The organism is Collimonas antrihumi (assembly GCF_018304965.1).
Lineage (GTDB): Bacteria > Pseudomonadota > Gammaproteobacteria > Burkholderiales > Burkholderiaceae_D > Collimonas > Collimonas antrihumi.
This window is the reverse complement of sequence record NZ_JAGQED010000022.1, coordinates 1-56,918: the sequence shown is the minus strand read 5'-3', so window position 1 is coordinate 56,918 and position 56,918 is coordinate 1. Positions and strand designations below refer to the sequence as shown.

At 56.1% G+C, this 56,918-nt stretch carries 54 protein-coding genes and 2 pseudogenes (1 of these 56 running past the window's edge); 31 read left to right on the top strand and 25 right to left on the bottom strand.

From position 1 onward, the window contains the following. Both KHU29_RS16855 and KHU29_RS16850 read left to right on the top strand, forming a co-directional pair. Nucleotides 1–173, top strand: the end of a protein-coding gene (locus tag KHU29_RS16855) for an Lrp/AsnC family transcriptional regulator (protein WP_092354117.1). The gene continues 304 nt to the left of window position 1, outside the view; 173 of the gene's 477 nt are visible here — the last part of the coding sequence; its start codon lies off the left edge, out of view; the stop codon is at nt 171–173. A 48-nt stretch (nt 174–221) separates the two neighbouring features. Next, a complete protein-coding gene (locus KHU29_RS16850; RefSeq protein ID WP_211454007.1) occupies nt 222–449 on the top strand; it encodes a hypothetical protein in 228 nt (75 codons plus the stop codon). Between the two features lie 88 nt (nt 450–537). Here the strand turns inward: KHU29_RS16850 and KHU29_RS22555 are convergent, their stop codons facing one another. From KHU29_RS22555 to KHU29_RS16840, 3 genes are read right to left on the bottom strand one after another with little or no spacing between them, the layout of a single operon-like run. Further along, a complete protein-coding gene (locus KHU29_RS22555; RefSeq protein ID WP_425514482.1) occupies nt 538–834 on the bottom strand; it encodes a DUF6587 family protein in 297 nt (98 codons plus the stop codon). After that, the gene (gene feoB / locus KHU29_RS16845; RefSeq protein WP_211454006.1) at nt 831–2,681 is read right to left on the bottom strand and encodes a ferrous iron transporter B; all 1,851 of its coding nucleotides are present in this window, start codon (nt 2,679–2,681) and stop codon (nt 831–833) included. The genes KHU29_RS22555 and feoB overlap by 4 nt, the downstream gene beginning before the upstream one ends. Nucleotides 2,682–2,700: 19 nt before the next feature. Continuing rightward, nucleotides 2,701–2,940 (bottom strand): FeoA family protein, encoded by a 240-nt coding sequence (locus tag KHU29_RS16840; RefSeq protein ID WP_281416147.1) that lies wholly within the window; start codon nt 2,938–2,940, stop codon nt 2,701–2,703. A gap of 254 nt (nt 2,941–3,194) precedes the next feature. Between KHU29_RS16840 and KHU29_RS16835 the strand changes: the two genes are divergently transcribed. Then, nucleotides 3,195–4,331, top strand: coding sequence for an ABC transporter substrate-binding protein (locus KHU29_RS16835; protein WP_211454003.1), 1,137 nt, complete (start codon nt 3,195–3,197; stop codon nt 4,329–4,331). A gap of 28 nt (nt 4,332–4,359) precedes the next feature. Here KHU29_RS16835 and KHU29_RS16830 read toward each other — a convergent pair whose 3' ends face one another. The 9 genes from KHU29_RS16830 to KHU29_RS16790 form a co-directional block, all read right to left on the bottom strand. Next, entirely contained in the window at nt 4,360–5,829 is a 1,470-nt protein-coding gene (locus tag KHU29_RS16830) for an aldehyde dehydrogenase family protein (protein ID WP_211454001.1), read from the bottom strand. Further along, nucleotides 5,826–7,598 carry a 5-guanidino-2-oxopentanoate decarboxylase gene (locus KHU29_RS16825; protein ID WP_211454000.1) on the bottom strand — a complete coding sequence of 591 codons (1,773 nt, stop codon included), beginning with the start codon at nt 7,596–7,598 and terminating at the stop codon, nt 5,826–5,828. The genes KHU29_RS16830 and KHU29_RS16825 overlap by 4 nt, the downstream gene beginning before the upstream one ends. A gap of 8 nt (nt 7,599–7,606) precedes the next feature. After that, entirely contained in the window at nt 7,607–8,263 is a 657-nt protein-coding gene (locus tag KHU29_RS16820; protein ID WP_211453998.1) for an amino acid ABC transporter permease, read from the bottom strand. Continuing rightward, a complete protein-coding gene (locus KHU29_RS16815; protein ID WP_211453997.1) occupies nt 8,260–8,928 on the bottom strand; it encodes an amino acid ABC transporter permease in 669 nt (222 codons plus the stop codon). Before KHU29_RS16815 ends, KHU29_RS16820 begins: the two co-directional genes overlap by 4 nt. Nucleotides 8,929–8,955: 27 nt before the next feature. Then, complete coding sequence (locus tag KHU29_RS16810; RefSeq protein ID WP_211453995.1) at nt 8,956–9,771, bottom strand: transporter substrate-binding domain-containing protein; 816 nt, start codon at nt 9,769–9,771, stop codon at nt 8,956–8,958. Between the two features lie 72 nt (nt 9,772–9,843). After that, on the bottom strand, nt 9,844–10,950 hold the full coding sequence (locus KHU29_RS16805; protein WP_211453993.1) for an ABC transporter ATP-binding protein: 1,107 nt from the start codon (nt 10,948–10,950) through the stop codon (nt 9,844–9,846). Nucleotides 10,951–10,991: 41 nt separating this feature from the next. Beyond that, nucleotides 10,992–11,843, bottom strand: coding sequence for an ABC transporter permease (locus KHU29_RS16800; RefSeq protein ID WP_211453991.1), 852 nt, complete (start codon nt 11,841–11,843; stop codon nt 10,992–10,994). Beyond that, nucleotides 11,840–12,697, bottom strand: coding sequence for an ABC transporter permease (locus tag KHU29_RS16795; protein WP_211453989.1), 858 nt, complete (start codon nt 12,695–12,697; stop codon nt 11,840–11,842). The genes KHU29_RS16800 and KHU29_RS16795 overlap by 4 nt, the downstream gene beginning before the upstream one ends. 64 nt (nt 12,698–12,761) lie before the next feature. Continuing rightward, the gene (locus KHU29_RS16790; RefSeq protein WP_211453988.1) at nt 12,762–13,856 is read right to left on the bottom strand and encodes an ABC transporter substrate-binding protein; all 1,095 of its coding nucleotides are present in this window, start codon (nt 13,854–13,856) and stop codon (nt 12,762–12,764) included. A gap of 408 nt (nt 13,857–14,264) precedes the next feature. Between KHU29_RS16790 and KHU29_RS16785 the strand changes: the two genes are divergently transcribed. The 15 genes from KHU29_RS16785 (at nt 14,265) to KHU29_RS16715 (ending at nt 32,630) form a co-directional block, all read left to right on the top strand. Further along, the gene (locus KHU29_RS16785) at nt 14,265–15,155 is read left to right on the top strand and encodes a LysR substrate-binding domain-containing protein (protein WP_211453986.1); all 891 of its coding nucleotides are present in this window, start codon (nt 14,265–14,267) and stop codon (nt 15,153–15,155) included. A 388-nt stretch (nt 15,156–15,543) separates the two neighbouring features. Beyond that, nucleotides 15,544–17,178 (top strand): glycosyltransferase, encoded by a 1,635-nt coding sequence (locus KHU29_RS16780; RefSeq protein WP_211453984.1) that lies wholly within the window; start codon nt 15,544–15,546, stop codon nt 17,176–17,178. Beyond that, the gene (locus KHU29_RS16775; protein ID WP_211453982.1) at nt 17,175–18,536 is read left to right on the top strand and encodes a glycosyltransferase; all 1,362 of its coding nucleotides are present in this window, start codon (nt 17,175–17,177) and stop codon (nt 18,534–18,536) included. The genes KHU29_RS16780 and KHU29_RS16775 overlap by 4 nt, the downstream gene beginning before the upstream one ends. Nucleotides 18,537–18,593: 57 nt before the next feature. Continuing rightward, nucleotides 18,594–19,736 (top strand): acyltransferase family protein, encoded by a 1,143-nt coding sequence (locus tag KHU29_RS16770; RefSeq protein ID WP_211453980.1) that lies wholly within the window; start codon nt 18,594–18,596, stop codon nt 19,734–19,736. A 59-nt stretch (nt 19,737–19,795) separates the two neighbouring features. Beyond that, complete coding sequence (locus tag KHU29_RS16765; RefSeq protein WP_246542163.1) at nt 19,796–20,629, top strand: class I SAM-dependent methyltransferase; 834 nt, start codon at nt 19,796–19,798, stop codon at nt 20,627–20,629. Nucleotides 20,630–20,683: 54 nt separating this feature from the next. After that, nucleotides 20,684–21,616: a GDP-mannose 4,6-dehydratase gene (locus KHU29_RS16760; protein WP_211453976.1), complete on the top strand. Its 933-nt coding sequence runs from the start codon at nt 20,684–20,686 to the stop codon at nt 21,614–21,616. 73 nt (nt 21,617–21,689) lie between these two features. Beyond that, the gene (locus tag KHU29_RS16755) at nt 21,690–22,661 is read left to right on the top strand and encodes a GDP-mannose 4,6-dehydratase (protein WP_211453974.1); all 972 of its coding nucleotides are present in this window, start codon (nt 21,690–21,692) and stop codon (nt 22,659–22,661) included. A 13-nt stretch (nt 22,662–22,674) separates the two neighbouring features. Further along, nucleotides 22,675–24,156: a mannose-1-phosphate guanylyltransferase/mannose-6-phosphate isomerase gene (locus KHU29_RS16750; protein WP_211453973.1), complete on the top strand. Its 1,482-nt coding sequence runs from the start codon at nt 22,675–22,677 to the stop codon at nt 24,154–24,156. Beyond that, nucleotides 24,156–24,977 carry an ABC transporter permease gene (locus tag KHU29_RS16745; protein WP_211453971.1) on the top strand — a complete coding sequence of 274 codons (822 nt, stop codon included), beginning with the start codon at nt 24,156–24,158 and terminating at the stop codon, nt 24,975–24,977. Before KHU29_RS16750 ends, KHU29_RS16745 begins: the two co-directional genes overlap by 1 nt. Continuing rightward, entirely contained in the window at nt 24,977–26,233 is a 1,257-nt protein-coding gene (locus tag KHU29_RS16740; RefSeq protein ID WP_211454046.1) for an ABC transporter ATP-binding protein, read from the top strand. The genes KHU29_RS16745 and KHU29_RS16740 overlap by 1 nt, the downstream gene beginning before the upstream one ends. Continuing rightward, nucleotides 26,230–27,645 (top strand): glycosyltransferase family 4 protein, encoded by a 1,416-nt coding sequence (locus KHU29_RS16735; protein ID WP_211453969.1) that lies wholly within the window; start codon nt 26,230–26,232, stop codon nt 27,643–27,645. The genes KHU29_RS16740 and KHU29_RS16735 overlap by 4 nt, the downstream gene beginning before the upstream one ends. Beyond that, nucleotides 27,620–28,759 (top strand): glycosyltransferase family 4 protein, encoded by a 1,140-nt coding sequence (locus KHU29_RS16730; RefSeq protein WP_211453967.1) that lies wholly within the window; start codon nt 27,620–27,622, stop codon nt 28,757–28,759. Before KHU29_RS16735 ends, KHU29_RS16730 begins: the two co-directional genes overlap by 26 nt. A 135-nt stretch (nt 28,760–28,894) precedes the next feature. Continuing rightward, nucleotides 28,895–30,043: a glycosyltransferase family 4 protein gene (locus tag KHU29_RS16725; protein WP_211453965.1), complete on the top strand. Its 1,149-nt coding sequence runs from the start codon at nt 28,895–28,897 to the stop codon at nt 30,041–30,043. Between the two features lie 153 nt (nt 30,044–30,196). Next, on the top strand, nt 30,197–31,984 hold the full coding sequence (locus tag KHU29_RS16720) for a GGDEF domain-containing protein (RefSeq protein ID WP_211453963.1): 1,788 nt from the start codon (nt 30,197–30,199) through the stop codon (nt 31,982–31,984). 163 nt (nt 31,985–32,147) lie between these two features. Further along, nucleotides 32,148–32,630 (top strand): DUF885 domain-containing protein, encoded by a 483-nt coding sequence (locus tag KHU29_RS16715; protein ID WP_211453961.1) that lies wholly within the window; start codon nt 32,148–32,150, stop codon nt 32,628–32,630. Between the two features lie 41 nt (nt 32,631–32,671). Here KHU29_RS16715 and KHU29_RS16710 read toward each other — a convergent pair whose 3' ends face one another. Next, nucleotides 32,672–33,571 carry a LysR family transcriptional regulator gene (locus tag KHU29_RS16710; RefSeq protein WP_211453959.1) on the bottom strand — a complete coding sequence of 300 codons (900 nt, stop codon included), beginning with the start codon at nt 33,569–33,571 and terminating at the stop codon, nt 32,672–32,674. Between the two features lie 157 nt (nt 33,572–33,728). On the opposite strand from KHU29_RS16710, the gene KHU29_RS16705 reads away from it, so the two are divergent. Further along, nucleotides 33,729–34,736, top strand: coding sequence for an aldo/keto reductase (locus KHU29_RS16705; RefSeq protein ID WP_211453957.1), 1,008 nt, complete (start codon nt 33,729–33,731; stop codon nt 34,734–34,736). Between the two features lie 8 nt (nt 34,737–34,744). On the opposite strand, the pseudogene KHU29_RS16700 reads toward KHU29_RS16705, so the two are convergent. Together KHU29_RS16700 and cadR are read right to left on the bottom strand one after the other, a co-directional pair. Then, nucleotides 34,745–35,086: pseudogene (locus KHU29_RS16700) on the bottom strand (LysR family transcriptional regulator); the annotation flags it as partial. A gap of 17 nt (nt 35,087–35,103) precedes the next feature. Beyond that, entirely contained in the window at nt 35,104–35,553 is a 450-nt protein-coding gene (gene cadR / locus KHU29_RS16695) for a Cd(II)/Pb(II)-responsive transcriptional regulator (protein WP_211454044.1), read from the bottom strand. A 129-nt stretch (nt 35,554–35,682) separates the two neighbouring features. Here cadR and KHU29_RS16690 point away from each other — a divergent pair, with 129 nt between their 5' ends. Together KHU29_RS16690 and KHU29_RS16685 are read left to right on the top strand one after the other, a co-directional pair. Next, a complete protein-coding gene (locus KHU29_RS16690; RefSeq protein ID WP_211453955.1) occupies nt 35,683–37,986 on the top strand; it encodes a heavy metal translocating P-type ATPase in 2,304 nt (767 codons plus the stop codon). A 48-nt stretch (nt 37,987–38,034) separates the two neighbouring features. Then, the gene (locus KHU29_RS16685) at nt 38,035–38,904 is read left to right on the top strand and encodes an MBL fold metallo-hydrolase (protein WP_211453953.1); all 870 of its coding nucleotides are present in this window, start codon (nt 38,035–38,037) and stop codon (nt 38,902–38,904) included. 56 nt (nt 38,905–38,960) lie between these two features. Here KHU29_RS16685 and KHU29_RS16680 read toward each other — a convergent pair whose 3' ends face one another. The 5 genes from KHU29_RS16680 to KHU29_RS16660 form a co-directional block, all read right to left on the bottom strand. Then, nucleotides 38,961–39,191, bottom strand: a complete 231-nt coding sequence (locus KHU29_RS16680; RefSeq protein WP_092413611.1) for an RNA-binding S4 domain-containing protein — start codon at nt 39,189–39,191, stop codon at nt 38,961–38,963. A 26-nt stretch (nt 39,192–39,217) separates the two neighbouring features. After that, nucleotides 39,218–39,505: a hypothetical protein gene (locus KHU29_RS16675; protein WP_211453950.1), complete on the bottom strand. Its 288-nt coding sequence runs from the start codon at nt 39,503–39,505 to the stop codon at nt 39,218–39,220. Nucleotides 39,506–39,537: 32 nt separating this feature from the next. Further along, entirely contained in the window at nt 39,538–39,921 is a 384-nt protein-coding gene (locus KHU29_RS16670; RefSeq protein ID WP_211453948.1) for an MAPEG family protein, read from the bottom strand. Between the two features lie 38 nt (nt 39,922–39,959). Next, nucleotides 39,960–40,853: a KPN_02809 family neutral zinc metallopeptidase gene (gene ypfJ, locus KHU29_RS16665; RefSeq protein ID WP_211453946.1), complete on the bottom strand. Its 894-nt coding sequence runs from the start codon at nt 40,851–40,853 to the stop codon at nt 39,960–39,962. A 105-nt stretch (nt 40,854–40,958) separates the two neighbouring features. Next, complete coding sequence (locus tag KHU29_RS16660) at nt 40,959–42,077, bottom strand: SDR family oxidoreductase (RefSeq protein ID WP_211453944.1); 1,119 nt, start codon at nt 42,075–42,077, stop codon at nt 40,959–40,961. A gap of 566 nt (nt 42,078–42,643) precedes the next feature. On the opposite strand from KHU29_RS16660, the gene KHU29_RS16655 reads away from it, so the two are divergent. Together KHU29_RS16655 and speG are read left to right on the top strand one after the other, a co-directional pair. Next, nucleotides 42,644–45,139, top strand: coding sequence for an acyl-CoA dehydrogenase (locus KHU29_RS16655; RefSeq protein WP_211453942.1), 2,496 nt, complete (start codon nt 42,644–42,646; stop codon nt 45,137–45,139). 81 nt (nt 45,140–45,220) lie between these two features. Beyond that, the gene (gene speG / locus KHU29_RS16650) at nt 45,221–45,757 is read left to right on the top strand and encodes a spermidine N1-acetyltransferase (protein WP_211453940.1); all 537 of its coding nucleotides are present in this window, start codon (nt 45,221–45,223) and stop codon (nt 45,755–45,757) included. 37 nt (nt 45,758–45,794) lie between these two features. Here the strand turns inward: speG and sbcB are convergent, their stop codons facing one another. Next, nucleotides 45,795–47,237, bottom strand: coding sequence for an exodeoxyribonuclease I (gene sbcB, locus KHU29_RS16645; protein WP_211453938.1), 1,443 nt, complete (start codon nt 47,235–47,237; stop codon nt 45,795–45,797). A gap of 175 nt (nt 47,238–47,412) precedes the next feature. Between sbcB and KHU29_RS22390 the strand changes: the two genes are divergently transcribed. Further along, nucleotides 47,413–47,733, top strand: a complete 321-nt coding sequence (locus KHU29_RS22390) for a DUF3563 family protein (RefSeq protein WP_343216067.1) — start codon at nt 47,413–47,415, stop codon at nt 47,731–47,733. Between the two features lie 244 nt (nt 47,734–47,977). Here KHU29_RS22390 and KHU29_RS16635 read toward each other — a convergent pair whose 3' ends face one another. Continuing rightward, nucleotides 47,978–48,280 (bottom strand): antibiotic biosynthesis monooxygenase family protein, encoded by a 303-nt coding sequence (locus KHU29_RS16635; RefSeq protein WP_211453937.1) that lies wholly within the window; start codon nt 48,278–48,280, stop codon nt 47,978–47,980. 122 nt (nt 48,281–48,402) lie between these two features. Between KHU29_RS16635 and KHU29_RS16630 the strand changes: the two genes are divergently transcribed. Beyond that, complete coding sequence (locus tag KHU29_RS16630) at nt 48,403–48,921, top strand: DUF1269 domain-containing protein (protein ID WP_211453934.1); 519 nt, start codon at nt 48,403–48,405, stop codon at nt 48,919–48,921. Between the two features lie 247 nt (nt 48,922–49,168). After that, complete coding sequence (locus KHU29_RS16625) at nt 49,169–50,467, top strand: solute carrier family 23 protein (RefSeq protein WP_211453932.1); 1,299 nt, start codon at nt 49,169–49,171, stop codon at nt 50,465–50,467. 70 nt (nt 50,468–50,537) lie between these two features. On the opposite strand, the gene KHU29_RS16620 is transcribed toward KHU29_RS16625, so the two are convergent. Then, nucleotides 50,538–51,797, bottom strand: coding sequence for an MFS transporter (locus KHU29_RS16620; RefSeq protein ID WP_211453930.1), 1,260 nt, complete (start codon nt 51,795–51,797; stop codon nt 50,538–50,540). 150 nt (nt 51,798–51,947) lie between these two features. On the opposite strand from KHU29_RS16620, the gene KHU29_RS16615 reads away from it, so the two are divergent. From KHU29_RS16615 to KHU29_RS16600, 4 genes are all read left to right on the top strand, one after another. Beyond that, complete coding sequence (locus KHU29_RS16615; RefSeq protein ID WP_211453928.1) at nt 51,948–52,859, top strand: LysR family transcriptional regulator; 912 nt, start codon at nt 51,948–51,950, stop codon at nt 52,857–52,859. An 83-nt stretch (nt 52,860–52,942) separates the two neighbouring features. Next, nucleotides 52,943–53,227, top strand: coding sequence for a KTSC domain-containing protein (locus KHU29_RS16610; protein WP_211453926.1), 285 nt, complete (start codon nt 52,943–52,945; stop codon nt 53,225–53,227). Between the two features lie 52 nt (nt 53,228–53,279). Further along, nucleotides 53,280–53,681 carry a nuclear transport factor 2 family protein gene (locus KHU29_RS16605; protein WP_211453924.1) on the top strand — a complete coding sequence of 134 codons (402 nt, stop codon included), beginning with the start codon at nt 53,280–53,282 and terminating at the stop codon, nt 53,679–53,681. Between the two features lie 344 nt (nt 53,682–54,025). Further along, nucleotides 54,026–54,553, top strand: coding sequence for a DinB family protein (locus tag KHU29_RS16600; protein WP_211453922.1), 528 nt, complete (start codon nt 54,026–54,028; stop codon nt 54,551–54,553). A 240-nt stretch (nt 54,554–54,793) separates the two neighbouring features. Here KHU29_RS16600 and KHU29_RS16595 read toward each other — a convergent pair whose 3' ends face one another. Then, nucleotides 54,794–55,411: a carboxymuconolactone decarboxylase family protein gene (locus tag KHU29_RS16595; RefSeq protein ID WP_211453920.1), complete on the bottom strand. Its 618-nt coding sequence runs from the start codon at nt 55,409–55,411 to the stop codon at nt 54,794–54,796. Between the two features lie 9 nt (nt 55,412–55,420). Continuing rightward, a complete protein-coding gene (locus KHU29_RS16590; RefSeq protein ID WP_211453918.1) occupies nt 55,421–56,659 on the bottom strand; it encodes a YbfB/YjiJ family MFS transporter in 1,239 nt (412 codons plus the stop codon). Nucleotides 56,660–56,702: 43 nt separating this feature from the next. Here KHU29_RS16590 and KHU29_RS22385 point away from each other — a divergent pair. Further along, a pseudogene (locus tag KHU29_RS22385) lies at nt 56,703–56,798 on the top strand (LysR family transcriptional regulator); the annotation flags it as partial. Between the last annotated feature and the right edge of the window lie 120 nt (nt 56,799–56,918).

Here is a 56,918-nt window from a genome sequence, read left to right as displayed (position 1 = left end):
GCGATGCCAACTACCTGTTGCGGGTTAAGGCGCGCAACCTGAAGCACTATTCTGCTTTTGTGTTGGAAAAGTTATATAAAATACCGGGCGTGCAGGATATCCGCTCCAATATTGTGCTGCAGGCGATCAAGGAAACTTACGAGTTGCCGCGCGAATTGCTGCGGGATGCCTGATCGCGTCGCTGCGGATAGCGCACAATTTCCCTATATCAGATTGAAACCATGGCAAAAACGATTGAAGAAGTTCTGGCAAGACAAAAAGAAGGCGCGCAATTTGTGTTGTCGGCGCCGTTGCTTGGGCTGGAGCTGGAAGATTTCGACACAGTTGCCAAAATTTGGGTGGCGGAAGGTGGTCCCGGATTCAAGGTTGCCGGCGTGCCTCACAGGAAGTGTGTCGACGGTGATTTCTTCATCGACCGCGTGACAGCCGTCAAATTACCGGTACTCTAGTTAAATGGGGTCAGATTCTGACCCCATTTAACGAACCACGGAGTACATGCATTAGCATTCAAACGCTAAAAAATAACCCTCACGATTTTCATTCCCCCGAACGCTCAAGGAACTGCACCGGTTGCTCAGCAGCGGCAGACTCCGAACCACATCGAGTAGAACACGATCCGCACCCACTGCCACATCCTCCCGCCGCAGCCACCGGCTGCAACCGCTTCCCGATCGCCCGTACCACTGTCGGCCGAGAGTCCATACTCAACGAGTCTGCCAACGTCGCCTGCCAGCGTTGACTGGTAGCCGGCATCAATCGACGGCAGGCATAAATCAAACTGGCAATCACTGCCAAGCCAATCACAATGGCCTGGATTACGAGAAATGGCGTCATGTCAGGAGCTTCGTAATTTGATAAGTAAGAAACGCGGCAAGGTAAGCCAGGCCGAACAGGTAGGTGGCGGCAAAGGCGACGATTTTCCAGGAGTTGGTTTCGCGGCGCATTACCGCCAGCGTCGACATGCATTGCGGTGCAAACACATACCAGGCCAGCAGCGCCAGCGCGGTTGCCAGCGACCATTGATGGGCAATCACCGGGCCCAGTTGCGATGCAATCATGTCTTTGTTGCCGGACATGGCGTACACGGTTCCCAGCGCCGATACGGCGACTTCGCGTGCGGCCATGCCGGGCACCAGTGCAATGCAGATCTGCCAGTTAAAACCGACAGGGGCAAAGATGTATTCCAGCAGATGGCCGATCCTGCCGGCCAGGCTGTAATTGATGGCTGGCATGGTCGCGCCTGCCGGCGGGCCGGGGAAGGTCGACAGAAACCACAGCAGCACGGTGAGCGCCAGGATGATAGTGGTTACCCGGCGTAAAAAAATCATTGCCCGTTCCCACAGGCCGATGGCGATGTTGCGCGCGCCGGGCAAGCGGTAGGAGGGTAGTTCCATCAGCAATGCATGCTCGCTCTTGTCCTTGCGCACACGCTTGATGACCCAGGATACCGCCAGCGCGCTGACGATGCCCGCCACATACAACACAAACAAGACAATGCCTTGCATATTGAACAGGCCCCAGACGCTCGTGTTCGGAATGAAGGCGGCGATCAGCAAGGTATATACCGGCAGCCGCGCCGAGCAAGTCATCAGCGGCGCTACCAGGATGGTGGTCAGGCGGTCGCGCGGATCCTGGATACTGCGGGTGGCCATGATACCGGGAATCGCGCAGGCGAAACTCGACAACAGCGGAATGAATGAGCGGCCGGTGAGGCCGGCTTTGAACATCATCCGGTCAAGCAGGAATGCGGCGCGCGGCAGGTAGCCGGATTCTTCCAGCACCAGGATAAAGAAAAATAAAATAAGGATTTGCGGCAGGAATACCAGCACGGTGCCCAAGCCGCCGAAGATGCCGTCGCTGATCAGGCTGCGCAACAGGCTTTCCGGCATCGCGCCGGCGACCCAGCCGCCGACCGCGCCGACACCGGCCTGGATACCCGCCATCAGCGGTTGTGCCCAGGAAAAAACTGCCTGGAAAATAAAGAACATGACGGCGGCCAGCAGCGCCAGTCCGAATACCGGATGCAATACCCAGCGATCGATCATATCGTCGATCATCGACGTGTTGCGCGGCATGGTGACTGCTGCCGTCAGCATGCTGCGCACCTGTGCGTGCAAGTCGTCGTCGACGCTGTCGACCGTTGGCGCTGGCGCCAGCGCGGTTGCAGCGGCCTGGTCCAGATGCCGGATCAATTCGCCTGCGCCGCCACTGCGTACCGCCACGGTTTCGATCACCGGGATGCCGAGGCGGCGTTCGAGTTCTTCGCGGTCGATCGCGATGCCGCGTTTGCGGGCGGCATCCATCATGTTCAATGCCAGCACCATGGGTCGGCCCAGCCGTTTGACTTCCAATACAAAACGCAAGTGCAAACGCAGATTGGTCGCATCGGCAACGCAGACCACCAGATCCGGCAACGCTTCGCCGGGCATTTGGCCCAGGCAAACCTTGCGTGTAATCATCTCGTCCGGACTGGTCGCTTCCAGGCTATACGCGCCGGGCAAATCGAGTAATTGGAACAGTCGTCCGGAAGGTGCTGTGAAGCGGCCTTCCTTGCGTTCTACCGTGACGCCGGCGTAGTTAGCCACTTTCTGGCGGCTTCCGGTCAATTGGTTGAACAGGGCGGTCTTGCCGCAGTTTGGATTGCCGACCAGGGCGATGCGGAGGGAGGATGCGCTAGACATGAGGCTGTGGCTAAGAAATTCAGGATGCTGGATTGACGTGGACCCGGTGCGCTTCGGCGCGACGCAGGGCGAAACGAGTGAAGCCGATTTGTATCATCAGCGGATCGGCGCCAACCGGGCCGCGCGCCACCAGGCTTACTGCCTCTCCTTGAACAAAACCCAATTCGCGCAAGCGGTTGGCAATCGGATCCAGCTCCAACACGTCTTCCACGTATTCGATCACTGCAGGGGTGAACGGGGTCAAGTCACAAAGTCTCATAAACAAACCATAAAACATGCCATGATCAATAATGATTCTCATTATATCGGGATAGCGTCTTATTGTTTACCCGGATGTTGAAATTGCGTGGCTTGCTTGACAGTACTACCCCCTTTGCGTTTTACTTGCCACAGTTTTCCGCACTGCAACAAATTTCATCGTCTATCTTCGGTAGCGCTACCATCTGCCGAGCCGAATTTGCAATGGATTTGCAATATTGATCAACTTTATCTAAATGAATAATCGGACTTCGCATGCGCCTTCATAAAATATTTGTCCTGCCAGCGCTGTTGGTGTTGCTGACTACCACTTTTTGCCACGCCGAAACTGGCGTTACCGCCACCACCATCACCCTCGGCCAGTCGGCAGCGTTTACCGGTCCCGCCAAGGAGCTGGGCAAGGGAATGAATGAAGGCGCGCAGGCGTATTTCGATCAGGTCAACGCCAGCGGCGGTGTGTTCGGCAGAAAAATCATCCTCAAGACACTGGACGACGGCTATGAACCGGAGCGGGCGGCGGCGAATACCCGCCAGTTCATCGACCAGGACGACATACTGGCTCTGTTCGGCTATGTCGGCACGCCGACCTCGAATGCATCGATTCCGGCCTTGACCAAGGCCAGGCTGCCTTTTTTCGCGCCCTTTACCGGCGCCCAGTCGCTGCGTGAACCGTTTAACCGGAACATCTTCAACGTCCGCGCCAGCTACTTTGCCGAGACTGAAAAAATCGTGCAGCAAATTACCACATTGTCGTTGAAGCGGATTGCTGTCTTTTATCAGAACGATGCCTACGGCAAGGCTGGCCTGGAAGGGGTGACCCGGGCGCTGAAGAAACGTGGCATCGAAGTGGTCGGGCTAGGCACGGTGGAACGCAATAGCGTGGACGTCGGCGATGCCGTTGCCAATATCCGGCAGAGCAACCCGCAGACGGTCATCATGGTGTCTGCCTACAATTCCAGCGCTGCCTTCATCAAAGCGATGACAGCGGCCGGCAGTCCGCCACCATTCTGGAACATCTCGTTCGTTGGCAGCCAGCAGCTGGTGAATGCACTGGGCAAGGACGCCAGTGGCGTGCAGATTGCCCAAGTGATGCCCGCACCGTGGGATGAAGTCAATGCGATCGTCAAGGAATACCGCAAGTACTACCTGCAAAACGGCAAGAGAGAATGGGACTACGTCAGCATGGAAGGCTTTATTGCCGCCAAGATCCTGGTGGAGGGTCTCAAACGCGCAGGCAGTAATTTGTCGCGCGATAGTTTGATCAAGGCATTGGAAACCCTGAACCATTATGACGCCGGCGGTTATTTTGTGACCTTCAGCCCGAGCAATCACAATGGTTCAGAGTTCGTCGACTTGACGATGGTAGCCAAGAGCGGCAGATTCTTGCATTGATCTATCCGAATTTTCCGGATTTTCCGGATTATTCAAATGCCGCCATCACCACGTGTTTGATTTCCTGAAACGCGTGTAAGCCCCAAGGTCCCAGCTCGCGGCCTATGCTGCTTTTCTTCATGCCGCCCCACGAAGTTTGCGGGAAAATCACCTGCGGGCTGTTGACCCAGACCAGGCCTACATCCAACGCCGCCGACACGCGGCAGGCGCGTTCGTGGTCCGAGGTTAGTACGGTCGCCACCAGGCCGTACTCGCTTTGATTGGCGATCTCAATTGCTCCCTGTTCGCTGTCGAACGTATTTATACACAAGACAGGGCCGAAGATTTCTTCGCGCCACAATGGACTGTCGAAGGGTACGTCTGTGAAGATCGTCGGTGCTAAAAAATATCCCTTGGACATAGTTGGCAGACGACCACCGCCAGTGATCAGCTTAAGTCCTGCGTCCAGTCCTTGCTGAATATATTGCTGCACTTTCTGATATTGCTGGCGGCTGCTCAAGGGGCCCATTTGGGTTGCAGGATCCATCGGATCGCCGACCTTGATGGATTCGACACGCTGCTTGAGACGTGCAGTGAAATCCTCTGCAATGCTGCGTTCAATCAGCAGGCGCGAGGTGGCCGAGCACATTTGTCCGGCGTTGAAAAATATTCCGCCACAGACGATGTCGAGTGCCTGTTCGATATCTGCATCGGCAAACATCAGCGCCGCCGATTTTCCTCCCAGCTCCAGGCTGACGCGTTTGAGATCGTCGGCGGCGGCTTTCATCACAGTCTGGCCGACGGCGGTGCTGCCGGTGAACGAGACTTTACGTACTGCAGGATGAGAAACCAGCGCGGCCCCGACTTCAGCGCCGCTACCGGTAACCAGGTTGAAGACGCCGGCCGGTAATCCGGCTCGATCGATAATCGCCGCCAACGCAAGCTCCGGCAATGGCGTGATTTCAGATGGCTTGAGTACCACCGTACAACCCGCCGCCAGTGCTGGCGCGACTTTCCATGCAGTGGTCACCATAGGGAAATTCCAAGGTACGATCAAGGCTGCGACGCCGCACGGTTCACGCCGCAGCGTCGCCGTAAAGTCAACGCTGGGCAGGGTGACTGGTTGATCTTGATGCGTATCGAGTTGTTCGGCCAGTTCGGCGTAATAGTCGAACGTGGCGACGACATCGCCGATGTCGATCAGCGATTCACTCAAGGGTTTGCCGTTGTTGGCAGTTTGCAGGCGAGCCAACTGCTCCTGCTGTTCTTGCACCCCGCGTGCAATTGCACGCAAACAGGCGGCGCGTTCAAGCCCGGAACTTTTACCCCATGCCGCTTGCGCTGTTGCGGCTGCCGCGACAGCATCGTCGACATCCTGCGCAGCGCCGACGGCGATCTCCGCCAGTGCTGCTTCGGTGGCCGGATTGAATACCGTTTCCATCCGGCCGGAATGCGCATCGCGCCAACGGCCCGCTATATAGAGTTGATGCGGCTGATGCAGTTGATTGTGCGTCATCATTGATCCTGTCCGGTCCACTCGATTTCTGAAATTTCAATCACGGTTGGCGTGTTGCCTGACAACGCCAACTGCAAGGCGCGGGTCAGTTCCGTTGCTGTTGCCACGTGCCTGGCCTCGCACCCGAAGCCGCGCGCAATCGCCAGGAAATCCGGCGTGTAGATATCGACGCCAACCGGTTCGATAGCGCGGTTCTGCATGTACTTCTTGATTTCGCCATAGCCGCTGTTATTCCACAGCAGGATGATCACCGGCACACCGGCTTCCACCGCGCTGGCCAGTTCCGGCAAGGTAAATTGCAAACCGCCGTCGCCGATCAGGCATATCACTGGTGTGCCGGTAGTGGCGAGTTTGGCGCCGATTGCGGCTGGCAACGCGTAGCCGAGCGTGCCGTATCCGGTAGACGAGTTGAACCAGCTGCGCGGGGTGCGTGCGTCGAAGGTGATATTGCCGGTATATACCGGCTGGGTAGAATCGCCGACATAGATCGCATCCGGCAGTATGCTTGCCACCACCTCCAGCATGCGATGCTGCATGCGTGCGGCATGATCGAGACTGGAGTCGATTTCGCGTCGCAAAGCGGCGACCCGGTTGCTGCCCCACGAGACATCGGGAAGGACTGCATGCAACAGTGGCTCGGGATGCAGTGACAACTGGTGCAGCAGGCCTTGCAGCGCGCTGCCGGCATCGGACAGCAAGGCCAGCGTTGCGGGATAGTTACGCGCCAGTTGCTGTGCATCGATGTCGATGCGGATCAGTTTGCCGGGGATGCGGAAGCCGCCGTCGAACACGGTGTCATAGTCGGTTTCACCGAGCTCGGTGCCGATTGCCAGCACCACATCGGCTTCACACACCAGGTCGCGCGTTGCGGCGGTGGATTGAGTCGAACCGAGCAATAGCGGATGTTGCGGCGGCAGCAGGCCTTTGGCGTTGATGGTGAGTGCCGTCGGCGCCTGCAAACGTTCTGCCAGCTGCTGCAATTCGATACCTGCATTGACGGCGCCGCCGCCCGCCAGGATCAAGGGCCGCCTGGCTTGGCGCAGCATGGCTGCAGCTTCGGCAATACTGCGCGGATTGGCACAGGGTTTGGAGGTGCGGGCCGGCATGGCGGTAGACAGATGCGCGGCAGGGGCGACGATCACATCCAGCGGAATTTCAATATGCACCGGACGCGGGCGGGCGCTGTCGAACACAGCGAAAGCGCGCGCCAATACAGCCGGAAGTTCGTCGGCGCTCATCAGCGTATGCGAGAACGCGGTCATGCCGGAAAACACGCCACGTTGCGACGGCAACTCATGCAGCATGCCATTGCCATTGCCCAGATGCTGACGTGCGTTGACGCTGGAAATCACCAGCATCGGGATTGAATCGGCATAGGCTTGCGCCATGGCGGTAGCGATATTGGTCATGCCGGGGCCGGTGATGATGAAGCAGACACCTGGTTTGCCGCTGACCCGCGCATAGCCGTCGGCCATGAAGCCGGCGCCCTGTTCGTGGCGCGGCGTGATGTGGCGCATGCTCGAGCGCGCCAGCCCGCGATACAGCTCGACGGTATGGACGCCGGGAATGCCGAACACCAGTTCTGCGCCATAATTCTCAAGCAGCTTGATTAGCACCTCGCCACAACTAGTCGCTGCGGGTGCAATCGTCAGTGACGCAGATGCAGACGCAGACGCGGATGCAGACGTGGATGCAGACGTGGATGCGGATGCGGATGCGCTGGCGTCAGCGGTGACGGTCTTGTCAATCTCAGTACTTTCGAGTCGTTTCATATTCTTTTTCAGCGATTGGTGTTGCGTTGATGTTGGCGTTCCAGCTTGCGTGCATACCAGGTCAGTGGAAAGCACATGGCGAAATACAACAGGGCCACCATCCCGTATATCGGGAAAGGGCGGAAAGTCGAATTGGTAAGCATGTTGCCGACCTTGGTCAGTTCGATCAGGCCGATGATGGAAGTCAGCGCGGTGCTCTTGACCACTTGCACTAAAAATCCTACGGTCGGTGCGACGGCAATGCGCAATGCTTGCGGCAGCACGATCTCGCGCAACTGTTGTGTGTAAGTCATGCCGAGGCTGGCGCCGGCATGCCATTGGCCGCGCGGAATTGCTGCGACGCAGCCGCCCCAGATCTCCACCAGGTAGGCGCTGGTATACAGCGTCAGCGTGACACTGGCCGCCAGCCACGGTGAGACATCGATGCCAAACAGCGGCAGACCGAAGAACACCATGAACAATTGCATCAGCAGCGGCGTGCCTTGGATTATTTCTATGTACAGGTCGATCACGGCAGTGAGCTGGCGCTGGCCTGCCAGCCGGAATCCAAGTAACAGCAAGCCGCATGCACCGCCGCCGGCAAATGCAATCAGTGATAGCAATACCGTCCAGCGCGCGGCCAGCATCAGATTGCCGGCCATGCCCCATAAAGTGAACTCGATCATCGCTGCCGTCCTGCAAAAAGTCCGCGCGCCATGCGGGTCATCAGGCGTCGCAATACAATCGCCAGCACCAGATAGATGACGGTGATCACCAGGTAGATTTCAAAGGAGCGGAAATTGCGCGACTGGATATAGTTGGCGGCGTAGGTCAGGTCGGTGACCGAAATTTGCGACACCACCGCCGAGCCCAGCATCACGATCAACACCTGGCAGGCCAGCGCCGGGAATACGGTAGCCAACGCTTGCGGCAATATGACGGAGCGGAATGCTTGCCGCTGGGTCAGTCCGATCGCCAGCGCGGCCTGATATTGTCCGCGCGACACGGCCTCAATCCCGGCACGTACGATTTCGATAGCGTAGGCGCCAAGATTGATTGTCATCGCCAGCAATGCGGCCTCCATTTCGTTGATCTGCACGCCGAGACCGGGCAAGCCGAAGAAGATGAAGAACAGCTGCACGATAAACGGTGTGTTGCGGATCAGTTCGACATATGCGGCAATCACCGTGCGGACAGGTTTTCCACCTTTCCATTGCAAGGCCGCACCGCCGATGCCGATCACGGCGCCGAGAAAGGTGGCGACCGCGGTCAGGCCGAGCGTGATCGCAATACCATGCGCGATCATGCCAATGTATTGCTGCAGATCGCTGAAGTCGAACGCATAAGTCATGCTAATTGCCTTCCTGTATTCGACGGCTTACAAATCCGCCGGCAACGGCACTCGCAGCCATTTTTGCGAAATCTTGTTCAGGCTGCCATCCTTCTTGGCTTGCACGATGGCCTGGTTGATCTGTTGCGCCAAGCGTGGTTCGTTCTTGTTCAGGCCGACGTGATCGGGCGAGCTGAACAACTGGAATTTTTGCTGTATGCCGGCCGCCGGGTTCTTGGCCATGATGGTGGCGCCGACGTCATTGCCGACTACCATCAATTGCGTCTGCCCTGACAGGAAAGCCGAGATGGCGCCGTTGGGATCGTCGAAGCGCTTGACCGTGGCATCAGGTGGCGCCACCTTGGAGATGCTCAAATCCTCAAGTGTGCCGCGGGCTACGGAGATGGTCTTGCCGGCCAGGTCGGCATTGGTCTTGACCGCCATTTTCGGGCCGCCGAATACCGCCAGATAGTAGGGGGCGTAAGCATCGGTAAAATCGATGACCTTAGCGCGCTCCGGCGTTTGCCCGACCGATAGCAGCAAATCGACTTTGCCGCCGGCCAGGTACGCCATGCGGTTGTCGCCAGTAACTTGTACCAGTTCCACCTTGGTCTTCAATGCCTTGCCGATCAATTCGGCCATGTCGATGTCGTAGCCGAGCGGCTTCATATCCGGCCCGATCGAACCGAACGGCGGGTAATCCATGAAGACGCCGATCCTGACCTTGCCGTTCTTGCTGATGTTATCGATAGCGTCGGCCTGGCTTGGCGCGGCATGCAACATGCCCGCCGTGAGCAGGATGGCGGCGCTGATCTTGCATAGGCGGCGATTCAGGACGGCGCTGCAGAGAGACAATACGTTCATGGTGTTTCCTCTATGACTAAGTTATAAGTAAGTCGATAAGTAAGTCGATGACTCGGTAGATGAAATGTTTTATCAGGCAGCGAGCCGGCCCGGGCTGGCGTCGATCAGCTTGCAGGCGTGCGGCGGCAGGGTTGCCAGTACCGGCGTCCCGATCGCCAATCCCGGAACTTCGCGCGGGCTGGTCGCTACTGTCAGGGAAAAGCCGGAACAATCTATGGTGGCTTCCAGCGACGAACCGACATCGCGGATGAAGCTGACCTGGCCTGGCACACAATTATTGCGGATGCTGGATTGTAGATCCTTGTGCCCGACAGCTTCGCTGATTTTCAGGCAAACATCTTCAGGACGGATCAACAAACGGATTTCCTGGCCGTCGCTGATCTTGCGGGAGCCGCTGACGTCTATCTGTTGACCGCCGGCCAGCCGTACCCGCTGATCGCCGTTCGATACAGCTGGCAGGATGTTGCCGAGGCCGATGAAGTCAGCGACGAATTCATTGACCGGATCCCGATACACTTCCAGCGGCGAACCGATTTGCGCGATCCGGCCTTGCTCCATCACCACAATCACATCGGCCATGGTCATGGCTTCACGCTGGTCATGCGTCACCATGATGGTGGTGATGCCGAGGCGTTGCTGCAGCAGGCGGATTTCAACTTGCATCGCTTCGCGCAGCTTGGCGTCCAGCGCTGACAGCGGTTCGTCCAGCAACAACAGTTTAGGCGCGGATGCCAGCGCGCGTGCAATCGCCACCCGTTGCCGCTGGCCGCCTGACAATTGCGCCACCGGACGATTGGCCATGTGCGGCAATTGGATCAGTTGCAATAATTCGTCGACCCGTTTGGTTTGGCTTTGCTTGTCGGCTTTGCGCAAGCGCAGCGGGTAGGCAATGTTGCCAGCCACGCTCATGTGCGGGAACAACGCCAGCGACTGGAATACCATGCCGAAATCTCGTTCGCAGGCCGGTACATTGGTGAGGTCTTTACCGGCCATGGTGAGGCGGCCGCTGGTTGGTGTTTCGAGGCCAGCGATCATGCGCAGCAGTGTCGTCTTGCCGCAGCCGGACGGACCCAGGAAACACACCAGCTTGCCTTCCGGGACGCTCAGGTTGACATGCTTGACGACTTGCACCGCGCCGAATTGCTTGTTGATGTTTTCAAGGACTAGTTGATTGCTCATGTTGTGCTCGCTAAGTTGGAACGCATTTATTCAATATTTGATTAGAGCGCCACACCATCGTCGCCCACCAGCTTTTCCAGCAACCAGATCAAGCCGAAGTCGATCAATACGATAAACACGGCGAACGAGAATACGGTAGGGTCGAGTGACGAAACAGTGCGGCTGTAGAGCCATACCGGCAAGGTCATGGTATCGACGTCATACAGGAAGAAGGTCACCGTGAATTCGTTGAAGGAGACGATGAAGGCGAACAGCATCCCGGCCATGATGCCGGGCCGCATCAGCGGCAGCACGACGTCGAACATGGCGCGCATCGGCCGTGCTCCCATCAGGTAGGCCGCCTCTTCGAATTCCGGACCGATACCGGCAATCGATGCCGAACAATTCTTGACTGCGAACGGCAATGCCAGGATCACATGGGCGATGACCAGCCGGAAAATGCCCAGCTCAACAGGAATATAGTTGAACACCAGCAGCAACGAAATGCCCAGCATCACCAGCGGATACACCATGGGCAAGGCGATGAATTGCTCGATGATGCCTTTACCCGGGAAGTTGAAGCGGTTGAGCGCATAGGCTGCAGGAATTGCCACCGCTGCGGCGATCAGCATGGTTGCCACGGCCACCTTAAGGCTGGTGCCAAGCGCCTGTCCCATCGACAGGACGTCGCTGGCGTCAGGCGACATGAATGTGTGCCAGGCGGCCCGATACCATTGCAAGCCATAACCGGGTGGCGGAAAAGCCAAGGTGTCGGAGGCGCCGAACGACATGATGATCATGGTGATGATCGGCATCGCTGCCAATATCAGCACCACCGCCGCCAGCACACCGGTCAGGCGGGTGAGCTGGCCGGGCAGGGCGCGCCGCAAGAAGGGTAGAGCGAATGAAGTCATTGTGTGTTCCCCAGCATTTTCTGTGACCGGTGCACCAGTTTCTGCGACAGCGCCATCACCGCCAAAGTCGCCAGCATCAATACGACGCTGGTGGCTGATGCTGCGGGCCAGTTGAGTAAAGGCGTGATCTGGTCACGCACCAGCACTGCCAGCATGGAAACCCGGCGTCCACCAAGCAGCAGCGGCACTGCAAAGGCGCTGGCGTTGTAGGCGAACACCAGCAGCGCGCCTGACAGAATCCCTGGCATTGCCAGCGGTAGCAGTACATGGCGCAAGATTTGCCAGCGGCTGGCGCCCATGGTTGCTGCGGCCTCTTCGTAGCTACCTGAAATCGCTTTGAGTGTACTGGCCATTGGCAATGCCGCCAGCGGAAATGCGGTTTGTATCAGGCCTAGCAATACACCGTTTTCACGATACAGCCATTGCACCGGACGCTGTACGATGCCCAGCGCCAGCAGCGAATTGTTGAGTACGCCGCCAGGGCCGAGGATGATCAGCCAGCCATAGCTTTGCAGCAGCAGATTCACCAGCAACGGCAGCAGCACGCCAGTCAGCAGCAGGCGTCGCGCCAGCTTGGATTTGGCGCGCGCCATGGCAATCGCTACCGGGATCGCCAGCAACACCGCCAGCACCGTGCTTTGAAACGCCAGGCGCAAGGTGAGCCAGAGCGATTTCATGTAGTAAGGAGTCGCCAGGTCGGCATAACTGGTCAGTGAAACGCTGTGCCATTCGTCGCCGTTACTGCCTACGCTCATGCGGATTACCGCCAGCGCCGCCGCCGCCAGCACTGCCAGAAACAGCAGTACCGGCAGTAGCAGCAGCCACGGTCGGGCATTGGAATTTTGATCGAGCATTGCTTTTGCCTTTGCGTGTCGCCGGGTTTATTCGGGTTTATTCGGGCTTATTCGGGCTTATTTATTACGCCGAGAAAATCTCGGTATACCGGCGGACCCATTCGCTTTGCACCGCGGCCAGCGCCTTGTCGTCGTGAATCTGCGCTTTCTCGGCGATCTGTCTTGTGCTGGGAACGTAGCGGCTGCTTTCCGCCGGTATTGCGGCCTTGGTATTCACCGGTCCGTTGAGCACATCGGCAGCCATTTTTCCTTGTACAACAGGATCGAGCGTGTGGTTGATGAAAGCGTGGATCAGGTCGAGGTCGCCCGGATGCGATTTCGGAATCACGGTATACATCAACTGGGCGGCAAAACCTTCTTTCATGTCATAGGTGACGCCCATCTTGTATTCCGGCTTTTTAATCGCCACCGGGAAGAACGCCGGCGAGTAGATGCCGCCCAGATCAAGCGCGTTGGTGCGGAACAGCTCGGCCACCTGGTTCGGATTTTCGCCGAGCATCAGGATGCGGTCCTTGAGCTGCGCCAGCTTCTTGAAGCCGGGATCGATATTCTTTTGTGAACCGCCGGACAGTTTCGCTGCAATGATGGCAAGGTCGACCGCCTCGACCCAGCTTGGCGGCGGCAGGAAGATGCGACCGCTATATTTTTGATCCCACAAGGCTTCGTAACTGGATGGCGGCGCCTTGAAGGTTGATGTGTTGTAGATAAGGCCGTTGGTCCACAGCAGGTAGCCGACACCGAAACCGTTGGCGCCGCTGCGATGCTCCGGCGCGACATCTTTCAGGTTCGGCAGGCGGGCCAGGTCCGGTTGCATCAGCAAACCGGCATCTGCCAGGCCCGAAGCGCCGACACCCGCCAGTGTAATCACATCATATTGCGGCTTGCTGCCGGCAGCTTTCAGTTTGGCGACCATGCCCGAAGTGCCATCGGCACGGTCGGCAATCACTTTGGCGCCGGTCTTTTCAGAGAAACTGGCGGCAATATTGCGCAGCGCTGCCAGGCCGGTGTCGTCCGACCAGGTCAGGAAGCGTAGCGTCTTGCCTTTGAAGTTCTGTTCCTGTGCAAAGACGTTCACAAATGGTGCGGATAGCGTGGATGCTGCAATCGATGCACCAATTGCTTTGATGACATTACGACGTTTGGTATCTGTATTTTGCATGGCTTGCTCCTGGTGTGGAAGGGTGGAAACAACTGCTGAATGCCTATGGTTTGCTGTGTTGGCGCTACTTGCTGATGCAAGAGGTATGCCAGATATTGCCTCAAGGCATTAGTTTTAATGATTGCCTGGATGCATAAAACTGATGCCTGAAAAGACTTCGGGCAGCAGGCATAGATGCCGCTTGGTAACTAAGGCAGGGTCGTTTCCACTGAAGGTGGCGCGCTGGGGGATAGGGTCCATTTTGTCTCGCTCCGGTATTAGAAAATGTATTTTCTTTGTGAAATGTCCCTATGGGACTGTTCACTTTTTTATGCTTGCTATTCTTGTGCATTGCCCGGGCGTTCACAAACGAAATATAATCATAGGAGCCATGCGTTTTCCTGGTGGCTGGAATCTCCGGAGACGCTCATGCGCAAATTGCCACCTTTGAATGCCCTGCAAGTCTTCGAGACTGTCGCGCGCCATCAAAACATTACGCATGCCGCCAATTACCTATGCCTGACCCAAGGCGCGGTCAGCCGGCAGATACTGATCCTGGAGGAGTATTACGGCTTCCCGTTGTTTCAGCGCCATGCACGCGGTTTGACGCTGACCGAAGAGGGCGAACTGCTGCTGCCTGCAGTGCGCGAAAGCTTCGCGCGGATTGAAGAGATTTCTACCCGGTTGACGCGGCAGCGCACCGACCTGGCATTGAAAGTGCCGACCTGCATCATGCGTTGGATTTATCCCAAGATCATGCTGTTTCAGGCTGAGCATCCGGAGATCCAGCTGCAGGTCACAACAGCTTTGCAGCACAATGTCGACTTCCAGCGCGAGTCGTTTGACGCTGCCATCGTGTATGGCGCGCCGACCGGCAAAGATACCCATTCCCTCTTGCTGTTTACCGAGCAATTGACGCCGGTATGTTCGCCGGCGATGCTCAAGGAACAACCGCAACTGGCGCCGGAACAACTGGCGCAGCAGACTTTGCTGCATCCCACCAGGGACCATCGGGATTGGGAAATGTGGTTGCGCTTTGCCGGCGTCAAAGGCGTGGACGCCAGCAGCGGACAGAGTTTCGAAACCCTGGACTCGGCCGTGAACGCCGCGGCGCAAGGATTCGGCGTGGCGATAGGTGATTGCATTTTGGCCGGCGATGATCTCGAGATGCGGCGCCTGGTCAAGCCGTTCGACTGTGTGATGCCAGGGCAAAGCTATTATTTCGTTTATCCGGAAAGCGTCGCTAACCAGCAAAAAGTCGGCATCTTCCGCGAGTGGATCAGCCAGTACTGTATGGAGCATGCGCTGCCGCCTGCCTGAGCGATTGGTTGATTGGCAAATTACATCCAATCTTATTCGAGGTTGATGTTTTTATAATTATTGTCAATTCTGTATTACCCCTTCCCAAGCGCTTTTTGTCAGATCGGCTGACTGGTATTCTCAAAGTAACCCTGCGTTACATTTCGACACAATAGGGTTCCCGCTCTAAAGCTGGGGCGTATCGTACTACCGCCGACTGGTATCAGGTATTATCGACAGCAACAGGGAGTGTGTTTGCAAGGAAACTTTCTTGGTGATGCGCCGCACGGCTGCCCCCGCACCCCTGAATACATAATAAAGAATTGCCTCGTTTACGGGGTTGAGACTAGTCTGAAGTTGCAATAAGCAATGGTTGGACGATTAACATTCGACTAAAAGTACGATTTTGATGAATTTCATTCTGTATTCGGATATTGGCGAAAGTACGATCGATAAAAGCCTTGGTTTACCAGAGTACAGCTACTATTTCGTCTTGAAAGCCTTTCGTGCCGTGTTGGCGGAACTCGGAACGGTCACGCTGGTACGGTCCCCGGAAACTGAAGTTGATCCGTTGTTTGAAGAGTGCCGGCAGCGCGGCGAGGACTGCGTGTTCCTGTCCTTTTCCCCGCCGAACAAGACGCTGATCGATCTCAAGTGCCCGACGATTTCAGTTTTCGCCTGGGAGTACAGCAATATCCCCGATGAAATATGGGATGACGATGCGCGCAACGACTGGCGTGTAGTGTTTGCCCGTCATGGCAGAGCGATAACGCTGTCAACCTATACAGCCCGTATTGTCAGGGAGGCGATGGGAGCGGCATTTCCGGTGTTGGCGGTGCCGGCGCCTTTGTGGGAGCAGTTTGCCGGCGCTCGTGCGCGATTCGGCGCTAGGTTGCCGCCAAGTGAAAGTGTGCTGCACCTGCGCGGCACTGTGATCGATAGTCATTTGTTGGGTTTGTCCGCGGACGGTTTGATCGCGCACATCACCTTTCCCGAAGCGTCGGATGAAGTGGAGTTGCAATCGTTGCCGCCGTCTGAGCCGCTGCCACTGGCGCCTGAACCGCCACAATTGGCGCCGGAGCCGCCAGCCCGGCCTGAACCCGTAGCGCCCGCCAAAAACTTGCGTTATCGACTGGCCGTGACCAAACGCCATTTGCTGACCTGGTATCGTGAAGCGTTGCGCGATCTGCTGCCTTTATGGCTAGCCAGAGCAGTGGCGATCAGCGGACGTAGCGGGGATGCCCTCGTACGCGCCGCGATGCGTTATGAAAGCAGGGCAATTCCGCCGCAGCAGTTGCCGATAGCAGCGCCACAGCAGCCTGAACTACCGGAGCCGCCACCGCTACTGCCAGTTGCGCCTGCCGAGGTGCTGGAGCCGGAAGCAGTGGTTAATCTGGAGGGGGTGGTTTATACCTCTATCCTCAGTCCCAAGGACGGACGCAAGAACTGGTTCGACATGGTGACCGCATTTTGCTGGACTTTCCGTGACGTCGAAGACGCGACGCTGGTGCTGAAGATGAATGAGCGTGATCTATCGCGGTATCACAACACTTTGCTGACTTTGCTGTCGCAGCTGGCGCCGTTCAAATGCCGGGTTTTGACCCTGCATGCCTACCTGGATGATGCAACTTATGAGGAACTGATCGGCGCCACCAGCTATTACGTCAACACCTCGCTGTGCGAAGGTTTGTGTTTGCCGCTGATGGAGTTCATGTGCTGCGGTAAGCCAGTCATTGCGCCGCGGCACACGGCGATGGAAGACTATATTGACGACGGCGCAGCCTTTATCGTCAAGTCCGGCCTCGAGCACAATGTCTGGCCGCACGATCCGCGCGACCTGTTCCGCACCTTGCGTTACCGCCTCGACTGGGAGTCGATCTGCACAGCGTACGAAGACAGCTATCGGGTAGCGAAACAGCAGCCTGAAAAATATCTCGACATGAGCAAGCACGCCATGGCGCGCCTGGAGTCTTATAGTTCAGGAGCGGTCGTGAAGGAACAGCTGCGCAGTTTCTTTCAGCAAGCAGGGGCCGCCGCCAGATGATTATCATTATTTATTCAGAAACCAACTCCGGCTCGATCGCGTCCAATCTGGGCTTGCCAGAATACAGTTATTACTTCGTCTTGAAAGAATTCCGCCCGGTGCTGGAACAGATTGGCATCGTGGTTACCGTCAGCGATCCTGCGCGTGAGGTGGATGACATCTACAGGAGTGCCAAAGCACATGGCGAATCCTGCGTTTTCCTGTCATTTTCGCCACCGCATAAAACGGTGGTTGATCTGATTTGTCCGACCATCCCGGTGTTCGCCTGGGAGTTCAGTACGCTGCCCAATGAAGTCTGGTTTGGCGAGCCACGTCACGACTGGCGCTATGTGTTCGATAAAGCCGGCAGCGCGATCACGCATTCGGTATTCACCGCGGACTCGGTGCGGCGGGCGATGACGCCGGCGTTTCCGGTAGCATCCATCCCGGCGCCGGTCTGGGATCGTTTTGCCGCGTTACGCGAGAAATTATCGATTGCCAATCATCCTGGCGGCGTTGACCTGCATGTGGCCGGCACCGTCATCGATAGCCGTACGGTCGACCTTTCTCCCTATAGCGTGCCGCGCCGGCGCTTTCCCAAGCCGGATCTGGTACGACCACCGGCGCTTGCCAGGCGTGAGCCGGTCAAGGTCCATATCGATGGCGTGGTGTATACCTCGGTTTTCAATCCGTATGACGGACGCAAGAACTGGTACGACATGATCAGCGCCTTTTGCTGGGCTTTCCGCGATGTTGAAGACGCCACGCTGGTGTTGAAGCTGACGCACCACGATGTGCGCATCGGCATCGATAATTTGCTCGAGAATGTCTATAAGCTGACGCCGTTCAAGTGCCGGATTCTGCTGATCCACGGTTACCTGAGCGACGCCGATTACGAACGCCTGGTATCGGCAACGACGTATGTCCTGAACACGTCGCACGGCGAAGGCCAATGCCTGCCTTTGATGGAATTCATGTCCTGCGGCAAACCAGCCATCGCGCCGCGCAACACTGCGATGGCCGACTATATCGATGACGACAATGCGTTTGTGCTGGACTCCACCACGGAGCCCAGCCACTGGCCGCACGACCCGCGCCAGGCATACCGTACCCTGCGTTACCGCATTGACTGGGGCACTTTGCTTGCAGCCTACAAAGACAGTTATCGCGTCGCCAGGCAGGAACCGGACAAATATTGGCAAATGGCCGAACACGCAGTGCGACGGTTGCAACTGCACTGCTCGCGCGCCGTGATCAAAGAACGCTTGCTCGCTTTTTTTGCCGCCCATCCGCGGATGAATGGGGGCGAGGTTGCCAACGTCGCGGAGACGGTCGCGGAAAAGGTCGCGGAAAAGGTCACGGAAAAGGTCAACACATGATGAAACTCCTCGCCGCCCGCAAACCAGACCTTAGCTGAAATCCGGAGCCGATCGCACATGAACCATCGGATTAAAGACATCGAATTATTGCGCGGGATCGCCGTGCTTTTTGTGCTGTTCGAGCATACGCGATTCAATTTGATCGGACAGCCGGGCGAAATTTTCGCGTACGCCTATACCCATTTCGGATTTTGGACCGGGGTTGATTTGTTCTTTGCGATTTCCGGTTTTGTTATTGCCAGGGATCTGATTCCACGGCTTAACCGTACCGAAGATCGCCAGGGTTTCTTTTCCGTAGCAGTCAGGTTCTGGATCCGGCGCGCCTGGCGCTTGTGGCCTTCTGCCTGGCTTTGGCTGGCGCTGCTGTTGCTGGCAGCCGTGGCCTTCAGGAAGTCCGGCATATTTGGCTCACTGCAGGCGAATCTGGATGGCACCCTTGCAGGGCTTTTGAATTATGCAAATTTTCGCCTGATGTACAAGTTTGGATTTGAAGAACTCGGGCCGGCTTTTCCGTATTGGAGCCTCTCCCTGGAAGAACAGTTTTACTTGTTGCTGCCGATTATCGCCTTTGTCTGCCGCCGCTGGCTTTCCGGTGTATTGATTGTCTTGGTAGCATTGCAATTCTTTGCGCTTCGTAACCATTCACTCCTATTGATGCAGACGCGATCCGATGCGCTGTTGTTGGGCGTGCTGCTGGCAATCTGGAGCGCGCACGGCAGTTATCGCAGGCTGGAACCGATTTTTCTCCAAAAGCGAAACTGGGTGCGTTTTGCTCTCCTCGCGATCCTGGTCGCCGGGTTGGCAGTAATCGGCACGGAGCAGCCTGAGAATTTCCGTTATAGGGTCGGGGTCGTTGCATTGATTTCCGCAGCACTGGTTTGGATTGCCTCCTACGACGCGGATTATCTGATGCCGGACAATCCCCTGAAGCGTGTGCTGCTGTGGGTAGGAAGTCGTTCCTATGCGCTGTATCTGACGCATATACCTGCCTATCTCATGAGCCGTCAAATCTGGTACTGGATCACCCCCGCAGAGACCGTTTTTGATCAAACCTACAATCTCAGGTTGATACTTACAGCTGCGGTGCTGGTGATTGCATTCAGCGAACTTAATTATCGTTTTATTGAAGTCCCCTTACGCGCACGTGGTAAAAAAATTGTCGACAGGATGGGCGAGCGTCAGCTTCAGTTTCAGACATAGTTCACTTGCATCAGGTAACGTCCATCGATAACAGTGAAAGCAAAAACAGTATGCGAGACATGTTCAAAAGATTTTTCGGCAGCAGAAAAAGCGAGGCCGTTGTTCCCGAAGCGCCGGCCACGGTGGCAGTACCGCCAGCGGCGGCGATCGATTCGTTCCATGTAGGTTTGCGTGACGCCTTGGAAAGCGGTTGGTACCTGCACGAAAGCAGTGAACTGTATCGCGGCTTTGTCATCAGCGCTGAAGATGTGGTGCTCGATATCGGCTGCGGCGACGGTGGCAACTCGCTGTTTTGCGCGAACCACGGCGCGCATGTGATCGTGGCTGACATCGATGCGGCGAAGGTGGAGTCCACCATGCAGCGTCTGGTGGAAACCCCGGCGCGGCTGGTGCAGGGATTAGTGGGCGATGCCAATCCCTTGAAGCTGGAAGATGGCATAGCATCCAAAGTGGTTTGCATGGAAGTGCTGGAGCATGTCGACGACACAGCGCAGTTTCTGAGCGAACTGGCCAGGGTCGGCAAGTCTGGCGCGCATTACCTGCTATCGGTACCGGATCCGGTGCAAGAGACCTTGCAAAAAGGATTGGCTCCGCCTTGGTATTTCGAGAAGCCGAACCATATCCGGATTATTCAGCGCGACGAATTTGAAAAGATGGTGACAGATGCCGGCCTGGTGATCGAACGGCACGAGTACTTCGGTTTCTACTGGTCAGTCTGGTGGCTTTTTTTCTGGAATTGCAAGGTCGATCTGAGCAACGCAAGTCATCCTTTGCTGGATAACTGGGCAAAAACATGGGAAGCGTTGCTGGATACGCCGAATGGTGAGCAAGTCATGCGCGTATTGAACGATTTCATGCCGAAAAGCCAAATCATTATTGCACGCAAGCCGTAATGGAAAGCGCGGTATGTCTTTAACCGAACAACTGCAGGGAAGGATTGACTGCATATGAAACGATTATTCATAACCGGGCAATCGGGATTTGTCGGTCTTGCTTTTGAGCGCCTGCGCGCGCATGTGGTCGCTGAGCAGGGCTGGGAGCTGGTGCTGGCAGACGCCCCTTACGATTTGCTGGACCCGGATTCGCTTGAGCGGGTATTGCGGCAGGCGCGTCCGGATGCCGTGATCCATCTTGCCGGCCAAACCTTCATACCGGAAGCATTTCGTGATCCTGCGCACACCCTGGATGTCAATCTCAAGGGAACGCTTAACCTGCTGCAGGCATTGCAGCGGAGCGGCTTCAACGGGACTTTCCTATATGTCAGTTCCGGCGATGTCTACGGTCGGGTGAGTCCGGAGTTCTTGCCGATCAGCGAGCAGCAGCCGGCACGTCCGCAGAACCCCTATGCAATCAGCAAGGCCGCGGCGGAATTGTTGTGCTACCAGTGGAGCTGCAATGTGCCTTGGCGCATTCTGGTAGCACGCCCGTTTAACCACATCGGCCCGGGACAGCGAGAAGATTTTGTGATCTCCAGCGTCGCAAGGCAATTGGCGCGTATCAAGCTGGGACTGCAAGGCGCCAGCATACTGGTTGGCGACGTTGATGTCAGCCGTGATTTCCTTGATGTGGAAGATGTCATTTCAGCCTATCTGGCACTGTTGGAAAAAGGTCAGAATGGGGAAATCTACAATGTTTGCTCAGGCAAGGAGTATCTGATCCGCGACATGATTGCCAGCATGCTCTACCTGACCGAGATAGATGTCGCGATCGAGCAAGATCCAACGCGTTTGCGGCCGTCCGACCTGCGCCGGGTGAAGGGCTGCAATCAAAAAATCACGCTGGCGACAGCCTGGACACCGCGCATTCCGATGCAGCAGACCTTGCTGAGCGTTTTGGCGGATTGGGATGCAAGAGTGGCGGCGGAGAGCGCCACGCGGTGACTCGCGGGCCAGGCGCAATTGAAATGAGCAAAGCAAGAGTAAAGCAAGAATAGAAATAACGGAGATAGACGCGATGACAAAAACTGCATTGATTACCGGCATCACCGGACAAGACGGCGCCTACCTTGCCAAGTTGTTACTTGATAAGGACTACAAGGTTTACGGCTTGCTGGCGAGACGCAGCAGCGACACCTTGTGGCGCTTGCGGGAGCTGGGAATTGTGGAAAGACTGCAATTCATTGAAGGCGACCTGGCAGATGCAACCTCCGCAATCAGAGCGGTGTGCAAGTCGCGTCCTGATGAAATTTATAACCTGGGCGCGCAAAGTTTTGTCGGCACTTCCTGGAACCAGCCGGTGGTAACCGGCATGGTAGATGGCTTAGGCGTGACGCACATGCTGGAAGCGATTCGCCAGTTCAATCCTGAATCGCGTTTCTATCAAGCCTCCACCAGCGAGATGTTCGGCTTGATCCAGGCTGAACACCAGGATGAAAGCACGCCGTTCTATCCGCGCAGCCCTTATGGCGTCGCCAAGCTCTACGGCCATTGGATCACGGTCAATTACCGGGAAAGTTTTGGGTTGCATGCATCCAGCGGCATCCTGTTCAATCATGAATCGCCTCTGCGAGGTATAGAGTTCGTCACGCGCAAGGTAACTGACGCAGCGGCACGCATCAAACTCGGTAAGCAAAAGGAACTGCGGCTTGGCAACATCGACGCCAAGCGCGACTGGGGTTTTGCCGGCGACTATGTGGAAGCAATGTGGTTGATGCTGCAGCAAGAACAAGCCGATGACTATGTAATTGCCACCGGCGTCACCACTAGCGTGCGCGATATGTGCCGTATCGCTTTCTCTCATGTTGGCCTGAATTATGAAGACTACCTGGTAATTGATCCGCAGCTGTTCCGGCCGGCTGAAGTGGACGTCTTGCTTGGTAACCCGGCTAAAGCTCTGCGGAAACTGGATTGGAAGCCGAAAACCGGTCTCGAGCAATTGATACGGCAAATGGTTGACGCAGATTTGCGTCGCGTCGGCAAAGAATAAAGGGGAGATAAAAATGCGCACTCCAGAACCCGGTATCCCATTAACCGCAACCGCAGTGATTGTTCCCGTGGTGCTTTCAGGCGGCGCCGGCGCACGCCTGTGGCCGGTGTCGCGCGAAGGGCATCCCAAACCATTCATCAAACTCCCGGACGGCAAGAGTTTGCTGCAAAAAACCTATCAGCGAGTCGCCCAGCTCGGCATCCGCGGCGATATTCTGAGTGTCACCAATCGGGATTATTACTTCCAGAGCAAAGACGAATTCACGTCGGCCGACCTGGGTATCCATCACCGGCCGCATTTCATACTTGAACCGTCGGGTCGTAATACGGCACCCGCGATTGCTGTCGCCGCATTGTCGTTGCGCGCGCTGCATGGCGACAATACCATCATGGTAGTGATGCCTGCAGATCATCTGATCAAAGACGTCGAACGATTTTCCGAAGCTGTGCATCACGCGGTGGAAGTCGCTAAACAGGGTTATCTGGTGACCTTCGGGGTGCGGCCGCTGACGCCCGAAACCGGCTACGGTTATATCGAATGCGGTGCAGAAATCGATGCAGCCGGAGCCGCCAGGGTAAAGCGTTTCATTGAAAAGCCGGATGCGGAACGGGCTGCCGCCTTTGTCGAAAGCGGCAAACATTTATGGAATGCCGGCATATTCTGCTTCTCGGTGTCGACTTTTTTAACTGAACTGGAAAAGTACGCACCCGACATCCTGTCGCTGGCCAGTGCATGCATCGAAGCCAGTCCCGCCAGTCCTACGGCCGGTGTGTTGCTGCAGGAACTGGATGGGAACAGTTTCGTGGCGATGCAAGATATTTCAATCGACTATGCAGTGCTGGAGCGCTCCGACCTGGTGGCGGTGATACCGGCGAGTTTTGACTGGAACGATATCGGCTCCTGGGGCGCTTTACGACAGCTGGTGGAGCCGGACGAACAGGAAAATCGCGTGCTGGGCGAAGCTGTGCTGATCGACAGCCGGAACAATTACATATACTCCGAGCAGCGTCTGGTGGCGACAGTCGGCGTCAATAACCTGATCGTGGTGGACACGCCTGACGCGCTTTTGATCGCGCATCCGGATCATGTGCAGAATGTGAAGAAAATTGTGCATCAGCTCAAGAGTGCCGAGCACGATACGTATAAATTACATCGCACCGTGTTTCGGCCATGGGGTAGTTATACCTTGCTGGAGCAAGGACCGAATTTCAAGATCAAACGCATCGTCGTCAAGCAAGGCGCATCACTATCGCTGCAGATGCATCATCATCGCAGCGAGCATTGGGTGGTGGTGCATGGCATGGCCAAAGTGGTCAACGGCGAGAAGGAAATCTACGTCAACACCAACGAATCTACCTATATCCCTGCCGGAACCAGGCATCGCCTGGAAAATCCGGGCCTGCTGGAGCTGGTCATGATAGAAGTGCAGAGCGGCGCTTACCTGGGCGAAGACGATATCGTGCGCTTTGACGACAAATACGGCAGGTGCAAATAATGTTGAAAATACGGTCGCAGAGCAAGACTCAAACCATTTTGAGCTCGCTGTGGCACTACCGTGGCTTCATGCTCGGCAGCGTCAAGCGCGAGTTCCAGGCGCGCTACCGCAATTCGATGCTGGGAGCCGTATGGATGGTGCTAAACCCGCTGGCAATGATTGTGGTGTATACGGTGATTTTTTCGCAATTGATGCATGCGCGTTTGCCTAATGCCAGCAGCCAGTTTGCCTATGGAATTTATCTGTGCGCCGGCTTGCTGACCTGGGGTTTTTTTACCGAGACCGTATCGCGCATGCAGAACGTGTTTCTGGAAAACGGCAACATGATCAAGAAGCTGAATTTCCCACGCATTTGCCTGCCGATCATCACGGTAATGAATGCGGGGGTCAATTTCTCCATCATTTTCGGCTTGTTCCTGGGGTTCCTGCTCATATCCGGTAATTTTCCAGGCTGGGCTTTCCTTGGCGTGCTGCCATTGCTGTTGATACAAATACTGTTCTCTATCGGCCTGGGCATTGTTCTTGGCGTGCTGAACGTATTTTTCCGCGACATCGGCCAGCTGTTCGGCATCGTGCTGCAGTTCTGGTTTTGGTTTACGCCGATTGTATATACGGTCACCACCTTGCCCGCGGGAGTGCAAGGCTTGCTCAAATTTAATCCGATGACTGCTCTGATGGTTGCCTATCAGGGAATTTTCGTCAGCGGCGCGTGGCCGCACTGGAGCGATCTGTGGGTAGTGACCTTGTTGAGCGTTGCCCTGTGTATTTTCGGCTTACAGCTGTTTCGCCGGCATGCAGGTGAAATGGTGGATGAACTATGATGGGTAAGATCACGGTTAAAGGTTTAGGCAAAGCCTACAAGACATACAGCGGACGTTGGGCGCGCCTGGCTGAATGGGTACTGCCTTTTGCAGGGCCGCGGCATCAGTTGCACTGGGTTTTGCAGGATATCGATTTCGAACTGGCTGCTGGCGAGGCTGTCGGTATTGTCGGCGTCAATGGCGCTGGAAAAAGCACTCTTTTGAAAATGATCGCGGGGACTACCCAAGGCACCGCCGGCACCATCGATATTCAGGGACGGGTGGCGGCGCTGCTGGAACTCGGCATGGGTTTCCACCCGGATTTTACCGGCAGGCAGAACGCCATCATGGCTGGCCAGCTGCAGGGCTTGAGAGCGGAGGAAATCGAGGCGCTGATGCCGGCTATCGAGGCATTCGCCGAAATTGGCGAATACATGGATCAGCCGATACGAACTTACTCCAGCGGAATGCAGATGCGGCTGGCATTCAGTGTTGCAACGGCCAGCCGGCCGGACGTGCTGATTGTCGATGAAGCCTTGTCCGTCGGCGACGCGTATTTTCAACACAAGAGTTTTGAACGGATCAGGGAATTCCGCCGCGCCGGCACTACCTTGTTAATTGTGTCGCATGACCGTTATGCCATCCAGACCATTTGCGATCGCGCCATACTGCTTAACCGCGGGCGTTTGGAAATGCAAGGCAGTCCAGTGGAAGTGATGGATTTCTACAATGCCATGATGGCAGAGCGCGACCGCAGCACCGTCCGGCAAGAGCGCCAGCCCGATGGAAAGGTGAGAACCATTTCCGGAACCGGCGAAGCCAGTGTTTCCGAGGTCAGGCTGCTGGACGACGAGGGCAGGGAACTCGACGTGGTTGAAGTCGGCGCCTACGTTACGCTGGAAGTCCGGGTTGCGATCAACTCCGAAGTGCCGCGTCTGGTGATGGGCTACATGATCACGGACAAGCTGGGACTAGCTGTATTCGGCATCAATACCCACCGTCTCAACAAACCGCAGACCGATTTGCAGGTGGGAGAGGATCTGGTTTATCGCTGGCGCTTTGCCATGAATCTCGGCAAAGGTAATTATGCGATTTCGATTTCCCTGTCGAAACTGGATTCTCATCTTGATACCAACTACGAGTGGCGCGACTACAGCGTCGTTTTCCATGTCGTCAATACGCATCGGCCCGATTTTGTCGGTTGCGCATTCCTGGAGCCCGAAGTAGAGGTGGTGCGGTCGCTCGGAAGTACCCGCAAGGATGGTTTAGCGGCATGAGCAGATTCCTGATCGAATGTACTTACGTATTTCATCATCCCGAAATGAACTCGGGGATACAACGCGTCGTCCGCAATATCATCAATCATCTGCCGTTGGTGCAGGACGAAGCAGTATGCATACCCGTCATATTCAAGGATGGAAAGATACTTGAAGTCAAACAGCTGGCGCCGAAGCATACAGATGCGTGGCGTAGCCGGGTGCAGCAGAAACTGGAAAAAGTGGCCCGGAAGCTGGTGCAGGTACGCAGTCGTTACTGGCTGATTCACTCACGTCTGCTGCGATTCTGGCCATGGACTGCTTCTCACAATGTACGGCGGGTGACATACGTCTTGTGTCGCCTGGCTAGTCTGTCGTTCGTATTGCCTTTGCGTCTGACCGAATGGATTCTCGAGAAAACGGAAGAACAGCCGCGTGCGTTTGAAATGGAATGCCGCGCCGACGATGTCCTGGTATTGCTGGATTCATCATGGCATGCCGACTTTTTTCCTGTGGCGGAGCGGTTGCAGCAGGAAGGCGTGGCTATCGTCTCGGTTATCTACGATCTGATTCCGTTGACCCATCCCCAATTTTGCGATGGCCCGCTGGTGCATGTATTCGATCGCTGGTTCGACTGGATTGCCAATACCGCCGACGGCTTCATTGCGATATCGAGCACCATCCGTGACGAGGTGCGGGAAGAGGTATTGCGGCGTTTGGGCAAGGCGCGGGGCGATGCACGCTGGTTCGATTTCTTCCATCTTGGTTCCGAGCTAGATCAGATTGATCCAAACCGGTCGGTGCGTCCTGTGGTGGAGAAGTTGTTTACTTCCGGCCGCGCCGTCTATCTGATGGTCAGCACGATCGAACCGCGTAAGAATCACGCCTATCTGTTGGATGCCTTCGAGCGTTTGTGGGAGAGCGGCAGCGACGTCGTACTGTGTTTCATCGGACGCATAGGCTGGAAGAATGAGCTTCTGATCGAGCGTGTGAAAAAACATCCTGAACTGAAGCGGCGCCTGTTCATGTTCAACGATCTTGGTGACGTCGAGCTGGAGTATTGTTACAGTCATGCGAAAGCGCTGGTGTTCCCTTCATTTGTGGAGGGCTTCGGCCTGCCGCTGGTGGAAGCCATGCAGCGTGGTTTACCGGTGATGGCGAGCGATATACCGGTGTTTCATGAAATAGGTGACGAATTTATCAGTTATTTTGACTTGAATCAGCCGGAGTCCTTGTCTCGACAGATACAGCAATTCGAAGACAGCGGCATTTTTCCGGCCGCGCGAGATATGGCAGACTGGTCTTGCCTGAGTTGGGAAGATTCGACGCGCCAGCTTATAGAGCGGGTAGGGCGTCACAGAGTTGGACCCCGGATGCAAATTCAACAGCAGGTGCGGAGCGAATGTCATGAAACTGACCATTGCTCTGAATAGCAAAATCCTGCGCGCGCCGCGTACCGGTATCGGCAACTATGTTGCTGAGCTGACGCAGGCATTGCAGAAAATTCCTGACCTTGGGATACACTATTTCTCAGGTTCGCGCTGGGGAGATGTGCAGATTAGCGAGCCGATGCCGGGTTATTCGCGCTGGGCAGGCATTGCCAAGCGAGTGCCGGCCGCATACGTTTTGCGGCGGACGATTGAACAGCAATGGTTTAACCGCGGTGTGCGCAAGTTACGTCCGGATGTGTATCACGAACCCAGTTTATGGCCGTTCGATTTTTCCGGCCGGACGGTGATGACCGTCCATGATCTGACACATATTCATTATCCGCAAACCCAGCCCAAAGATCGGCTGCAGGAAATTGAACGCAGGCTACCGCCGGCTTTGGCGCGTGTCAGCCGGATCCTGGTTGACTCCGAATTTATCGGGCAAGAGATCAAGAAACATTTCGGCGTGGCAGAGCAAAAAGTGGTGGTGGCGCCGCTGGCTTGTTCCGCCATATTCCAGCCTGGAGTTGAAGAGCAGCTTGCAGCGCGTCTCGAAAAACTTGGCTTAGCCTATCGCGGGTTTATCCTGTCGGTCGGAACTCTGGAGCCGCGAAAGAACCTGTTGCTGACGCTGCGGGCGCACGCGCGTTTGCCATTATCTTTGCGGGAGCGATTCCCTTTGCTGGTGGTCGGCATGCCAGGGTGGCATACCGGTAAATTGAGTGCTGCGTTGTCGCAAGCGATCAGTTCCGGTCATGTGCGTTTGGCAGGTTACCTGGATCAGGCGGATCTGGCTTGCGTCACGGCGGCGGCCAGGATCATGGTGTTTCCTTCCTTGTATGAGGGTTTTGGCCTGCCCGTGCTGGAAGCGATGGCCAGCGGCACGCCGGTGATTGTGTCTACCTGCGCCAGCCTGTCTGAAGTGGCGGCCACGGCCGGGACTTATGTCGATCCGCAGGATGAGGTCGGACTGACGGAACAGATGCGCCGCCTGATAGAGGACGACGGCGCCTGGATGGCGCAGCGTATCGCGGGTTTGGAACGATCGGAGCAATTTTCATGGACAAAATGCGCCGCTATCACTGCTGAGGCGTATCGACAGGCGGCTAATGACTAACGACTAATAGTTATCAGCTGTTGAGTATGGTTAAGTAATGTTATCGGTTGTTGTGGGTGGTTCGTATAAATAAAAAAATAGCCTTTCACTTCATGTTGTATCGGAAGATGGGGCAGATGACGAGAGGAGTGTGCAATGCGGGTTCTTCATTTCTACAAGACTTATCAGTCGGAATCGTATGGCGGGATCGAGCAAACCATTTATCAGTTGTGTAAATGTTCACCAGCCAGCGGAATCGAGAGCGAAGTACTGACTCTCAGCGATAATCCCGAGCCGGCGGAATTGATGTACGAGGGGCATAAAGTGCATCGGGTCAAACTCGACTTGCAAATTGCGTCGACCGGATTTTCGTTTGCTGCGCTTAAGCGTTTCGCGCAACTCGCTGCCGAGGTCGATATCGTGCATTACCATTTTCCGTGGCCGTTCATGGATTTGGCCCATTTCGTCACGCGCATGAACAAGCCGAGCGTGGTTACCTATCACTCCGACATCGTGCGTTATAAAACACTGTTGCAGTTGTATCGGCCGTTGATGCATCGCTTCCTCGACAGCGTCGACGCGATCGTTGCCACTTCCCCTAATTATCTGCAAACCAGCTCGGTGCTGGCCGGATACAGAGAAAAGACCCAGGTAATTCCGATTGGTCTCGACAAGGATAATTATTCGCAGCCGTCAGCGACGTTGATGGACGAGTGGAGAAAGCGGATCGGTCCGCGTTTCTTCTTGTTTGTGGGCGTTATCCGCTATTACAAAGGTTTGCATATCCTGCTGGATGCGGCGCGTGGAACCGATTATCCGATTGTGATTGTCGGCGCCGGGCCGATTGAGCAAGAGTTGAAACAGCGCGCCGATGAGCAAGGACTACGCAATGTAATCTTCCTGGGCATGGTGAGCGATGAAGACAAAGCTGCATTGCTGCAGTTGTCTTACGCCATCGTGTTTCCGTCGCATTTGCGTTCGGAAGCATTTGGCATCTCCTTGCTGGAAGGGGCGATGTACGGCAAGCCGATGATTTCCAGCGAGATCGGCACCGGCACCAGCTACATCAACAACCACGGTGAAACCGGACTGGTGGTTCCACCCAGCGATCCGGAGGCCTTCCGGCGGGCGATGCAGCAGTTGTGGGATAACCCCGAGCAAGTGCAGGCGATGGGGGTACGGGCGCAAGCACGCTATCAGAAATTGTTCACAGCCAGGTTGATGGGGGAAAGCTATGCCACGCTTTATCGTGATGTGCTGGCACTGCACGGGTACACGGAAAAGCAGGTGAGCCTGGGGACCTGACCAGCCGGACAGGTTGCGACTGTGGCGGATTGTGATAGGATCGTTTAAATAATAATCTATTAAATTTTAATATTAAATAGATTGTAACTATTAAAAACAATCAACTACATTCTTTAGCCTAATCCAGCCTAATCTGTAAGTATGTTATTTCGTATGTCGCTCAATCGCCTGTTTTGGCTGATTTCGATCCTGCTGATGCTGCTTTTTCTGACCTTGATCGGCAGAATCGTGAGCAGTGAATGGTCTGTATACGAACGCAGTACAAAGAGCATGCCTGCCATCAGGAATTTGCAGCTGGCATTGCTGGTGGAAGAAAAGCTGGCAGCCGAGCGCGGACCTGTCAATTCGCGGTTGACCCAAGAATCGGACGACGCCGCAGAGGCGTTTGCAGGACTGGAGCAGGCGCGTTCCGCAAGCGATCAATCTCTGGCCACCTTGCGTCATGCTCTGCAAGTACAAGCCGACCCACAACTGGCGCCAGTGATCGAGCACGTGGAATCGACACAGCAAGCGCTGGCGGCGGCACGCAAAGAAGCCGATCTGTTACTAACCCGCCCGAAACCGCAGCGCGACATGGCCGCCGTCGGTACCGCACTGGAAATGATGACCCACGCGGTCGGCGTTTTTGCCCCCGCAATTTCCACTTTGTCCGGTATTGCGGTCAAGTCGGATGCGCAGCTTAGCGACGGTTTGCAGGGCGCTCAGCTAACCTCCAGTTTGCGCAATATTGCGGGCCAGATAGGATCAGTCTTTGTCGCCCCGATAGTCGCTCAGCGGCCCTTGACCACTCAGGAAATCAACACGTTTTCCAAATTGTCCGGACAGATTGAACAGTTGTATTCGGTGATTGAGCTGCAATTGCATACGTACCAAGACAATCCGACCGTGGAAGTTGCCTTGAATACGGTGCGCGATCAATACCTTGGCGCTGGCCTGGGTTTCCTGGATGAGTTGTTCGTCATCGGGCGCAGTACGGGAAACTACGGCTTGAGTGCCCATGATGTGACCGCACGCTATGTGCCGAAAATGGCGGCGATCCCGCATCTGCGCGATCTGGTCCTGGCTGAGATGCTCAAACAAGCCGAAGATAAAAACAGGCACGCTGCCTATGTTCTATTGGCGGCAACCTGCCTGGGTGTTATCGCGCTGGGCATTTTCATGCTGCTCATGCGGGTGATACGGCAGCGCGTCCTGCGCCCGATTCTTGACGCTACCGATCTGTTCACGTCACTAGCCGAGGAGCGTCTGAACACCGCAATTCCGATACCGCGCCATGACGATGAGATCGGCGCCATGATGCGCGCGATACATGTATTGAAGGCGCACAGCGTGGCTAAAGTCAGCCTCGAAAAACAACGCGAGGAGCTGATTACCCAATTGCAGACCTTGTCCGACACCGATTTTCTGACAGGACTGATGAATCGCCGTGCATTTTTTTCGCAAGGCGAGCAGCAATTCGGGATCGCTCAGCGTTATCGGCGGCAGTTGGTGCTGATCCTGATGGATGTCGATCATTTCAAGGCAGTCAATGACCAGTACGGGCATCCGGGGGGCGATCAGGTGCTGCGGGGCGTGGCGGACCTGTGTCGGCGATATCGCCGCAAGGTCGATCTGCTGGCACGCTACGGCGGCGAGGAGTTCATCGCGCTGTTACCGGAAATCGATTTGTCTCAGGGGCTTGCCGTAGCAGAGAAATTGCGCAGCGCTATAGATGCCTGCCATTTGCAGCTGGACGATGGCCAGATCGTCAATGTCACCGCCAGTTTTGGCGTGGCGGCTTTTGATTCCGAGGCTGTTGATTGCGACAAGAGTCTTGAAAGCCTGATCGAACGCGCCGATCAGGCCTTGTATCAAGCCAAGCATGGTGGCCGCAACATGGTCGTGGCATCCCCGCAGCGCAAATTTGACGAATCGTTTTCGTCGTCTGATGCACCGATTTGAGATTGCAACCCTACGGGGAGCCCGACCGCAAGAAAGGAATTTCCATCAAGAAATTTTCCGACATGATTTGCTAGAATAGCGGGCTAATCTTCGGAGACATGGATGCACAAATTCCTTTTTCTTTTTACGCTGCTTTTCAGCCTTTTTTTGGCGCCATTCAGCCATGCGGCAACGTCACAGCAGCAACTTAATACGCTCTTTGACAGCGACTGGCAGTGGAACATGGGCGTTGTATGCTGAAAGCCTGGGCGGTGAAATGGGTTTCTATACCGATCCCTATTCGAAGTTCGGGCATCTCAACGATGAGTTGTTCCGGGCCGCCCGTCTTGTGGTCGATACCGGGATGCATGCGCTGGGCTGGACGCGGCAACAGGCGATCGACTACATGAACGTGAACACCGCCAATCCGCCGCACGACAACCAGGTTGAAGTCGATCGCTACATCGTCGATCCTGGCCAAGCCCTGGGTTACAAGATCGGCCAGCTGAAAATCAAGGCCTTGCGCGAAAGAGCGCAGCAGGAGTTGGGTAGCAAGTTTGACCTGCGGCGCTTTAACAACGCCGTCATCGACAATGGCGCCTTGCCGCTGGAGATGCTGGAAACGCAGATAAACAGCTGGATCGCCCAGCAGGCCGCAGCTGCCTAGGTGTTAGTACCTTGGTCGGCCTTGTGTTGGTTCAGGCCGGCTCAGGTGTAACGCTCCGCCAGCAATTTGGCGATCCAGTCGACAAACACCCGCACGCGCGACGACAGGTGTTTGTTGTGGGCGTACACCACGGATACCGGTAATGGCGCGGGCTTGAAATCCGGCAGCACTTCTTCAACGGCACCGCTCTCCAGCAACTCTTCCAGACCGAAGCGCGGCGCTTGTATCAACCCTAGTCCGGCGATGCAGGCGGCCAGGTAAGCCTCCGAGCTGGCTACCGAAATCTGGCCTGGAAGCTTCAGAAAACGCGGTTCGCCATCCTCCAGATATTCCCAGCCAAGGTCGCGTCCGGTGCGGCTGGAAAAATAATTGACCACCATGTGATGCTGCAAATCGCCCAAGGTCTGCGGCCGGCCCTGGCGATCCAGGTAAGATTTGGCTGCGCAGTTGATCTGTTCCATGCTGCCTATGCGACGCGCGATCAGGCTGGAATCGCTGAGCGGACCGGCGCGCACCACGCAATCGACCGCCTCGCCGATCAGGTCGACGAAGCGGTCGGTAGCGCTCAACTTGATCCGCAGGTTCGGATACTGCGCAAAAAAATCCGGCAACGCGGGAATCACCACTGTGTGCGCCAGGCGTTCCGGCAGATCGACCCTGATCACGCCGCGCGGCTGCAGTTGCTCGTGCTGGAACAGGGTATCGATATCTTCGAATTCGGCTAATAATCGGGTGCAGCGATCAAGGTAGGTGATGCCTTCATCGGTCAGCGTTACCTTGCGCGTGGTTCGCTGCAGCAGACGCACCCCGAGGTGTTTCTCCAGCGCCTGAACCGCATTGGTCACGGTTGCCGGCGGCAAGTTCAATTGCTCGGCCGCGCGGCTGAAGCTGCCCAGTTCAGCGACGCGTGAGAAGACTTCCATTGCTTGAATCCGATCCACGGCCGCTCCTGTTTCTTATTGTTAGTAATTTTCGAATAAAGAAATCATTTTATGCGCATTTATCAATTTGAGAGTGCGGACAATAATGTGTTCAACGCAGCCAGGTCTGGTTGTGCCTTTTCAATCGAATACGTGAAGTTACATGAAGGATGTCATTATGAAAATGCAAAAACTAGGTAATACCGGCCCGCAATCTTCCGTCATCGGCCTCGGCTGCATGGGCATGTCCGACTTGTACGGTCCGGCCGATGAAACCGAAAGCATCGCCACGCTGCACGCAGCAATCGATGCCGGTGTCAATTTGCTGGATACCGGCGATTTTTACGGCATGGGGCATAACGAGATGCTGATCCGGGATGCGCTGCGCACCCGCAATCGCGATCAGGTGCTGCTTAGCGTTAAGTTCGGCGGCATGCGCGATCCGGCTGGCAACTGGAGTGGTATCGACGGCCGGCCTGAGGCGGTGAAGAATTTCCTGGCTTACACCTTGCGCCGGCTCGGCACCGATCATGTCGATATCTATCGCCCGGCCAGGCTCGATCCGGCCGTGCCGATTGAAGAAACGGTGGGCGCTATCGCCGACATGGTGAAAGCGGGGTACGTGCGTCACATCGGTTTGTCGGAAGTCGGTGCGCAAACCTTGCGCCGGGCGCAGGCTGTGCATCCGATTTCGGATCTGCAAATTGAATATTCGCTGATGTCGCGCGGTATCGAAGCCGAGATCCTGCCGGTTTGCCGTGAACTCGGTATCGGCATTACTGCCTATGGCGTGTTGTCGCGCGGTTTGATCAGCGGACACTGGGGGAAAGACAAGGTGCTGGCGCCGAACGATTTTCGCGGCCGCAATCCACGTTTCACTGGTGATAATCTTGCACACAACCTGGCTTTGCTGGAAGCCTTGCATGTCATCGCGGCGGACAAACAGGCGACTGTGGCGCAGATTGCGATCGCCTGGGTAATGTCGCGCGGCGCGGATATTGTGCCGCTGGTCGGCGCGCGTCGCCGTGACCGCCTGGCTGAATCGTTGGGGGCATTGAATATTCAGTTGAGTGCCGACGATTTGGTGCGGATCGAGGCAGCCGTGCCGGCGGATGCAGTTGCCGGTGAGCGTTATGCACCGGTCATGATGGCGCATCTGGATAGCGAACGGCCGCACCCGGATTGAAGATTTCCCTGTGCCAGGTGCGGCACTATGCAGTGCAGCATGAAAGGCGGCGAGGCGTCTACCCGCAGGCGTCCCGATGGTCTTTGATGGCGCACCTGGATAGCTTCTTCCGCCTCCTCCATGGCTGCGATAATCGTGCGCGCCTTTTCCAGGAAGAGATGACCCTCTTCGGTTAGTTCCATGCGACGCGTGGTGCGGGTCAGGAGCGAGGTGGCCAGTTTCTGTTCCAGCCGCGACAATGCGCGGCTCAAGCCGGATGTGGTCTGGCCCAGCTGCTCGGCGGCGGCGCTGAGTGTGCCGCTGTCAACCACGGCGATAAAAATCCGCAGGTCGTCTGAGTGAATATTCATCGTTGAGTGTTGGGGGGCTAGTGGACGCCACCGCCATGGCTGCCAAGATTGGCCGGCGCGTCGTCTTCCATGCTGGCCAGGCCTTGCAGGATGCCGCAATCCTTGGCGGCTTGGCTCTTCTGGCATTGCTTGCGCAATTGCTTCAGTTGCGTCTGCAATGCCTTCAATTCGCTGATGCGGTTGGCGACATGCTCGATATGGTGGTCCAGCAAGGTATTGACTTCAGCACAGTTATCTTCCGGCAAGTCGCGAAACTGCAATAGTTTGCGCACTTCATCCAAGGTCATGTCCAGCGAGCGGCAATGGCGGATGAATTGCAGGCGTTCGATATGCGCTTGACCGTAAAGCCGGTAATTGCTTTGAGAGCGCGCTGCCAGCGGCAGCAAGCCTTCGCGTTCGTAATAGCGGATGGTTTCGACCGGACAGCCGGCCTGACTGGCCAGTTCGCCGATTTTGAGTGAAGTCATGTTCATGGTTGTTTTTTTCCTGTTGCTTCAAACTAAATCCTTGACCTTATAGTAGCTACAGGGTTTTAAATATGCAAGGAGTAATCAATTGCGTTATTTAACAAGACCCGAGTCAAGGAGAACCACACCATGGGCCGTTGTGAGCACGACCATCACGATCATCAACATGATCATCAGCATAAGCATGATCACCAGCATGAGCACGCTTGTGCACACGCCGGCACGCCGGCCGTCAGCCGCGCGCCATTGGTTGCCGGCGCCGAGCAGGCCGTGTTCCTGATCCAGAAGATGGATTGCCCGACGGAAGAAAAACTGATCAGGGACAAACTCCGAGGCATGGCCGGCATCGAGGCCATGCAATTCAACCTGATCCAGCGCGAACTGACGGTCCAGCATCGGTTGTCCTCGGTGGCCGCGATCGTCGCCACCTTGAAAGCACTGGACATGGAACCGGCGCTCAAATCGGATACGCTGACCGGCGCGGTTGATCTGACTGAAGGCATGGGCGATGGCGCTTTCAAGATATCCAGGAAAAAATGGTTACTGATGGCAATCTCCGGCATGACCGCAGTCGGCGCCGAGGTCGTGGCCTGGGGCGGTGGCCAGGAAAGTTCATGGCTGGTGATCGGCCTGGCGTTGATTGCAATCCTGAGCGGTGGCCTCGATACGCTGAAAAAGGGCTGGATAGCGCTACGGAATTTCTCTCTCAACATGAATTTCCTGATGTCGCTGGCGGTGATCGGTGCTGCCGTCATCGGCCAATGGCCGGAGGCGGCGGTTGTGATCTTCCTGTTTGCGCTGGCAGAAATGATCGAGGCTTTGTCGCTCGACCGTGCCCGCAACGCGATTAAAGGATTGATGGCGATGGCGCCGGATCTGGCGACTGTGCAAGACGCCGATGGCGAGTGGCGAGAAGTTGCCACCGGTGAAGTGGTGTTGGCTGCGCTGATCAGGGTCAAGCCGGGGGCGCGTGTGCCCTTGGATGGGCTGGTGACAGATGGCCAAACCACCATCAACCAGGCAGCAATCACCGGCGAGAGCATGCCGGTAGAGAAGCAGGCCGGCGATCAAGTGTTTGCCGGTACTATCAACGAGCGCGGCTCCTTTATCTATCGAGTGACTGCACTGCAGGCCAATTCGACCCTGGCGCGCATCGTCAAGAGCGTGCAGCAAGCACAAGGCGAGCGCGCGCCGACGCAACGCTTTGTCGATCAGTTCGCGCGCTATTACATTCCGGTGGTGGTGTTGGCCGCGATATTGGTCGCCACCTTGCCGCCATTGCTGATGGGTCTGACGTTTTATCCATGGTTGTACAAGGCACTGGTACTGCTGGTGATCGCCTGTCCCTGTGCGTTGGTGATTTCGACGCCGGTGACGGTGGTAAGCGGACTTGCGGCTGCTGCCAGGAACGGGGTATTGATCAAGGGCGGCGCGTACCTGGAGATGGGACGCAAGATCAAGGCGCTGGCATTGGACAAAACCGGCACGCTGACGCAGGGCAAGCCGCGCGTCACCGATGTGCAACTGGTGCAGCAGGTGACCGAATCAGCGGCCAACGTCGATGGCCGCCTGTTGTTGCAACTACAGCGTCAGGCAGCGAGTCTGGCCAGCCGTTCAGATCATCCGGTATCGGGCGCGGTTGTGGCGCATTGGCAAGCCTCGGGTCATGCCGAGAATTTGTTGGAAGTCGGTGCTTTCGAAGCGTTGACGGGTCGTGGCGTGCAGGGCGATATCGACGGCGAGCAATTCTATCTGGGCAATCATCGGCTGGTGCATGAAATGAATATTTGCAATCCAGCATTGGAGGCACGTTTGTCGGCGCTGGAGAGCGAAGGAAAAACCACGGTGGTGCTATGCTCGGCTTCGCAGCCTTTGCTGATTCTGGCGGTCGCCGATACGGTGCGCGATACGGCGGCGGAAGCGGTGGCCAGCTTGCATGCGATCGGGGTCGAGGCAGTCATGCTGACCGGCGACAATACACATACTGCGCAAGCCATCGCGGCGCAGGTAGGTATCAGCGATGCCCGTGGCGATCAGCTGCCGCAAGACAAGCGCGACGCCATCAATGCGTTGCGCCAGCGTTATGGTTACGTCGGCATGGTGGGCGACGGCATCAACGATGCGCCGGCGCTGGCGCAGGCCAATATCGGATTCGCGATGGGAGCGGCGGGTAGCGATACGGCGCTGGAAACGGCGGACGTGGCGCTGATGGATGACGACCTGCGCAAGATCGCAGATTTCATTCGTTTAAGTAAAAAGACGCACACGGTGCTGATGCAAAATATCACCTTGGCGCTGGGCATCAAGGCGGTCTTCCTGGTGCTGGCCTTGACTGGCGAAGCGACGTTGTGGATGGCGGTGTTCGCCGATATGGGCGCGAGTTTGCTGGTGGTGTTTAACGGATTGAGACTGGTGCGTGCATTGCGTACTTAATGCTTAATCATATATAGTCATTTGTAGCTGAGTTAAGGATGCGGTCAAATGACAAAACCACAAATAGAAGTCGTTTTCGATCAAGATACCTCCACGTTTACCTATGTGGTTTATGCTGCGGCGGGTAGCGAGTGCGCGATTATCGATTCGGTGCTTGATTATGATCCGATTGCCGGCCGCACTTCCACCGCATCGGCTGATCGTGTGATCGAGTTCGTGCGCAGCAAGGACTTGAAGGTGCAATGGTTGCTGGAAACCCACGCCCACGCCGATCACATATCGGCTGCACCTTATCTGCGCCAGCATCTGGGCGGCGCAATCGCCATCGGCAATCAGATCAGGGTAGTGCAGGGAGTATTCAAAAAAATCTTCAACCTGCAATCGGAATTTTTGCTGGATGGCTCCCAGTTCGATTATTTGTTCGCGCCTGACGAAGTTTTCCACATCGGCAGCTTGCGCGCGCAAGCATTGCATGTTCCAGGGCATACGCCGGCCGACATGGCTTATCTGGTAGAGCAGGATGTGGCGTTTGTCGGCGATACGCTGTTCATGCCGGACCTGGGTTCAGCACGCTGCGATTTCCCCGGTGGCAGCGCCAGCAGTCTGTACCATTCGGTGAGCAGGTTGTTGAGTTTGCCGCCGTCGACACGGCTGTTCGTATGCCACGATTATCCACCCGATGGCCGGGCTCCGGCCTGCGAGGCGAGCGTTGCCGAGCAACGCGCAAAAAACATCCATGTGCGCGATGGTATCAGCGAGAATGAATTCATCGCCATGCGTAATCGGCGCGATGCCACGTTGGGCTTGCCAACTTTGATGCTGCCGTCGATCCAGCTCAATATCTGTGCCGGTGTGTTACCAGCAGCAGAAGAGAACGGTGTGCGCTATCTGAAGATCCCGCTGGATGTCGTCTGGTGAAGTAACTAAAGAGCGGTGACGGCCATCTCTTGTATCTGCCCGGCGCCAGCTAACGATCAGCCGGCGTTGCGCCGGGGCAGCACGTAGATAAGAAGGTCGCCGATGGTCACTTTTTGACCAGCTTGAATCTTGCAGGTCTTGCGTAGTTCAATTTTGCCGTCGACCGCCACCACGCCGCTGGCAACCAGTGCCTTGCCGGCGCCGCCGCTGTCGCACACGCCGGTCAGCTTGAGCAGTTGATTGAGTTCGACGTAATCGCTGTTGAGGCGTAATTCCAGTTGTTGCATAGTATTCCGATGAGATAAATAAGTGTTCAGGTGTTGGCTGTGCGGTTCAACGCCAGCTGTGCCTGATCCAGCCAGACGTGCAGATGGTCCAGCAGATCCTGCTGACTGAACGAGCAGCTCTCTTCAGAGAACAGGCTGCCGGCTTCCAGTCGTCCGAGAAAATTTTCCGCCACTTCCGCAAAGCGGGGCGGCAGGGATGAGAGCAGCGCAGCCTGCGCACGCCAGGTTTTGCACAAGGCGGCCACGCTGCTGCCGTTATTGTGCAACGCGCTTACGGCATCGCGCAGTAGTTGAATGGTGTCTTGGTGCTGCATGTTGTAACTATCTGGTTTAGTGAATGGTTGGTCTAATGTGTCAGTCCCGCCAATACGAACAAGCCGATCGCGGCCGCGAAGGCAATGCCCCACACGGCCGAGCGCTGGCTAGGGAGATCTTTCAGGTACAAGACGGTATAGGCGATGCGGGCGATGATGAAGATCACTGCCAGCAAATTCAATATATTTTGCGCCGCATGTACCTGCTGCGCAATGATTACACCGGCGGCAAAAAACGGGAACGCCTCGAAATGATTACGATGCGCATAGTCGGCACGACGCCGTATTCCCGATTGTTTCTCCAGCCAGGCGCGCGGTTCGGCGTTGTTAAAGTCGGGGCGGCCACGCTTGGCGATCACGATCGTAAATACCGGCATCAATCCAGCTATCAGTACGCACCAATAAGCGATTGTCATAGGTATTCCCGGTTAATGAGACATTCTGAGACACTCCGTTAGAGTGTCTTTACTTCAAAAGTATTGCAGGATTTGACTTCGCCGCTGCTGACACCCTGCTTGAACCAGCGTACCCGTTGCGCCGAAGTGCCATGGGTAAACGAGTCCGGCACGACATAACCCTGTTCCTGTTTTTGCAAGGCATCGTCGCCGATCGCCGTAGCGGCGTTCAAAGCGCCTTCGACATCACCTTGCTCCAGGATGCTGCGCGCCTGGTTGGCGTGGAAGGCCCAGACTCCGGCCAGGCAATCGGCTTGCAGTTCGAGCCGCACCGACATGGCGTTCGCCTGTGCTTTCGACATCTGGCGTTCGGCGCTGTGGACCTTGTCCATGATGCCCATCATGTTTTGCACGTGATGGCCGACTTCATGGGCGATCACGTAAGCTTGCGCAAATTCACCGGATACATGAAAGCGCTGCTGCATCAATTGATAAAAGCTGAGGTCGATGTATACCTTGCGGTCACCGGGGCAGTAAAAAGGGCCGGAAGCGGTTTGGCCGGTGCCGCATGCGGTGCCGGTGGCGCCGGAAAACAGCACCAGGGTCGGCGGCGCATACGTCTTGCCATTGGCGCGGAAGATCTGGGTCCAGACGTCTTCGGTATCGGCCAGCACGGTGCGCACGAATTTGGTCTGCCGGTCTTCCGCCGGTGCCGCGCGTCTGGGCCCGGGGGCTTGCTGCGATTGCGTCTGCGGCTGGCTGACCGGGCCGCCGCTTAGCAGGCTGATGATGGTAGTCGGGCTGATGCCGAAGAAATAGGACGCCACCAGCGCAATGGCGATAGTACCAAGTCCGATGGAGCGGCCGCCGCCGAAACCACCACCGCCGCCACCGCCATCGTCACTGCGGCGGTCTTCGACGTTGTCACTTTCCCGATTGCCTTCCCATTTCATGGCTGCTTCCCCTGTTAATTGTTAGTTAGCAATTCTAACGGAATAGCCACAGCGGGCAACACATTGGTGCAAAACTACGGTCAGATATTGTGAAAACTATTTGATTTATTTGAAATCCCATTTCATCTGTTCGGCAATCGGAATGTGTTTTGCCGATTCGACGCAGAGTGGAATGTAGTCGGTGAAGCGTGGCGCTGGCTGGATCCCTTCGGCAAGCAGGTTTTCGTTGCTAAATACATAATTCAGGCCGGCAAACGCACCGTACAGCTTGAGTGCGCGCAGCAGCAGCCGATCGTTGCATTCCGGTACGCATTCACGCATGCGTGGCAGCAGGGTGGCGATAGCATCCGGCGTGATTTGCTTGTAAGTAGGGCCGATCGGCTCGATGCCGCGAGCGGCGGCCAGCGCCAGGTCGATTTCGCGGAACGATACGCTGGAGCCGAGTCCGGCCGAGATATGGAATACGTTGTGTGTCAGCGTATCTTTCTGGGCCAGGTCGATGATGGCCTGGGCACACCAGTCAACCGGCACCACATCGACTTTTTCATCGAGCGAGGTGGTCAGTGCGCCTAGCAATTGCCAAACCATGAAGACCCAGAAAATACTTTGCGACGGTGCGCAACCCAGCTTGGTGTGGCCGACAATAATCGACGGCCTGACATAAACCACCGGCAGGTCGGGATACATGTCGCGCAATTTCTTTTCGCCCAATGCCTTGGAGCGGGTATATGCCACCAGGTGCTCGCCGCCGAGCGGCAGGTCGATCCGTTCTTTTACCACGGCGTTGATGCCGGCGCCTTCACCGCAAGCCATGGCGGTGCCGATGTACATGAAGCGCTTCAAGGCGGGCCGCTGATGCATCAGCTTGCCGAGCGCCACGGTGCCATCGACATTGATTGTTTCGAGCAAAGGATGATTCGAGAAAGTAGCCAGCGCAGCTGAATGGATCACTATCGATACCCGATCCAGGCGCGGATCGTTGCTAACGCTATCAAGTTCCGACAAGTCGGAGCAAAGGATTTGATCGACGCTGATTTGTGCAACGTCAGCCGCACTCGCGCCCAGCAACTGCAAATTTTCGACAACCCTGGCGTGCGCTGCAGCAGGAGTTTCCGCCCGCGCCAACAGCAATAGATTTTTACCTAGACCGCGATGAATTGCTTCGACTGCATTGGCGCCACCTAGAAAGCCGGTCGCACCGGTCATCAAAATTAAATTATTCATGAAAGGCGTGTGCTCTTGTAACTTATCTAAAGTGAGTTGATGGTTGCCTGCTGTTTGGGCTGGCTACGGGTAGTTTATGACGATGGGTTGCTTGCTAAACCTGGCGACTTGACTTTTTGTTATGATTTTTCATGCGTCGCGCAAGATTGCAAATGCACATATAGACATCGTAACGCGCGATTCTATAGTAGGGTTGACAAACCGATACAAAGATTTACAAAAAATTTCATGTTACGAATGTGACATTCCTTTTTTGATTATCAAATTCGCATGCTGAATGAATGTTGCATAACATTTAAATTTGCTTTCTGTGAACTTTCGTCAGATAAAAAGTGACCAAAGGTTAAAGAAAGAACTACCGGGTCATATTATCGGGCAACGCTTTTGCCTGGGATGCCCGTTGGGAAGTCCTTCGGGGGGGGGGGGGCGTTCTACATTCGGTCCTGCCTTGTCCTGCGTTTTGTCCTGCGTCGATAGCCGTTATTCAGTCTTCGGTTTTCAGTCTTTAATCCTATCTCGGCATGACCAGGATGTGCGCGCGATGAACCGCCAAATTGGGAGTCAACATGTTCTATTGGATCGCAGCGCTGCTTATCGGCGCTATGGCATTAATGCAGTTGCGCGTCAGCGCCTGGTTTTGGCTGCTTGCCATCCTGCTCTGGATCGGGGGCGGATTCTGGCTGGCCGGGATCGGTCTGCTGGCAGCGATACTACTGTTGCTGCTGTTGGTGATTCCGGCCCTGATCGTGGCCGTCAAACCATTGCGGTACAGCCTGCTGAGCCGTCCGATATTGAAAGTATTCCAGCGCATCTTGCCGCGCATGTCGCAGACCGAGCGCGATGCAATCGAGGCCGGCACTACCTGGTGGGACGCCGAACTGTTTTCCGGCAAACCGGCCTGGGACAAGCTGCTTCAACTGGCGCCGCCGAAGCTGACGGAGGAAGAGCAGGCTTTCTTCGATAACGAAGTCGAGCAGTTGTGCGGCCTTGTCAGCGACTGGGACAGCACCGAGGTATGGCAAGACCTGCCGCCGCAGGCCTGGCAGTTCGTCAAGGAGAAAGGCTTCCTTGGCATGATCATTCCCAAGCAATATGGCGGCAAGGAATTCTCTGCTTACATGCATTCGCAAGTGATCATGAAGTTGTCGTCGCATTGTTCAGCTGCGGCGATTTCGGTGATGGTGCCGAACTCGCTGGGGCCGGCTGAATTACTGTTGCAATACGGCACTGAAATACAAAAGGATTATTTCCTGCCGCGGCTGGCCGCCGGCGAGGAAATCCCGTGTTTTGCCTTGACCAGTCCCTACGCCGGTTCCGACGCGGCGGCGATCCCGGATATCGGCGTGGTGTGCGTAGGCAGCTACGACGGCCAGGAAATGCTGGGTTTCAGGATCACCTGGGACAAGCGCTATATCACGTTGGCGCCGGTAGCGACGGTGCTGGGGCTGGCGTTCCGGGTCCATGATCCGGATCAATTGCTGACGACCGATGGCATGACAGACCTGGGTATTACCTGCGCGCTGATCCCGGCCAATCATCCCGGAGTGGTGACGGGGCGCCGTCACTGGCCTTTGAATGCGGTGTTCCAGAACGGTCCGACCTCAGGTAAAGACGTTTTCATCCCGCTCGACTGGGTGATTGGCGGCCGCGAACAGATCGGCAAGGGCTGGCGCATGTTGATGGAATGCCTGGCCGCCGGCCGCGCAATTTCGTTGCCGTCTTCGACTGTCGGTTTTTCCAAGCTGGCGGTACGTGGCACCAGTGCTTATGTCGCGATGCGGCATCAATTCCGTATTCCGATCGGCAAATTCGAAGGAATACACGAAATGCTGGCGCGCATGGGTGGCAACCTGTATCTGATGGATGCGGTGCGCAGACTGTCGGCGCTGGCGGTGGATGCCGGAGAAAAACCTTCGGTGATTTCGGCAATCTCCAAATATCACGTGACCGAGCGCGGCCGGGTCCTGGTCAATGCCGGCATGGATGTGTTGGGTGGCAAGGGTATTTGCATGGGGCCGAATAATTTCCTGGCGCGCAGTTATCAGCAGATGCCGATCGCGATTACGGTTGAAGGCGCAAATATCCTGACGCGTTGCCTGATCATTTTCGGCCAGGGTGCGATTCGTTGCCATCCTTACGTGCTGAAAGAAATGAGTGCCGCCGGCGAGATGGATCAAGGCAAAGCCCTGGTTGAATTCGACCAGGCATTCTTCGGGCACATCAGTTTTGTGTTCGCCAATTTTTCACGGACGTTGCTGGCCGGATTGTCTAGCGGCAGTTCGCCAGGTGCGCCGCGGGCAGCGCCGCAAGAGTTGCGGCATTTTTATCGCGCGGTTAACCGCATGTCGGCAGCGTTCGCCTTGCTGAGCGATATGTCGATGTTCATATTCGGCGGCGCATTGAAATTCCGCGAGCGCATCTCCGGACGGCTGGGTGACATACTGTCGCAACTGTACATGATATCCAGTGTACTCAAGCGCTACGAGGATGACGGCCGGCCGCAGGAAGATTTGCCCTACGTGCACTGGGCGATACAAGATGCCTTGCATCAGGCGCAGGAAGCCTACCTGAGTGTGCTGGATAATTTTCCGAATCGCATCGTGGCATTCCTGTTGCGTTTGATCGCCTTTCCTTTCGGCCGGCCTTACCAGTTGCCATCTGACGCACTGGACAGTACGGTAGCCCGGATCATGCAAACCAACGGCGACAGCCGCGACCGGCTGACCGCCGGCATGCACATGCCAAGTGCAGAGCAATCGCCGCTTGCCTTTGGCGAGCTGGCTTTTCAGTTGATCCCGCAGGTGGTTGCAATCGAAGCGCGGCTCAAGCCGGCGTTCCAGGCTGGTTCGCTGGCGTCCATGCCGCAAAGCCTGATCGAGATGCCGCACTGGATAGCCGCCGCGGCAGCCAGCGGCGACATCACCGAGCAAGAGCAGCAGGTGTTGCAGGACTATGCGCGTTACGGCGATACCAGTGTTCAGGTAGATGATTTCCCGCAGGATTTCAACCTGCTGGAATCGGTACAGAAGCGCATGCAGGCGCAGTCTCAGGCTCAGCGCTAGCGGGGGGCTTAAGCACAACAATCATAGAATTCAACAACGGAATTCAACAACGGAATTTGCAACAAGTACGAAAGAAATCAAATGACTACCCTGGTGCAGCCGGGCCTGAAACTGCGGCCCCTGGAACGTAACGATTTGCACTTTGTGCATCAGCTCGACAACAACAGCAACATCATGCGCTATTGGTTCGAAGAGCCGTACGAAGCGTACGTCGAACTGGTGCAACTGTACGACCAGCACGTACATGATCAAAGCGAACGGCGTTTTATCCTGGAAAGCGACAACGGCGAAATGGTGGGGCTGGTCGAGCTGGTCGAGATCACCCACATTCATCGGCGCGCGGAATTCCAGATTATTGTTGCGCCGGGTGCGCAGGGCAAGGGTTATGCCGAACGCGCAACCCGGCTGGCGATTGAATACGCGTTCTGCGTGCTCAATTTATACAAGCTCTACCTGTACGTCGATAAGGAAAACCAAAAGGCGATCCACATTTATCAAAAATGCGGATTTGAACTGGAAAGCGAGCTGAAAAGCGAGTTTTTCATCAACGGCGTGTATCGCGACGCGGTTCGCATGTGCATGTTCCAGCCTGAATATCTGGCTAAACGACCGCGTTGAGATGTTTTTCCGGCTCGACAGGTTTCCGAAAGGCAAGTTAATCGCGTGCCGGTGCGATCATTTCTGCATAATCGTACAAGGCGCCGAGAATTTCTTCACCCCGTTCGTCTGCGGATTCCGATAAATTATCGATCTCTTCAAACAGCATATCCACCGTGCGTGCCTTGCCTTCGCCATCGAACAGGCGGGCGGCGCGGTGCTCTTCCCAGCGCTGCTGGTCTTCCGCAGTCAAGGTTTCAGGGAAGTTGCGGGCGCGGTAGCGGAACGCCAGTTCTTCGAGGCGCTGATCGTCAAAGCTGAAAGATGCAGCAAGGGCAGCCGCCAGCTTTTGCGGCGGCAGAGCGCGCAATTCATTCAATTTGCGGCGATCGTTATTGCCGATGAACCCGCCATACAAGTCTTCGTCGACATCGTTAGCGGCTTCTTCCGGGCGCTGGAACACCTGGCGCCATAAGCCGCTGAGATCAGGCGCCCGGGCTGCAATCTCGGCATGGCGCAACGCCAGCGGAATATCTATACCCCAGCGCGCAGCCATGTCGGCCGACAGCGTTTGCAATTTGTTGATCACCATCGGCGATTTATTCAGATGCACCGATTTCAACGGTAATCGCGTTACACCCTCAGGCAAGGCGTCGGTTTTGCTGAACAGCCGGGTACGTACGGTATCCGCATCCATGGAAAATAGTTCGCTGGGATCAAACGCCAAATCCCAGGCCAGTATTTCGTTCTTGTTGGTGGGATGCACACCAAGCGGCCACATGACCGCGAGGCAGCCGCGTTCGGCGGGGAACATGCCGGAAATATGCAGGAACGGGCGCGGTGTCGGCAAGCCGATTTCAGCGCCGGCGCGATCTTTCTTGTGTAGCGCGAGGCAGAAATCGAATAATTTCGGTTGATGCTGCCGGATCAATCGCGCCAGGGCTATCGTCGCCCGCACATCGGACAGCGCATCATGCGCGGCTTCGTGGCTGAGGCCATTGGCGGCGGTCAGGTGTTCCAGGCGAAAACTCGGCCGTCCCTCGTCGTTGACCGGCCATTGGATACCATCCGGGCGTAAGGCGTATGCGGTGCGCACCACATCCAGGATATCCCAGCGGCCGCACTGGTTTTGCCATTCGCGCGCATAAGGATCGATCAGGTTGCGCCAGAACAGGAAACGCGTGACCTCGTCGTCAAACCGGATCGTGTTGTAACCGACGCCTATGGTGCCAGGCTCGGAAAACGCTTTTTCAATCTGTGCCGCGAACTGGTATTCGGCAACGCCGCGTTCCAGGCATACCTGCGGCGTGATGCCGGTAATCAGGCAAGACTGCGGATCAGGCAAGAAGTCATTTGCCGGTTGGCAATACAGCATGATCGGTTCACCGATTTCATTCAATTCGGCATCCGTGCGGATTGCTGCAAATTGCGCCGGACGGTCGCGTCGCGGTTGTACGCCAAAAGTTTCGTAGTCGTGCCAGAGGAAGGTATGCGTTGACATTGATGAGGGCTAACGTGCTTGAGGGAGGTGCAGCAGTTTACAGGCATCTTTCCACGCCTGTATAGCAGTTTTACAACGCTTTAAGCCAAATCGTAAGAAACACTGAAATAGGGCTTTTAGCCCCTTAAATTCACCAAACTGATAACTGCTATTGGCAATCGAAATTGGATAATTAATGGGGAAACGCTATTCTGATTGTGCGACGCAACAATTGGCTTGCGGTGAACGCAAAACGAAAGAGGAAACTATCATGTCTACAATGACAATCAGCAACAGTTCTAGCATTTCCCGTCCAGCTTCTTCGGTACAAGTTGCCGGCATTTTCAGCGGTGTCGCTGCTTTCTTCAAGCGCGTCGGCAATGCTTATGAGCGTTCGGAAGCAGCACGTAAAGAAGCTTACCTGGCAGAAGCAGTCGATTTGTACGACCTGGAATATCGCATGCAACGCCTGGACCGTGAAAGCGCCCAGACTGCAGCTTGGATCAAGGGTTTCTAAGTTTAAGTATAACGTCAGGTTTTACGGCAGTTAATTGCCGGCAGTAAGCAGTAGTTTTAAGTAGTAGTTGCAAGTAGTAGTTGTAAGTAGTAGTTGTAAGTAGTGCTTCAGTATCATGCATTTCATCCATATCACTGCGTAGCAGTCGGGCATCCCGCCGGCATTGGCCGTCAGACCGGGTTGCCCTGCTGCTCACACAGTGCATTTCTGTTCACGCTTCCTGGTATTAATTCCTGCCATTCATTCAGTTTGATTCCGTCACCAGCGTGAAATGCTCGACGACTGGCGCCACTGCGAAAAATGGCCCGACTATCGCACGCCATTCGGCAAATGCCGGCGATTCGCGAAAGTCCACAGTATGGTTTTCCAGCGTTTGCCAGGAAATCGTCAGCACATAGCGTTCCGGCGATTCAATGCCCTTGTGTACCTTGAAACCGGCAAAACCTTTGGCTTTGCTGATGATTTGTTCAACTCCGCGTTGAATGGCGGCATCAAATTCCTGTTGTTTACCGGGTTGGATGCGGATATCGGCTAATTCGAGAATCATGGGGATTTCCATCGTTGTTGGTTGGCGGAATCTGGATTGTCGCATTTTTAGCGGCAATCAACCTTTGTGGATTCCTTGCTGATTGACTATGCTGAAAGCATAACCAGTCATAGGAGACCATCATGTTGGGCAGACAACGACTTTATTTCATGTTGCCGGACGTTTCCAGTGCACGCAGCACACTAGACGAATTGCTGTTGGCCCGGGTCGGGATTCGGCACATTCACTTCTGGGGCGCTGACGGGACATTGCCAGCAGATATGCCTGAAGCCAATGTGTTACACAAAACCGATCTCGCCAATGGAGCAGAAATAGGCTTGCTGGCAGGCGGTGTGCTAGGTCTGCTGCTGGGCATGTGGCTGGTGTATTTCCCTCCGGAGTGGGTGCACCTGAACTGGCTGGCGTTGGTGGGTTTGACGCTGGCCGGAGCGGTGCTGGGTAGCTGGATGTCAGGAATGGCGGCGGCGGCGCTGCCCAATTCCCGCCTGAAAGCGTTCCATGCAGGGATTGAAGAGGGCAAGATATTGCTCCTGATCGACGTGCCGTTCAAGCGTGTGCCGGAAATTGAGGAGCTAATCGAGAAGCGTCATCCGGAAGCCGCTTTCTCTGGCGTGGAAAAACATCTTCCGGTCTTTCCATAATTTCATCGGACTAGCGATAATAAACACCGGCCATCCCGCCGGTGTTTTTTTATGCCGGTTGCGCTGTAATTCTTCCTGATTTCCCTCTCATTTTTTGCTGATCGATTGTTATTTTGTTGTTAGCTTCGTACACTACCTTCCGGTTAAAAACAAAATCAATCATACGGTTTTACGGTGTCCGCCCGGCTCAGTTAGTACCTGACCCAGTCATGGCAGGCAGGTAAATCGACATACAGGGAGGAAATGCATGGCAGCTTCTTATTTTCCCAAATGGCGCCTGCGCGCCAGCACGGCGGATGGGCAGGGGCAGGTTATTGCTGCCGACGAGCGTTTGCCGTGGCCCCAGACGTTCGCCATGGGGGTGCAGCACGTTGTAGCGATGTTCGGTTCGACGGTGCTGGCGCCGCTGCTGATGGGTTTCGATCCTAACCTGGCGATTTTCATGTCGGGCATCGGCACTTTGCTGTTCTTTGTCCTGGTGGGCGGCCGGGTACCGAGCTACCTTGGTTCCAGCTTTTCTTTTATCGGCCTGGTGATTGCAGTTAGCGCTTACGGCGGCCATGGACTCAATCCCAATCTTGGCGTGGCGTTGGGCGGTATCATTGCCTGCGGCGTGGTGTATGCGCTGATCGGTTTGCTGGTGATGGCGATCGGTACGCGCTGGATCGAAACCCTGATGCCGCCGGTAGTGACCGGTGCGGTGGTGGCCGTGATCGGGCTCAATCTGGCGCCGATTGCGGTGAAGGGTGTCAGCGGCAATAATTTCGATGCCTGGATGGCGCTGGGGACGGTCTTATGCGTCGGCGGCGTTGCCGTGTTTGCGCGCGGCATGCTGCAGCGACTGCTGATACTGGTCGGCTTGATGCTGGCGTATGTGATTTATGCGCTGCTGACCAATGGCGCCGGGCTTGGCAAGCCGATTGATTTCGGCATCGTTGCCAATGCTGCCTGGTTCGGCATCCCGCATTTTTCCGCACCGGTCTTCAAGGCCGATGCGATGGCTTTGCTGGCGCCGATTGCGATTATCCTGGTGGCGGAAAACCTGGGACATATCAAGGCGGTAGCCGCCATGACCGGGCAGAATCTCGATAAATACATGGGCCGCGCCTTCGTCGGCGATGGCCTGGCGACGATTGTGTCAGGCAGCGTCGGCGGCACCGGCGTCACCACCTATGCTGAAAATATCGGCGTGATGGCGGTGACCAAGATTTATTCGACCTTGGTATTCGTGGTGGCGGCTGGCCTGGCAATCATCCTGGGTTTTTCACCGAAGTTCGGCGCCGTGATTCAAACCATTCCAGGTGCAGTGCTGGGCGGCGTTTCGATTGTGGTGTTCGGCCTGATAGCGGTCTCGGGCGCGCGCATCTGGGTTGAAAACAAGGTGGATTTTTCGAACAATCGCAATTTGATCGTTGCCGCAGTAACCTTGGTGCTGGGGGCCGGCGACTTTACCTTGAAGCTTGGTCAATTTTCCTTGGGCGGCATCGGCACCGCGACTTTTGGCGCGATTATCCTGCATGCTTTGTTGCGGGAAAAGAAGGCCTGAGTTAGGCCTGGTGTTTTGTTCGCGCATAAAAAACTGCGCAAGGGTATGCCTTGTGCAGTTTTTTTATAGTTCAATGCTTCTGCAACGCGCCAATCACTAGCGTTGTAGTCGCATAAGCAATGCCTAGCAGGCAGACTGCAGTCCAGCCGCCATTGACCCAGGCCAGCGCGGCACTGGCCGCACCGAGTGCGCCGCCGACAAAAAAGATGCCGACGAATAAACCGTTCAATCGTCCGCGCGCTTCCGGCTGCAACAGGTTGATGGCGCGCCGGCCCAAAGTCTGATCGGTGGTGACGCCGGCATCCAGGCCGATCGCGGCGAGCACCAGCAGGCCGACCGCCAGCAACGGATGGGTGGCAATCGTAAAGCCGCCCCAACCGGCGCCGGCGACACCGGCCAGCAGCAGTGCGGTGATCATCAGCAGATGCGCGGCCAGGCTGGCGGGCCGGCTCCATCCGCGGTCGCCGATGCGGCCGGCGAGCGGCGCTGCAATGGCTCCGGCGGCACCCGCCAGCGCAAACAGGGCGATATGGCGCTGATTCAGATTGAAGGGCGATTGCGTCAAAAGCAGCGCAACGGCGGTCCAGAACAGGCTGAAGGTAGCCATCGCCAATGCGGCGGTCAACGCGCGCCGGCGCAGGACCGGCTGGCTCAGCAGCAAATTCCACAGGGATCCGATCAAGGCCAGGTAAGACAGGCTGGCAACCGGTTGCCGGGTTGGCAGTGTGCGGCTTAAAGTGGCTGCCACCACTGCTACCGATGCGGTCAGCACCAGATACAGCAAACGCCAGCCGCCGAGATCCACCAGCAAGCTGGCCAGCGGCCGCGATAGCAGAATGCCCAGCATCAGGCCGCTCATCACATTACCGACCACTCTGCCGCGATACGCTTCGCAAGCCAGCAGGGCGGCCAGCGGCACCATGATCTGGATCGCGCTGGAGGCGCTGCCCGCCAGGAAGATCGCCAGCAAGAATACCCAACTCGAAGTCGACACGGCCGCCGCTGCCAAGGCCAGCGCGCAGCAAGCCAGCAGGCGCACGATCAACTGGCGGTTTTCCAGCAGATCGGCCAGCGGCACCAGCAGGATCAGGCCGGCGGCATAGCCCAATTGCGGCAGCATGGCGACCATGCCGCTCAAACGGGAATCAAGGCCCAGCGCAGCCGCAATCGGGGCGATCAGGGTCTGAGTTGCAAATAGGTTAATGACTGTAATCCCGACTGCGGTAGCAAACAATATTTGCAGCGCGGCCGGGATCCCGTCATTTGCAGCATGCGCGGTGACTGTTTGCGAGGCAGGATAGGTGGCATTGGGGGGCAAGGGTGCGTTCATGACATTTTTCGTGTGGCGTAGCACGGTATGGCTTGCAGCGGGAGCGGAGTAGTCCTGTCCCTGGCAAACGGTTTTCAATGGGGGTGATTGTGCATCTACGATCTTTATGCTACAAGTGAATTATTATCATAACTATTATGCGAGTTTGTTGTGAATACTCACGATATCGAGGCTTTCGTGGCCGTGGTCGAGACCGGCTCGATTGTTGCGGCTGCAACCCGCCTGCATCTGACGCAGCCGGGCATCAGCCGGCGCGTCCAAAGCCTGGAAGACAGGTTGGGAGTCGCCCTGCTGGAACGCCAGTCGAAACCGCTGAAACCTACCGCTGCCGGCCGCGAGGTTTATCAGCGTGGCCGCCGTGTGCTGGGATCGGTTGCGGATTTGCTGGCCGGCGTAGAACCGGGTTCGGAGGCGAGCGGTGAGTTTCGTCTGGGCGTGGCACCGTTTCTGGCGGAACTGGCCCTGACCCACCCGATTGATCGCTTACGCGCTGAATTCGCCAAGTTGACCTTGCGCATCACAACCGGTTGGTCGCCGACCTTGCTGACTCTGCTGGAAAGCAATGCGATCGATGCCGCGGCAGTGGTTTTGCCAGACGACGTGATGCCGCCCAATACACTGACGACACATTTGCTTAGCCACCAGATGCCGGTGATCGTGGCGCACCGTGAAGCGGGATTGCGCGAGGGCCGCTTGTCGTTGCAGGAACTGGCATCGCAAGCCTGGGTCTTGAACCAGGATGGCTGCGGCATCCGCCGCTCGATCCGGCATGCGCTGGACGCTGCGCGTTTGCCGGTTGATGTTGCGGTCGAAACTTTCGGCACCGAACTGCAGTTGTCGTTGGTGGCGCGCGGGGTTGGCATCGGCATGGTCATGCCTGGCGCCTTGGCGCGCAGTGCATTTCGCGATCAGTTGCGGGTGTTGCAGGTAGCGGAATTCAAGGCCGGCGTGAATACCTGGCTGGTGCACGCCCGCGCACCGGGACGGTTGGCGGCGCCGATCGCGCGTTTACGCCAGGATATGAGCGAGATGCTGGATGCGGAGGAGCATTTGCTGGTTTGAACCGGCAGTTGTGGCATAGGTTCGCCATGATGAAAATCATGGGGCCCCGTAGAATACGCATACATAGGAGATAGGAGGCAGTCATGGAAATGAAGCGCATCAATGCCGGCAAACTACGCGCTATCGGATATGAACCGCGAGAGCGTACGCTGCGGGTCGAATTCGAGGATGGAAGCATAATAGATTATTCGGGTGTCGGGAACGAGGTCTGGCGCCGGCTGTCGACCACGGGTTCGGCGTGGAGCTATTACCGCGACAACATAGAAGAGGAATTCACAGGTCGTCGAGGTGTCGCGCGCACCGAAAAGAAGCCTGATAATCCCCTCGACGAACTGTTCAAAGCTGCCAGCGACGATGCAGAACCTTAATCGGTGGATCGATATTATTTTTTCGTAATTCCAAGATACGAGACAAGTAGCCATGGCATATTCCACAATTGAGCGCTGGCACGAAATTGTCAGGTCGCGTGACATCACCTCATTGAAAGCATTGCTCGCCGATGATGTGGTGTTCGAATCGCCGGTTGTTCACACCCCCCAAAGTGGTAATGCGATCACGAGCAAATACCTTGCCGCCGCGTTGCATGTCTTAAACAATGGCCCGTTCCGATACTTGAATGAATGGCTCGGGCCTGATTCCGCAGTGTTGGAGTTCCAAACAACCTGCGACGGAATCCTGATCAACGGTGTGGACATGATTACGTGGAACGACAAGGGCCTGATTACACACTTCAAGGTGATGATCCGCCCGCTAAAGGCTGTCAACAAAATTCATGAATTGATGGGTCAGATGCTTCAGCGTGACGCAGCACAACAGCGATAAAATTGGTATCTCTCCATAATGCCGTTAAGTTAAGCCACGAACGGTATTCTTTAGATGGACCAATGCGGTCACTCCGTCATCCCCGCGAACGCGGGGATCCATGTTGCACAGTATGGTGGTTAAAATGGATTCCCGCGTTCGCGGGAATGACGTACCAAGCGCTATAACCGGTAACCTTAACTTAACGGCATTAGTATCTCTCCACAATTTGTGTGGCGATAGCGACTGCGAACTATCGGCCACGAAAGGACATTCGCGAACCTAGCCAGGTTGATGTTGCTTAGCCAATATCTGTGTGGCAGCATACAACGAATACTTTTTTCACAATCAGGCTATCCACCAACATGAGCGCCTCCACCTTGCTGCTTTCCTTGTTCAAGTACAAAGCCTGGGCCAATGCGGAGCTGTTCACAGAGCTTCAGAAATTGGACCCGGTAACTCATCATGCTGAGCGGCAAAATGCAATCCGCATCCTGAACCATATCTTTGTGGTAGACCGCATCTTCGCAGCCCATCTGTCTGGCTCCCCTCATTCCTACGCAGCTACAAACACGGCCGAGACGCCCACGCTGCGAGAATTGCACAGTGTCGTGACTGAATCGGACAGTTGGTACATTGAGTACATTTCCAAGTTGCGTCCGGAGCTTCTGTCTGAGTACGTGTCGTTTCGGTTTACGGACGGTGGGCAGGGGCGAATGTCACGGGAAGAAATACTTGCCCACGTTGCGACGCACGGCGGCTACCACCGTGGCGCGGTTGGAGGTATTATGAACCGGGCTGCGGTTCCTCCCCCGCGCGACATATTTACCGCCTATCTGCATAAGTCCGAGCCCGAGCGACGCGAACCAAATCGGATAGTCGAAAACCTCTAACCCCCAACCATAACTCCACGCGAGGCGTCACCCTCGGGCGACTCCTCGCAAAGAGGAGATGGCAGGAATCGACCAAGAGCAGTCCCTCATCGTCTAAAGGAATCCGTTGGTTTTTCGTCTGCTGTTCGTAGGAAAGCAGACATCCATGATGTATCAGCGAAAGGGCGGCAGTGCGGACATTGTCGCCCCTGGATGCATTCAAAGCCAAGCGCGCTCGCATGATTATCTTGCCGGATAGCGCTACCCTGGGAAGTCTGTTAGGCCAGGCGTTGTTGAACCACTCGGGCCGGGCGTACGGGCGACATTCATGACCCAGCACACCATGACGAAGTAGCCGACAAGCGCCGTGAGTTCCACCGTCCCCGGCTGCCCAAAACAGGAGAACGCCTCAGCATAGGTTTCATCACTGACCCCATGCCTGAGCATCAACTCTCTAACAAAATCGACTGCGCATGCTTCGTTAACGGGCAGACCTCGCGGTCGCCTTCCCGCTGCTAGTGAATTGATTGCCTCCGGGGGCACGCCTGCCTTGATGGCCAAAGGCACATGAGTCTGCCATTCAAACTGGTTCCCCGTTTCCCTTGCAACGACACAAATGACAAGTTCGCGGATGATGTCCGGCAGCGCCCCATCAAATCGCAAGGCTTCACCAGTCTTCCCGATGCGTTCCATCAGCACTGGCGTCTGTAGCAACGGGATGAAAGGACCGAAGATTGCCTTACGCGGGCCGTTAATGATGGCGTCCGCCGCTGTCCGCTGCGCTTCGCTCATGGCATCGCGCTCGGGAATGGGTAATCGTTCCGATGTTGAAAAGCCAAACCCCTGCGGGGTATTTCTGAGATGGGTAGGGTTATTCATCAATACTCCTTAGCGAAAATTATGGCGACGTACCTCTCGCCACAGGTAGAAAGCGCTTAAAAGCAAGCCGGCTGCCGACAGCGCCATGGCATAGTTCAAGGCAGTGGAGTAATCTGCGGTGAAACGGCCAATGGCAGCGGACGCAACAGGACCCATCAATTGTCCAAACGCGAACCCCGCAGTCATCCGTCCCAAGATCGCGGTGGCATTGCCTCGAACACGGGCGCGGGCTTCCTGCATGCCAAGCATCGTGATCACCATGAACGTGCCGCCCACCAACAATGCGGCGATCACCACACTAACAAGCGAGGCCCAACTACTGGGCAGCAACACGCCAATCGCCATGAAGACATGGGAAGCCGCCCACACGCTCAGACGATTCGCTTTTTTCAGCCCCCAGGCCACCACAACCGTGGACAACGCCGCAGCGATCCCGAACAAGGGCCAAGCCCAACCGAATACCTGGGGGTCATCCACCAACTGCCGGGCCAGCGCAGGCAGATAGGTAGCCGGCAGGATGTACCCGAATCCGAACAGGGTGTAGCAGACAATCAAGCCGCCGGTGTTGGAGGATGCATTGTGCGAGGAGCTTTGCGAAGCTGGCGCCCCTGTGTCGATAACCGGGACCGGCAGGTGCCAACTTACTGCTAATGGAATTAGTACCGCTATTGCCGCGAGGGACGCCAATTCAATCCACATCTTCAACGATGAGACTTCAGGCCCGGCGACGATAAGACAAAACATGCCCGCTGCCGCAATACCGAGCCCAACACCCGCGAAAATGACCCCAGCCAGATTCGGGCGGCCAAAAGAGGCTAGCCACCCCAAGCCCCATGCGCTCGTGGCAACCAAGGTCCAGGCACTCATCACTCCTGCTATGAACCGAAGGATTGCCCAAGAAGCAATGGATGCGGTACAGCCCACGGCCGCAGTGACTGCCACGATGCTGATCAACCCTATGGCGAGAAGCGTTGTGGACTTCACCTTTATTCGGGCCGCCAGCAAAGCACCCAAGAGGTATCCGAGGTAATTGCTGGCCGCGAGCAGCGCACCAGTTTCACTGTTAAGCAGGTCATCTCGAACCATCAAAGGAAAAAGGGGGGTGAAGGCAAAACGACCTACCCCCATGGCAACCGCCAAGGAGATCAGTGCTGCCGCACAGAACATCACGGCGGCTCGACCCGATTTAATATTAGGGGAAAGGATTGAAGTCATCATAGGCTTATTAAAGCCTAATTGAGGCTTCATGACTAATGAATAAATGTGGAGTACCATTCTCCACGTGAGAATAATCGATTTGGAATCCCTGGCCATCTTCCGAACAGTCGTGGAGGAAGGAGGCGTGACTCGGGCAGCAGAGAAGCTGCACCGTGTGCCGTCTGTAGTGGTCTAATTTGCCCGGACACCTCGATAGGTGGACAATCCACCATCCGAGGAGATTTGCATGACAAGGCAACGCCGCAATTTCGACCCCAGCTTTAAGCTTGAGGTCGTCAAAATGATCAAA

Bases quoted from the DNA above. Each gene is read 5' to 3' on its own strand.
- KHU29_RS16850 (WP_211454007.1), top strand. From the start codon at position 222: ATGGCAAAAACGATTGAAGAAGTTCTGGCAAGACAAAAAGAAGGCGCG.
- KHU29_RS22555 (WP_425514482.1), bottom strand. From the start codon at position 834: ATGACGCCATTTCTCGTAATCCAGGCCATTGTGATTGGCTTGGCAGTG.
- feoB (WP_211454006.1), bottom strand. From the start codon at position 2,681: ATGTCTAGCGCATCCTCCCTCCGCATCGCCCTGGTCGGCAATCCAAAC.
- KHU29_RS16840 (WP_281416147.1), bottom strand. From the start codon at position 2,940: ATGAGACTTTGTGACTTGACCCCGTTCACCCCTGCAGTGATCGAATAC.
- KHU29_RS16835 (WP_211454003.1), top strand. From the start codon at position 3,195: ATGCGCCTTCATAAAATATTTGTCCTGCCAGCGCTGTTGGTGTTGCTG.
- KHU29_RS16830 (WP_211454001.1), bottom strand. From the start codon at position 5,829: ATGATGACGCACAATCAACTGCATCAGCCGCATCAACTCTATATAGCG.
- KHU29_RS16825 (WP_211454000.1), bottom strand. From the start codon at position 7,598: ATGAAACGACTCGAAAGTACTGAGATTGACAAGACCGTCACCGCTGAC.
- KHU29_RS16820 (WP_211453998.1), bottom strand. From the start codon at position 8,263: ATGATCGAGTTCACTTTATGGGGCATGGCCGGCAATCTGATGCTGGCC.
- KHU29_RS16815 (WP_211453997.1), bottom strand. From the start codon at position 8,928: ATGACTTATGCGTTCGACTTCAGCGATCTGCAGCAATACATTGGCATG.
- KHU29_RS16810 (WP_211453995.1), bottom strand. From the start codon at position 9,771: ATGAACGTATTGTCTCTCTGCAGCGCCGTCCTGAATCGCCGCCTATGC.
- KHU29_RS16805 (WP_211453993.1), bottom strand. From the start codon at position 10,950: ATGAGCAATCAACTAGTCCTTGAAAACATCAACAAGCAATTCGGCGCG.
- KHU29_RS16800 (WP_211453991.1), bottom strand. From the start codon at position 11,843: ATGACTTCATTCGCTCTACCCTTCTTGCGGCGCGCCCTGCCCGGCCAG.
- KHU29_RS16795 (WP_211453989.1), bottom strand. From the start codon at position 12,697: ATGCTCGATCAAAATTCCAATGCCCGACCGTGGCTGCTGCTACTGCCG.
- KHU29_RS16790 (WP_211453988.1), bottom strand. From the start codon at position 13,856: ATGCAAAATACAGATACCAAACGTCGTAATGTCATCAAAGCAATTGGT.
- KHU29_RS16785 (WP_211453986.1), top strand. From the start codon at position 14,265: ATGCGCAAATTGCCACCTTTGAATGCCCTGCAAGTCTTCGAGACTGTC.
- KHU29_RS16780 (WP_211453984.1), top strand. From the start codon at position 15,544: ATGAATTTCATTCTGTATTCGGATATTGGCGAAAGTACGATCGATAAA.
- KHU29_RS16775 (WP_211453982.1), top strand. From the start codon at position 17,175: ATGATTATCATTATTTATTCAGAAACCAACTCCGGCTCGATCGCGTCC.
- KHU29_RS16770 (WP_211453980.1), top strand. From the start codon at position 18,594: ATGAACCATCGGATTAAAGACATCGAATTATTGCGCGGGATCGCCGTG.
- KHU29_RS16765 (WP_246542163.1), top strand. From the start codon at position 19,796: ATGTTCAAAAGATTTTTCGGCAGCAGAAAAAGCGAGGCCGTTGTTCCC.
- KHU29_RS16760 (WP_211453976.1), top strand. From the start codon at position 20,684: ATGAAACGATTATTCATAACCGGGCAATCGGGATTTGTCGGTCTTGCT.
- KHU29_RS16755 (WP_211453974.1), top strand. From the start codon at position 21,690: ATGACAAAAACTGCATTGATTACCGGCATCACCGGACAAGACGGCGCC.
- KHU29_RS16750 (WP_211453973.1), top strand. From the start codon at position 22,675: ATGCGCACTCCAGAACCCGGTATCCCATTAACCGCAACCGCAGTGATT.
- KHU29_RS16745 (WP_211453971.1), top strand. From the start codon at position 24,156: ATGTTGAAAATACGGTCGCAGAGCAAGACTCAAACCATTTTGAGCTCG.
- KHU29_RS16740 (WP_211454046.1), top strand. From the start codon at position 24,977: ATGGGTAAGATCACGGTTAAAGGTTTAGGCAAAGCCTACAAGACATAC.
- KHU29_RS16735 (WP_211453969.1), top strand. From the start codon at position 26,230: ATGAGCAGATTCCTGATCGAATGTACTTACGTATTTCATCATCCCGAA.
- KHU29_RS16730 (WP_211453967.1), top strand. From the start codon at position 27,620: ATGAAACTGACCATTGCTCTGAATAGCAAAATCCTGCGCGCGCCGCGT.
- KHU29_RS16725 (WP_211453965.1), top strand. From the start codon at position 28,895: ATGCGGGTTCTTCATTTCTACAAGACTTATCAGTCGGAATCGTATGGC.
- KHU29_RS16720 (WP_211453963.1), top strand. From the start codon at position 30,197: ATGTCGCTCAATCGCCTGTTTTGGCTGATTTCGATCCTGCTGATGCTG.
- KHU29_RS16715 (WP_211453961.1), top strand. From the start codon at position 32,148: ATGCGGCAACGTCACAGCAGCAACTTAATACGCTCTTTGACAGCGACT.
- KHU29_RS16705 (WP_211453957.1), top strand. From the start codon at position 33,729: ATGAAAATGCAAAAACTAGGTAATACCGGCCCGCAATCTTCCGTCATC.
- cadR (WP_211454044.1), bottom strand. From the start codon at position 35,553: ATGACTTCACTCAAAATCGGCGAACTGGCCAGTCAGGCCGGCTGTCCG.
- KHU29_RS16690 (WP_211453955.1), top strand. From the start codon at position 35,683: ATGGGCCGTTGTGAGCACGACCATCACGATCATCAACATGATCATCAG.
- KHU29_RS16685 (WP_211453953.1), top strand. From the start codon at position 38,035: ATGACAAAACCACAAATAGAAGTCGTTTTCGATCAAGATACCTCCACG.
- KHU29_RS16680 (WP_092413611.1), bottom strand. From the start codon at position 39,191: ATGCAACAACTGGAATTACGCCTCAACAGCGATTACGTCGAACTCAAT.
- KHU29_RS16675 (WP_211453950.1), bottom strand. From the start codon at position 39,505: ATGCAGCACCAAGACACCATTCAACTACTGCGCGATGCCGTAAGCGCG.
- KHU29_RS16670 (WP_211453948.1), bottom strand. From the start codon at position 39,921: ATGACAATCGCTTATTGGTGCGTACTGATAGCTGGATTGATGCCGGTA.
- ypfJ (WP_211453946.1), bottom strand. From the start codon at position 40,853: ATGAAATGGGAAGGCAATCGGGAAAGTGACAACGTCGAAGACCGCCGC.
- KHU29_RS16660 (WP_211453944.1), bottom strand. From the start codon at position 42,077: ATGAATAATTTAATTTTGATGACCGGTGCGACCGGCTTTCTAGGTGGC.
- KHU29_RS16655 (WP_211453942.1), top strand. From the start codon at position 42,644: ATGTTCTATTGGATCGCAGCGCTGCTTATCGGCGCTATGGCATTAATG.
- speG (WP_211453940.1), top strand. From the start codon at position 45,221: ATGACTACCCTGGTGCAGCCGGGCCTGAAACTGCGGCCCCTGGAACGT.
- sbcB (WP_211453938.1), bottom strand. From the start codon at position 47,237: ATGTCAACGCATACCTTCCTCTGGCACGACTACGAAACTTTTGGCGTA.
- KHU29_RS22390 (WP_343216067.1), top strand. From the start codon at position 47,413: ATGGGGAAACGCTATTCTGATTGTGCGACGCAACAATTGGCTTGCGGT.
- KHU29_RS16635 (WP_211453937.1), bottom strand. From the start codon at position 48,280: ATGATTCTCGAATTAGCCGATATCCGCATCCAACCCGGTAAACAACAG.
- KHU29_RS16630 (WP_211453934.1), top strand. From the start codon at position 48,403: ATGTTGGGCAGACAACGACTTTATTTCATGTTGCCGGACGTTTCCAGT.
- KHU29_RS16625 (WP_211453932.1), top strand. From the start codon at position 49,169: ATGGCAGCTTCTTATTTTCCCAAATGGCGCCTGCGCGCCAGCACGGCG.
- KHU29_RS16620 (WP_211453930.1), bottom strand. From the start codon at position 51,797: ATGAACGCACCCTTGCCCCCCAATGCCACCTATCCTGCCTCGCAAACA.
- KHU29_RS16610 (WP_211453926.1), top strand. From the start codon at position 52,943: ATGGAAATGAAGCGCATCAATGCCGGCAAACTACGCGCTATCGGATAT.
- KHU29_RS16605 (WP_211453924.1), top strand. From the start codon at position 53,280: ATGGCATATTCCACAATTGAGCGCTGGCACGAAATTGTCAGGTCGCGT.
- KHU29_RS16600 (WP_211453922.1), top strand. From the start codon at position 54,026: ATGAGCGCCTCCACCTTGCTGCTTTCCTTGTTCAAGTACAAAGCCTGG.
- KHU29_RS16595 (WP_211453920.1), bottom strand. From the start codon at position 55,411: ATGAATAACCCTACCCATCTCAGAAATACCCCGCAGGGGTTTGGCTTT.
- KHU29_RS16590 (WP_211453918.1), bottom strand. From the start codon at position 56,659: ATGAAGCCTCAATTAGGCTTTAATAAGCCTATGATGACTTCAATCCTT.